At 70.3% G+C, this 55,889-nt stretch carries 52 protein-coding genes and 1 other RNA gene (2 of these 53 cut by a window edge); 33 read left to right on the forward strand and 20 right to left on the reverse strand.

The genetic code is table 11. The features are described 5' to 3' along the window. From GEMRO_RS0110610 to GEMRO_RS29000, 7 genes are all read right to left on the reverse strand, one after another. Nucleotides 1–563, reverse strand: the beginning of a protein-coding gene (locus GEMRO_RS0110610; protein ID WP_027133959.1) for a 5-guanidino-2-oxopentanoate decarboxylase. 1,045 nt of this gene lie to the left of the window's left edge; the window shows 563 of its 1,608 coding nt (coding positions 1–563); the start codon lies at nt 561–563; its stop codon lies beyond the left edge, outside the window. Nucleotides 564–568: 5 nt separating this feature from the next. Further along, nucleotides 569–1,363, reverse strand: coding sequence for an ABC transporter permease (locus GEMRO_RS0110615; protein ID WP_027133960.1), 795 nt, complete (start codon nt 1,361–1,363; stop codon nt 569–571). Further along, nucleotides 1,360–2,217 (reverse strand): ABC transporter permease, encoded by an 858-nt coding sequence (locus tag GEMRO_RS0110620; protein ID WP_027133961.1) that lies wholly within the window; start codon nt 2,215–2,217, stop codon nt 1,360–1,362. The genes GEMRO_RS0110615 and GEMRO_RS0110620 overlap by 4 nt, the downstream gene beginning before the upstream one ends. Beyond that, nucleotides 2,214–3,266, reverse strand: coding sequence for an ABC transporter ATP-binding protein (locus GEMRO_RS0110625; protein ID WP_027133962.1), 1,053 nt, complete (start codon nt 3,264–3,266; stop codon nt 2,214–2,216). The genes GEMRO_RS0110620 and GEMRO_RS0110625 overlap by 4 nt, the downstream gene beginning before the upstream one ends. A gap of 45 nt (nt 3,267–3,311) precedes the next feature. Next, complete coding sequence (locus tag GEMRO_RS0110630) at nt 3,312–4,424, reverse strand: ABC transporter substrate-binding protein (RefSeq protein ID WP_035485126.1); 1,113 nt, start codon at nt 4,422–4,424, stop codon at nt 3,312–3,314. Between the two features lie 201 nt (nt 4,425–4,625). Beyond that, nucleotides 4,626–5,429, reverse strand: a complete 804-nt coding sequence (locus tag GEMRO_RS0110635) for an SGNH/GDSL hydrolase family protein (protein ID WP_027133964.1) — start codon at nt 5,427–5,429, stop codon at nt 4,626–4,628. A gap of 151 nt (nt 5,430–5,580) precedes the next feature. Then, nucleotides 5,581–6,105 carry a TlpA family protein disulfide reductase gene (locus tag GEMRO_RS29000; RefSeq protein ID WP_169728361.1) on the reverse strand — a complete coding sequence of 175 codons (525 nt, stop codon included), beginning with the start codon at nt 6,103–6,105 and terminating at the stop codon, nt 5,581–5,583. Nucleotides 6,106–6,156: 51 nt separating this feature from the next. On the opposite strand from GEMRO_RS29000, the gene argH reads away from it, so the two are divergent. The 26 genes from argH (at nt 6,157) to GEMRO_RS0110765 (ending at nt 36,220) form a co-directional block, all read left to right on the forward strand. After that, a complete protein-coding gene (gene argH / locus GEMRO_RS0110645; RefSeq protein ID WP_051328934.1) occupies nt 6,157–7,524 on the forward strand; it encodes an argininosuccinate lyase in 1,368 nt (455 codons plus the stop codon). Between the two features lie 29 nt (nt 7,525–7,553). Continuing rightward, on the forward strand, nt 7,554–7,673 hold the full coding sequence (gene lptM, locus GEMRO_RS35235) for an LPS translocon maturation chaperone LptM (protein WP_240476657.1): 120 nt from the start codon (nt 7,554–7,556) through the stop codon (nt 7,671–7,673). Further along, complete coding sequence (gene lysA, locus GEMRO_RS0110655; RefSeq protein WP_027133966.1) at nt 7,670–8,929, forward strand: diaminopimelate decarboxylase; 1,260 nt, start codon at nt 7,670–7,672, stop codon at nt 8,927–8,929. Before lptM ends, lysA begins: the two co-directional genes overlap by 4 nt. 47 nt (nt 8,930–8,976) lie before the next feature. Continuing rightward, entirely contained in the window at nt 8,977–11,505 is a 2,529-nt protein-coding gene (locus tag GEMRO_RS0110660) for a TIGR02302 family protein (RefSeq protein WP_027133967.1), read from the forward strand. Nucleotides 11,506–11,515: 10 nt separating this feature from the next. Continuing rightward, nucleotides 11,516–12,193, forward strand: a complete 678-nt coding sequence (locus tag GEMRO_RS0110665; RefSeq protein ID WP_027133968.1) for an N-acetylmuramoyl-L-alanine amidase — start codon at nt 11,516–11,518, stop codon at nt 12,191–12,193. Between the two features lie 17 nt (nt 12,194–12,210). Continuing rightward, an RNA gene (rnpB, locus tag GEMRO_RS33135) (RNase P RNA component class A) lies at nt 12,211–12,609 on the forward strand. Between the two features lie 525 nt (nt 12,610–13,134). Beyond that, nucleotides 13,135–14,157, forward strand: a complete 1,023-nt coding sequence (rsmH, locus tag GEMRO_RS29005; RefSeq protein WP_240476660.1) for a 16S rRNA (cytosine(1402)-N(4))-methyltransferase RsmH — start codon at nt 13,135–13,137, stop codon at nt 14,155–14,157. Then, on the forward strand, nt 14,154–14,528 hold the full coding sequence (gene ftsL, locus GEMRO_RS0110675) for a cell division protein FtsL (RefSeq protein WP_027133969.1): 375 nt from the start codon (nt 14,154–14,156) through the stop codon (nt 14,526–14,528). Before rsmH ends, ftsL begins: the two co-directional genes overlap by 4 nt. Beyond that, nucleotides 14,525–16,240, forward strand: a complete 1,716-nt coding sequence (locus GEMRO_RS29010) for a peptidoglycan D,D-transpeptidase FtsI family protein (protein ID WP_051328935.1) — start codon at nt 14,525–14,527, stop codon at nt 16,238–16,240. Before ftsL ends, GEMRO_RS29010 begins: the two co-directional genes overlap by 4 nt. Continuing rightward, nucleotides 16,218–17,687: a UDP-N-acetylmuramoyl-L-alanyl-D-glutamate--2,6-diaminopimelate ligase gene (locus GEMRO_RS0110685; RefSeq protein WP_027133970.1), complete on the forward strand. Its 1,470-nt coding sequence runs from the start codon at nt 16,218–16,220 to the stop codon at nt 17,685–17,687. Before GEMRO_RS29010 ends, GEMRO_RS0110685 begins: the two co-directional genes overlap by 23 nt. Further along, nucleotides 17,684–19,078 (forward strand): UDP-N-acetylmuramoyl-tripeptide--D-alanyl-D-alanine ligase, encoded by a 1,395-nt coding sequence (locus GEMRO_RS0110690; RefSeq protein WP_027133971.1) that lies wholly within the window; start codon nt 17,684–17,686, stop codon nt 19,076–19,078. Before GEMRO_RS0110685 ends, GEMRO_RS0110690 begins: the two co-directional genes overlap by 4 nt. Beyond that, the gene (gene mraY / locus GEMRO_RS0110695; protein ID WP_027133972.1) at nt 19,078–20,166 is read left to right on the forward strand and encodes a phospho-N-acetylmuramoyl-pentapeptide-transferase; all 1,089 of its coding nucleotides are present in this window, start codon (nt 19,078–19,080) and stop codon (nt 20,164–20,166) included. Before GEMRO_RS0110690 ends, mraY begins: the two co-directional genes overlap by 1 nt. An 8-nt stretch (nt 20,167–20,174) precedes the next feature. Next, the gene (gene murD / locus GEMRO_RS0110700; protein ID WP_027133973.1) at nt 20,175–21,533 is read left to right on the forward strand and encodes a UDP-N-acetylmuramoyl-L-alanine--D-glutamate ligase; all 1,359 of its coding nucleotides are present in this window, start codon (nt 20,175–20,177) and stop codon (nt 21,531–21,533) included. Then, nucleotides 21,530–22,639, forward strand: a complete 1,110-nt coding sequence (locus tag GEMRO_RS0110705) for an FtsW/RodA/SpoVE family cell cycle protein (RefSeq protein WP_027133974.1) — start codon at nt 21,530–21,532, stop codon at nt 22,637–22,639. The genes murD and GEMRO_RS0110705 overlap by 4 nt, the downstream gene beginning before the upstream one ends. Continuing rightward, nucleotides 22,636–23,703, forward strand: coding sequence for an undecaprenyldiphospho-muramoylpentapeptide beta-N-acetylglucosaminyltransferase (gene murG / locus GEMRO_RS0110710; RefSeq protein ID WP_027133975.1), 1,068 nt, complete (start codon nt 22,636–22,638; stop codon nt 23,701–23,703). Before GEMRO_RS0110705 ends, murG begins: the two co-directional genes overlap by 4 nt. Next, entirely contained in the window at nt 23,700–25,115 is a 1,416-nt protein-coding gene (gene murC / locus GEMRO_RS0110715) for a UDP-N-acetylmuramate--L-alanine ligase (protein ID WP_027133976.1), read from the forward strand. The genes murG and murC overlap by 4 nt, the downstream gene beginning before the upstream one ends. Then, nucleotides 25,115–26,020, forward strand: a complete 906-nt coding sequence (gene murB, locus GEMRO_RS0110720; protein WP_027133977.1) for a UDP-N-acetylmuramate dehydrogenase — start codon at nt 25,115–25,117, stop codon at nt 26,018–26,020. Before murC ends, murB begins: the two co-directional genes overlap by 1 nt. After that, nucleotides 26,017–26,946 (forward strand): D-alanine--D-alanine ligase, encoded by a 930-nt coding sequence (locus tag GEMRO_RS0110725; RefSeq protein ID WP_027133978.1) that lies wholly within the window; start codon nt 26,017–26,019, stop codon nt 26,944–26,946. The genes murB and GEMRO_RS0110725 overlap by 4 nt, the downstream gene beginning before the upstream one ends. Further along, on the forward strand, nt 26,934–27,776 hold the full coding sequence (locus GEMRO_RS33430; protein WP_084506812.1) for a cell division protein FtsQ/DivIB: 843 nt from the start codon (nt 26,934–26,936) through the stop codon (nt 27,774–27,776). The genes GEMRO_RS0110725 and GEMRO_RS33430 overlap by 13 nt, the downstream gene beginning before the upstream one ends. Further along, nucleotides 27,773–29,071: a cell division protein FtsA gene (ftsA, locus tag GEMRO_RS29020; protein ID WP_051328937.1), complete on the forward strand. Its 1,299-nt coding sequence runs from the start codon at nt 27,773–27,775 to the stop codon at nt 29,069–29,071. The genes GEMRO_RS33430 and ftsA overlap by 4 nt, the downstream gene beginning before the upstream one ends. 94 nt (nt 29,072–29,165) lie before the next feature. Continuing rightward, nucleotides 29,166–30,695, forward strand: coding sequence for a cell division protein FtsZ (gene ftsZ / locus GEMRO_RS0110740; RefSeq protein WP_027133979.1), 1,530 nt, complete (start codon nt 29,166–29,168; stop codon nt 30,693–30,695). A 187-nt stretch (nt 30,696–30,882) separates the two neighbouring features. Beyond that, nucleotides 30,883–31,878 carry a UDP-3-O-acyl-N-acetylglucosamine deacetylase gene (gene lpxC, locus GEMRO_RS29025; RefSeq protein ID WP_240476662.1) on the forward strand — a complete coding sequence of 332 codons (996 nt, stop codon included), beginning with the start codon at nt 30,883–30,885 and terminating at the stop codon, nt 31,876–31,878. Nucleotides 31,879–32,020: 142 nt separating this feature from the next. Beyond that, nucleotides 32,021–32,875 (forward strand): hypothetical protein, encoded by an 855-nt coding sequence (locus GEMRO_RS0110750; RefSeq protein ID WP_027133980.1) that lies wholly within the window; start codon nt 32,021–32,023, stop codon nt 32,873–32,875. A 36-nt stretch (nt 32,876–32,911) separates the two neighbouring features. Beyond that, nucleotides 32,912–33,973 carry a D-TA family PLP-dependent enzyme gene (locus GEMRO_RS0110755; RefSeq protein WP_027133981.1) on the forward strand — a complete coding sequence of 354 codons (1,062 nt, stop codon included), beginning with the start codon at nt 32,912–32,914 and terminating at the stop codon, nt 33,971–33,973. Nucleotides 33,974–34,022: 49 nt separating this feature from the next. Beyond that, on the forward strand, nt 34,023–35,597 hold the full coding sequence (locus tag GEMRO_RS0110760; RefSeq protein ID WP_027133982.1) for a CYTH and CHAD domain-containing protein: 1,575 nt from the start codon (nt 34,023–34,025) through the stop codon (nt 35,595–35,597). Further along, nucleotides 35,594–36,220 carry a ParA family protein gene (locus tag GEMRO_RS0110765; RefSeq protein ID WP_035485136.1) on the forward strand — a complete coding sequence of 209 codons (627 nt, stop codon included), beginning with the start codon at nt 35,594–35,596 and terminating at the stop codon, nt 36,218–36,220. The genes GEMRO_RS0110760 and GEMRO_RS0110765 overlap by 4 nt, the downstream gene beginning before the upstream one ends. Here GEMRO_RS0110765 and GEMRO_RS0110770 read toward each other — a convergent pair. Next, nucleotides 36,217–36,597, reverse strand: coding sequence for a helix-turn-helix domain-containing protein (locus tag GEMRO_RS0110770; RefSeq protein ID WP_027133984.1), 381 nt, complete (start codon nt 36,595–36,597; stop codon nt 36,217–36,219). The two genes, GEMRO_RS0110765 and GEMRO_RS0110770, sit on opposite strands and share 4 nt — an antisense overlap. A 112-nt stretch (nt 36,598–36,709) precedes the next feature. On the opposite strand from GEMRO_RS0110770, the gene GEMRO_RS0110775 reads away from it, so the two are divergent. The 4 genes from GEMRO_RS0110775 to GEMRO_RS0110790 are packed head-to-tail and all read left to right on the forward strand — an operon-like array spanning nt 36,710 to nt 41,584. Continuing rightward, nucleotides 36,710–37,552, forward strand: a complete 843-nt coding sequence (locus tag GEMRO_RS0110775) for an outer membrane protein assembly factor BamD (protein WP_051328938.1) — start codon at nt 36,710–36,712, stop codon at nt 37,550–37,552. Between the two features lie 16 nt (nt 37,553–37,568). Then, complete coding sequence (gene recN / locus GEMRO_RS0110780) at nt 37,569–39,227, forward strand: DNA repair protein RecN (protein ID WP_027133986.1); 1,659 nt, start codon at nt 37,569–37,571, stop codon at nt 39,225–39,227. Beyond that, nucleotides 39,228–41,315 carry an NAD-dependent DNA ligase LigA gene (ligA, locus tag GEMRO_RS0110785; protein ID WP_027133987.1) on the forward strand — a complete coding sequence of 696 codons (2,088 nt, stop codon included), beginning with the start codon at nt 39,228–39,230 and terminating at the stop codon, nt 41,313–41,315. Continuing rightward, on the forward strand, nt 41,312–41,584 hold the full coding sequence (locus tag GEMRO_RS0110790) for a PGPGW domain-containing protein (protein ID WP_027133988.1): 273 nt from the start codon (nt 41,312–41,314) through the stop codon (nt 41,582–41,584). The genes ligA and GEMRO_RS0110790 overlap by 4 nt, the downstream gene beginning before the upstream one ends. On the opposite strand, the gene GEMRO_RS0110795 is transcribed toward GEMRO_RS0110790, so the two are convergent. Beyond that, a complete protein-coding gene (locus GEMRO_RS0110795; RefSeq protein ID WP_027133989.1) occupies nt 41,581–42,474 on the reverse strand; it encodes a LysR substrate-binding domain-containing protein in 894 nt (297 codons plus the stop codon). The genes GEMRO_RS0110790 and GEMRO_RS0110795 overlap by 4 nt on opposite strands. A gap of 122 nt (nt 42,475–42,596) precedes the next feature. Here GEMRO_RS0110795 and GEMRO_RS0110800 point away from each other — a divergent pair, with 122 nt between their 5' ends. Beyond that, nucleotides 42,597–43,292 carry a glutathione S-transferase family protein gene (locus GEMRO_RS0110800; protein WP_027133990.1) on the forward strand — a complete coding sequence of 232 codons (696 nt, stop codon included), beginning with the start codon at nt 42,597–42,599 and terminating at the stop codon, nt 43,290–43,292. Between the two features lie 7 nt (nt 43,293–43,299). Here the strand turns inward: GEMRO_RS0110800 and GEMRO_RS0110805 are convergent, their stop codons facing one another. Together GEMRO_RS0110805 and GEMRO_RS0110810 are read right to left on the reverse strand one after the other, a co-directional pair. Next, complete coding sequence (locus GEMRO_RS0110805; protein ID WP_027133991.1) at nt 43,300–45,075, reverse strand: aminopeptidase P family protein; 1,776 nt, start codon at nt 45,073–45,075, stop codon at nt 43,300–43,302. Nucleotides 45,076–45,151: 76 nt separating this feature from the next. Continuing rightward, nucleotides 45,152–45,466, reverse strand: a complete 315-nt coding sequence (locus GEMRO_RS0110810; protein WP_027133992.1) for a hypothetical protein — start codon at nt 45,464–45,466, stop codon at nt 45,152–45,154. Nucleotides 45,467–45,594: 128 nt separating this feature from the next. Between GEMRO_RS0110810 and GEMRO_RS29030 the strand changes: the two genes are divergently transcribed. Beyond that, nucleotides 45,595–46,134 carry an Lrp/AsnC family transcriptional regulator gene (locus GEMRO_RS29030; protein WP_051328939.1) on the forward strand — a complete coding sequence of 180 codons (540 nt, stop codon included), beginning with the start codon at nt 45,595–45,597 and terminating at the stop codon, nt 46,132–46,134. Nucleotides 46,135–46,144: 10 nt separating this feature from the next. Here the strand turns inward: GEMRO_RS29030 and infC are convergent, their stop codons facing one another. From infC to GEMRO_RS29040, 4 genes are all read right to left on the reverse strand, one after another. Further along, complete coding sequence (gene infC / locus GEMRO_RS0110820; RefSeq protein WP_027133993.1) at nt 46,145–46,663, reverse strand: translation initiation factor IF-3; 519 nt, start codon at nt 46,661–46,663, stop codon at nt 46,145–46,147. Between the two features lie 41 nt (nt 46,664–46,704). After that, on the reverse strand, nt 46,705–48,669 hold the full coding sequence (thrS, locus tag GEMRO_RS0110825; RefSeq protein WP_051329590.1) for a threonine--tRNA ligase: 1,965 nt from the start codon (nt 48,667–48,669) through the stop codon (nt 46,705–46,707). A 108-nt stretch (nt 48,670–48,777) separates the two neighbouring features. Continuing rightward, nucleotides 48,778–49,704, reverse strand: coding sequence for a glycosyltransferase family 9 protein (locus GEMRO_RS29035; protein ID WP_035485139.1), 927 nt, complete (start codon nt 49,702–49,704; stop codon nt 48,778–48,780). Further along, nucleotides 49,704–50,840, reverse strand: a complete 1,137-nt coding sequence (locus GEMRO_RS29040; RefSeq protein WP_035485144.1) for a glycosyltransferase family 4 protein — start codon at nt 50,838–50,840, stop codon at nt 49,704–49,706. Before GEMRO_RS29040 ends, GEMRO_RS29035 begins: the two co-directional genes overlap by 1 nt. A 103-nt stretch (nt 50,841–50,943) precedes the next feature. Between GEMRO_RS29040 and GEMRO_RS0110840 the strand changes: the two genes are divergently transcribed. Beyond that, nucleotides 50,944–51,711: an alpha/beta fold hydrolase gene (locus GEMRO_RS0110840; RefSeq protein ID WP_027133995.1), complete on the forward strand. Its 768-nt coding sequence runs from the start codon at nt 50,944–50,946 to the stop codon at nt 51,709–51,711. Here the strand turns inward: GEMRO_RS0110840 and GEMRO_RS0110845 are convergent. The 5 genes from GEMRO_RS0110845 to GEMRO_RS0110865 all read right to left on the reverse strand — a co-directional run. Continuing rightward, nucleotides 51,684–52,589: an SDR family oxidoreductase gene (locus GEMRO_RS0110845; RefSeq protein WP_051328940.1), complete on the reverse strand. Its 906-nt coding sequence runs from the start codon at nt 52,587–52,589 to the stop codon at nt 51,684–51,686. The genes GEMRO_RS0110840 and GEMRO_RS0110845 overlap by 28 nt on opposite strands. Next, nucleotides 52,568–53,791 (reverse strand): tRNA epoxyqueuosine(34) reductase QueG, encoded by a 1,224-nt coding sequence (queG, locus tag GEMRO_RS0110850; protein ID WP_276202823.1) that lies wholly within the window; start codon nt 53,789–53,791, stop codon nt 52,568–52,570. Before queG ends, GEMRO_RS0110845 begins: the two co-directional genes overlap by 22 nt. Then, entirely contained in the window at nt 53,689–54,354 is a 666-nt protein-coding gene (locus tag GEMRO_RS0110855; protein WP_027133998.1) for a glutathione S-transferase family protein, read from the reverse strand. Before GEMRO_RS0110855 ends, queG begins: the two co-directional genes overlap by 103 nt. 81 nt (nt 54,355–54,435) lie before the next feature. Continuing rightward, a complete protein-coding gene (gene glcF, locus GEMRO_RS0110860) occupies nt 54,436–55,746 on the reverse strand; it encodes a glycolate oxidase subunit GlcF (protein ID WP_027133999.1) in 1,311 nt (436 codons plus the stop codon). 13 nt (nt 55,747–55,759) lie between these two features. Continuing rightward, nucleotides 55,760–55,889: the end of an FAD-binding protein gene (locus GEMRO_RS0110865; RefSeq protein WP_027134000.1), read on the reverse strand. 1,070 nt of this gene lie beyond the right edge of the window; 130 of the gene's 1,200 nt are visible here — the last part of the coding sequence; its start codon lies off the right edge, out of view; its stop codon occupies nt 55,760–55,762.

The raw sequence follows: 55,889 nt of genomic DNA on the forward strand, positions 1-55,889 counted from the left end.
GGCCCCGGGCCGGGCGGCTCCGGCGCCGGGCGCACCGTCAGGTCGAGATGGCCGGCCTCGGCACGGATCACATCGGTGGGGATCTCGATCAGGACCGGGCGCGGCCGGCTGCTGCGGAACAGGGCGAAGGCGCGGGCCAGCACCTCGGGCAGCTGGTCGGGCGAGAGGATCGTGTGGCTGAACGCGCTGACCTGGGCGGCGAGGTCGCGCTGCGCGGCCAGTTCGTGCAGGGCGCCGCGCCCCATGCCCAGCTGGTCGGTGCGGTTGACGCTGGAGACCACCAGCATCGGCACGCTGTCGCCATACGCCTGGCCCATGGCGGTCAGGATGTTGGTGACGCCCGGGCCGGTCACGGTGAAGCAGGCGGCCGGACGGCCGGTGGCGCGGGCATAGCCGTCGGCCATGAACCCGGCGCCCTGCTCGTGGCGCGGGGTGACGTGGCGAAGCCCGGTCGCGGGCAGACCGCGATAAAGCTCGACCGTGTGCACGCCAGGGATGCCGAACACGATTTCGATGCCGTGGGCCTCCAGCAGGCGGACCAGGACTTCGCCGGTGGTGGTCATGATGGTCAGTCCCTGGACCAGGCGCCGAGCAGCTTGGGCAGGTCGCCAAAGCGCGCGATCAGCCCGAAGATCACGGTCGCCAGCAGCACGAACACCACGGCCACCACCGCCATGACGGGAGTGTAGCCGTAGCGCAGGCTGTTGAAGATCTTGATCGGCAGCGTCTCCACGGTGAAGCCCGCCACCATGTAGGCCACGATGTACTCGTTCAGGCTGAGCACGAAGGCGAAGGCGTAGCCGGAGATCAGGTAGGGCCGCACCAGGGGCAGGGTGACGGTCCGGAACACGGTCGCCTCGTCGGCGCCCATGGTGGTGGCCGCCTCCAGGAGCTGCCGGTCGATGGCGTTCAGGCCCAGGCTGATCATCACCAGCGGCAGGGTGACGAAAAAGATCGCGTGGCTGACGATGGTGGCGACGATCGAGCCGTACAGGCCGACGCTCACCCAGAACACCAGGAAGCCCAGGGCAGTGATCACCGGCGGCAGGGTGAACGGCGCCACCCCGAGCCCATAGAGCAGCTTGCCGTAGCCGACCCGCCACCGCCAGATGAACCAGGCCAGCGGGAACGCGATCAGGACCGCCAGGGCAGCGGAACTGAACGCAATGATCAGGCTGTTGCTCATGGCGTTCAGCCAGGCCGGCTCGTTGAACAGCTCAGCGTACCAGCCAAGCGACGGGTCGCGCGGCGGGAAGCGCAGCTGCTGGCCGCCGTTGAGGGACACGCCGGCCACCACCAGCAGCGGCAGCGCCATGAACAGCACGACCAGGCCCATGAACAGGTCGCGGCCGAACCGGCTCATCGGGGCGCCTCCCGGTTGGTCCCCAGCACCATGGTGAGCCCGATGAAGGCCAGGCTCACCAGCATCAGGAAGATCGCCATGGCCGCGGCGAACGGGATGTTCGACTGGAACACCGCCTGGTCGGTGATGTGCACCGACAGGGTCCAGTGCTGCGGCCGGCCCAGCACCTGGGGCAGCAGGAAGGCGCCCAGGTTGAACACGAACACCATGATCAGCGCCCCGATCAGGGAGTTCTTCAGGACCGGCACCACCACCAGGAAGAAGGTGCGCAACGGCGAGGCGCCCAGCATCCGCGACGCTTCCGGCAGCTCCGGGTCCAGGCGCGACAAAGCCGGGTAGAGGATCAGCACGGTGTAAGGGAAGCCCAGGTAGCAGAGCCCCATCAGGAGCGCGCCGAAGCTGGGCGTCCAGGCCTCCGCCCGGGCCAGCGCCCCCAGCCAGACCAGCACGTTGGACAGGCCGGCGGTGCGCGAGAGCAGGGTCGACCAGGTGAAGCCGATGATCACCTCGGAAAGGGAGAGCACCGCCAGGATGAACACCAGGAACGGCACCTGCGAGCGGCGGCGCAGCCGGGTCAGGAAATAGGTGAACGGGAAGCCGACCGCGACCACGAGGGCCGCAGCCAGGATCGAGATCCATACCGAGAACAGCAGGGTCCTGCCGAAGAACGCGCTCAGGAACCGGGCATAGTTGTCCAGCTCGAAGCCCGGCTCGTAGAACGCGCCCTCGACCTGGTGAAAGAAGCTGACCGCCAGCATGATGGCGAACGGGACCACGAAGAACAGGACCAGCATGCCCGCCGGCCACAGCATCGGCAGGTGGCCGGCCAGGCCCTGCGGGCGCTTCCCGGTCATGACGGCAGCATCACGCAGGCCGCCTCAGGCATTTCCACCGTCACCGCGTCCCCGGTCCGCACGTCCGGCCGGGCGCGCGGGCTCGTCACCGCCAGCACCTCCGTGCCGGCGCAGTCCAGCATGATCTCGACGCTGGCGCCGAGGTCGCGGACGAAGGTCACTTTTGCCGGCAGCCGGTTCGGACCTGGATGGCTGCCCGGGTGGACCAGCACCTCCTCCGGCCGGATCGAGACCGTGGCTTTCGTGCCCTTCGCCAGCTTGCGCTGGCCGTCCCCGGCGATGCTCGCCTCGCCAACCGCGAGCGCCCCGCCCGCGTCGACCACGCCCTGGAGCAGGTTGCTGGAGCCGATGAAGTCGGCGACGAAGGCGTTGACCGGGCTGCGGTAGATCTCGACCGGCGGGCCCACCTGCTGGACCTGGGCATGGTCCATGACCACCACGATGTCGGCCATGGTCATGGCTTCCCGCTGGTCATGGGTCACCACGATGGTCGAGATGCCCAGCCGCTGCTGCAGGAGCTTCAGCTCGACCTGCATGGTCTCCCGGAGCTTGGCGTCCAAGGCCGAGAGCGGCTCGTCGAGCAGGAACAGCTTGGGGTCCAGGGCCAGGGCGCGGGCGATGGCGACGCGCTGGCGCTGCCCGCCGGAGAGCTGCGACACCTGCCGGTCGGCCACGCCCGGCAGGCGCACCAGCTCCAGCAGTTCCTCCGCCTTGCGGCGCCGGGCCGCCGGGTCGACCCCGCGGATCCGCAACCCGTAGGCAATGTTCTCGCCCACCGTCAGGTGCGGGAACAGGGCCAGGGACTGGAACACCATGCCCAGGCCGCGCTGGTGGGCGGGCACGGCCGTGATGTCCTGGTTGTCCAGCAGGATCCGGCCGGAGGTGGGCGCCTCCAGGCCGGCGATCACCCGCAAGAGGGTGGTCTTCCCGCAGCCCGACGGGCCCAGCAGGCAGATGAACCTGCCGTCGGGGAAGTCCAGGTCGATGTCCTTCAACGCCTCGAACATGCCGAAGGACTTGCCGACATGGTCGACGCGCAGTCCGGACATCTCAACCTCATCCTTGCAGTCGAACGGTCGAAACAGACGGGATGGTCAGCCTGCGATCAGCTCGTTCCATTTCTGGCTGATCCACTCGTCCCTTTCGACATAGAGGTCGTAGCGGGGAATGATCGGCGGGATGTCGCTGCCGACCGCGGCGAATTCCTCGGCGGTGAGGTCGGTGGTGTCGCGCCGGACCGTGGGCGCGGTCCCGACCTTGCGGGCCAGCTTCGCCTGGATGTCCGGGCGGCACATGTAGTCGATGAAGACATGCGCCTCGTCGAGCGCGGTGGAAGTCTTCACCACGCACCAGGAGCCGGAATCCAGCACGCCGCCTTCCTCGGGGAAGGTCGAGCGGACCGGCTTGCTCTGGCTGGCGGCCAGCCCGGTGACGTCGTGGTAGTACTCGCCCATCGGGATCTCGCCCGATTCCAGCGCCTGCTGGAACTGGCCCTCGTCGCGCCACCAGAGTTGTACGTTCGGCACCAGCTCCTTCAGCTTGTCGAGCGCCTTCTGCACGCCGGCCTCGTCGGCCAGCATGTCGGTGCCGCCGAACCAGGTCTTGGCGGTGATCTCCAGCAGGAAGGAGTTCTGGGCCAGCGCCATCAGGCCGAGCAGGCCGGCATTGTCCTCGTCCCACAACGCCTTCCAGGAGGTCGGCGCCTCGGGGAACTCCTCGGTGTTGGTGGCGAGCGTCACGTACCAGGATACCGCGCCGATTCCGCTGATCGAGCCGTCGGGATAGCGGTGGATGAAATGCTCGTGCAGGTTCTGGGCGTTGGGCAGCTTCGATTCGTCGAGCTTCGCCCACAGCTCCGAGTTCTCGCCCTTGAGCCTGGCGACCTGGGCCATCATCGAGACATCAGCGGGCGCGGCGCCGGCGCGGGCCGCGGTCTGCAACTGCACCAGCCAGGCCTCGCCGGTCGGTTCGGCCACCGATTCCACCTCGATCCCGGTCTCCGCGGTGAAGTCCGGGTAGATGTGCTCGTCGAAGCTTTCCTTGAAGTAGCCGCCATAGGTGCCGACCTTGAGCGTGCCGGCGGCCCGCGCAGGGCTGGGGCGCAGGCCGGTTCCGGCGAGCGCGCCGAGCGCCGCGGCGCCCAGCATCAGCTGCCGGCGCCCGCTGGTCAGGAGCCCATGTCCTGACGATCCCATCAACTTTGCCATTGGTGACGTTCCCCGCTGCCGACGGGTGATCGCCACGCCGTCAGCCTCTCGCTTTCCATCATGCTTGCGAGCTTTTTCGGCATTCGTCAAAGGCTCGGGCTCTCTCCGGAACGCGACCCTCATGCTAGAAAAGCGAACGGGCGGGGCAGCTTGGCTGCCCCGCCCGTGTCACCTGACCAGAACCGCGCCCGAAGAGGAGCTTCAGCGGGTCCGGCAGACCAGGTCCAGCGTCCGGCTGAACTCGTCGGCCAGGAGCTGCTGGCCTTTGGCGCCAAAATGGTTGTCGTTGTAGAACAGCGCGGTGGTGCCGGCGTTGTTCGGATCGGCGGTGGTGACGTTCTGCAGGCCGTACACCAACGGGCGGGCAAAGATGTCGGTGAACCGCCGGTAGACGTTGGCGCAGAGCATGCCCCGGTGCGTGGCGCGGCGCTGGGCGATGAAGTCGTAGGTGAAGGTCAGCCAGTGGCGGGTTCGCGGCAGGAACTCGGTGCGCTTCTTCGGGTTCCGGCTCCAGTCGTGCACCGCGGTGATCAGCAGCCGGCGGTTGCCGGTGGCGGCGCCGGCGGTAAGCAGCCGGTCGACCCCGACCCGGAAGTCGGCCTTCGCCTGGTTCAGGTTCGCCCAGCGCGCGTCCGCGTAGCGGGCGATGTCGTTGTAGCCGAAATAGACGACCGTGATGTCGTCCGGCCCATAGTTGGGCGCCGCCAGGAAGGTATCGAGCTGCTTCTTGAACGTCCCGTTCAACGGCGAGCTATAGTCCATGGCGGTGGCGCCGGACACGGCAAGGTTGCGCATGCTGACGGCGCGGCCGCGGTTGACCAGCAGCTCCGGCCAGCTCGGGAACACCTTGGAGGTCTGGGCGGTGTCGTAGAGGGGGTCGGAATAGCTGTCGCCCAGGACAACCAGACGCTGCGTGACCCGGTTGGTGATCGGGGCAGCGCGGACAATGGAAGGCGCGGCTACAGCAGCCAGGCCGCCCGCGATGATGTGGCGACGGCTCAACATGGGTGGACCCGACCTCGTGCGGAAGAAGAACAGATGGTCGAGCCTACTAGTGGCACCCGCGCTGGTTGCATAGCCCCTGACCCTGGGCCAGGCATCCCATGGTGCTGACTTTCCATCAAACCTGCGTCAGCTCGGCGAATCTGTCACAGGTTCACCCGGCCAGGAGCTCATCGATCAGCGCGGTGGCCTGCGGCCCGTCCCACTCGGCGATCCCGAGCAGCCGCCCGACTTCCAGGCCCTCCTGGTCGATCACGATCGTCGCCGGCAGGCCGGGAGCGCCCAGCAGCCGCGCGGCTTTCACGGTCGGGTCGCGACCGATGGTCAGGTGCTCGGCGCCGACCTCGTCCATGAAGGCCTGCACCTTCTCGGCCGGCGCCCGGTCGACGCTCAGCGCCAGGACCAGGACCTCCTCCTTGGGGTATTTCGCCTGCAGCCGGTCCAGCGAGGGCATTTCGGTGCGGCACGGCGCGCACCAGGTGGCCCAGAGATTGAGGACGACCACCCGGCCCTGCAGCGCCGACAGGTCGGTCTCGTTGCCGCTCTCGTCCAGGTACTTTATCTCGGGCAGCGCCGTGCGCTCGTCCGGCTTGCGGAAGTCGAACTTTTCCGCGGCGTTCGCCGTCCAGCCGGCCAGGCTGGCGAGGGCGGTGGTCAGGAGCAGGCGGCGGCGGTCCACGATCTTTACCTCTGGGTGCGAAATAGCGTGAGCAGCGGAAGCGGACGTAGCATGTGGGGCGGTCATTTCCAGGAGGGGCCGGCCCCTCTCATGGAAGCGATCAACGCCTCGATCCCCTTCGACCGCAGGCTGTGGCAGGAGGATCTGGAAGGCTCGGCGGCCCATGCGCGCATGTTGGCGGCAAAGGGCGTCATCGCCAAGGCCGACCGCGACGAGATCCTGGCCGGGCTGGAGCGGATCGCCCAGAAGATCCAGGCGGGCGAGTTCGACTTCACCGCGGCCCTGGAGGACATCCACCTCAACGTCGAGGCGCGCCTGACCGAGGATGTCGGCGAGCCGGGCCGGCGGCTGCACACGGCGCGCTCGCGCAACGACCAGGTGGCCACCGACTTCAAGCTGTGGACCCGCCGGGCGATGCTGCGCGCGGATGCGCTCCTGCGCGACCTGCAGCGCGTCCTGCTGGACCTGGCTGAGCGCAACGCCGCGACGGTGATGCCGGGCTTCACCCACCTGCAGGCCGCCCAGCCGGTCACCTTCGGCCACCACATGATGGCCTATGTGGAGATGCTCGGCCGCGACCGCGCCCGGTTCAGGGATGCCTTCGGCCGGGCCGCCGACTGCCCGCTGGGGGCAGGGGCGCTGGCCGGCACCTCCTATCCGATCGACCGGCAGGTGACCGCCCGCGAGCTGGGCTTCACCCGGCCGATGGCCAACTCGATCGACGCGGTGTCCGACCGCGACTTCGCATTGGACTACCTGGCCAGCGCCTCGATCGGGGCGGTCCATCTGTCCCGCATGGCCGAGGAACTGGTGCTGTGGAGCACGCCGCAGTTCGGCTTCGTGCGGATGCCGGAAGCGTTCACCTCCGGCAGCTCGATCATGCCGCAGAAGCGCAACCCGGACGCGGCCGAGCTGGTGCGCGGCAAGTCCGGCCGGATCCTGGGCCACCTCCAGGCTTTGCTCGTGGTCCTCAAGGGCCTGCCGCTCGCCTATTCCAAGGACATGCAGGAGGACAAGGAGGGGGTGTTCGACGCTGTGGACAGCTACGAGCTGGTCCTGCGCGCCACCACCGCCATGCTGGAAGGCATCACCCTGTTCCCGGACAGGATGCGCGCCGCCGCCGGCGTCGGCTACACCAACGCCACCGACCTCGCCGACTGGCTGGTCCGCGAGGGCGACGTGCCGTTCCGCGACGCCCACGGCATCGCCGCGCGCTGCGTGAAGGTGGCGGAGGAGCGCGGCTGCGCCCTGGAGGAACTGCCACTCGACGCGATGCAGGCGGTGGACGCGCGGATCGACCAGCGGATCTTCGCCGTCCTGGGCGTCGAGAACTCGGTCGCCAGCCGCACCAGCGAGGGTGGCACCGCCCCGGTCCGGGTGCTGGAGGCGATCGCCGCCGCCAAGGTACGTTTCCTGTGATGCCCCTCCCTTCCCACCGGATGGTTGCCATGCGCCCGCTCGCCCTCGCCGCCCTGCTCGCCCTGGCCCTGGCCACCGCCGCCTGCGGCAAGAAGGGTGACCCGGAGGTTCCGCCGCCCGAGCCGGCGGCTGCCGAGAACGACGGATGACCGGCATGTTCCAGCGCCGGGACGGCCGGCTGTTCGCCGAGGAGGTGGCGCTGACCGACATTGCGGAGGCGGTCGGCACGCCCGTCTACGTCAATTCGGCCAACGGGATGCGCCAGCAGGCGCGGATCCTCCAGGAGGCCTTCGCCGGCCAGGACGTCCGGATCTGCTATGCGGTGAAGGCCAACCACCACCTGGCGGTGCTCCGGCTGTTCGCCGGGATGGGCCTGGGCATGGACACCGTTTCCGGCGGCGAGATCGCCCGGTCGATCCGGGCGGGCTGCCCCCCGGACCGGATCGTGTTCGCCGGGATCGCCAAGGACGACGACGAGATGCGGCTGGGGCTCCAGCACGGCATCTACCAGTTCAACGTCGAATCGGTGGAGGAACTGCACCGGCTGGACCAGGTGGCGCGCGCGGTCGGCCGGCGGGCGCCGGTGGCGCTGCGGGTCAACCCCAACGTCGCGGCCGGCGGGCACGACAAGATCTCCACCGGCCGCAAGGGCGACAAGTTCGGCGTGCCGCTGGAGGATGCGCTGGAGATCCTGACCGCGGCGGACGGCATGGAGGGGGTCGAGCCGGTCGGCCTGCACTGCCATATCGGCTCGCAGATCGTCGAGCTGGCTCCCTTCGAGACCGCCTACCAGCGGGTGATCGAGGCATGGCGGGCGATCCGTGCCGGCGGCGTGGCGCTGTCCCGGATCGATTTCGGCGGCGGCTTCGGCGTGCGCTACCAGGAGCCGCCGCGCTTCCGGATCCCCGACTACGCCGCCATGGTGAAGCGGCTCACCGCCGGCCTCGGCGCCACGGTCGTGCTGGAGCCGGGCCGGTTCCTGGTCGCGGAGCAGGCGGTGCTGCTGACCCGGGCGATCTATCTCAAGCAGACCGCCGACCACCGTTTCCTGGTCCTGGACGCCGGCATGAACACGCTGATCCGGCCGGCCATGTACGGCGCCTGGCACGACATCGAGCCGGTCGAGGGCGGGCGGGGCGACGAGGCGCCGACCGAGGTGGTGGGGCCGATCTGCGAGAGCAGCGACTTCTTTGCCCGCGGCCGGATGCTGCCGCGCCTGGAGGGAGGCGATTTGGTCGCGATCCTGCAGGCCGGCGCCTATGGAAGCGTGATGGCGTCGGACTACAATTCTAGGCCAGGCCCGGCCGAGGTCATGGTAGATGGAAGCCAGTTCGACGTGATCACCCGGCGCCGGCCGGTCGAGCTACAGTTCGAGGACGAGGTGATACCCCGCTGGCTCGGATAAGCCGGGATGGCAGGCGGAGCTGCACCAGCCGAAGAAGGAAGCAGCCGATGGACGGGGCGAAGCATGCGGCGAGGCTGCCGCGCCGACTGAACCGGGCCATCCGGGCGGCGCGCCTGTTCGTCGATGTCGAGCAGCTCTGGGCGGCCGCGCGCTGGCCGCTTCTGGTGCTCTGCCTGTTCCTGATCCTGGCCCTGGCTGGGATCCTGCCAAGGCTCCCGGCGGCACTGCATGCGCTGGTGCTGGCCGGCTTCGCCGGCAGCTTCCTTTATGCCGGTTATCGCGCCTTCCGCGGCTTCCGACCAGCAGGGCGCAGCCAGGCGCTGCAGCGGCTGGAGGCGGACAGCGGCTTTTCCCACGCGCCCTTGCAGGGCCTGGACGACCGGCTGGCCGGCGGCGGGGATGATCCTTTCACCCGCGCCTTGTGGAAGCGGCACCAGGCCCGGCTGGCAGTCCTGGCCGAGCAGACCAGGCTCACCCCGCCGCGCTCGCAGCTGCCACGGCTGGACCCCTGGGCGATCCGGGCGGCGGTCGTCCTGTTGCTGGCGGTGGCGCTGGTCGACGCGGAGGGCCGGATCGGCCAGCGCCTGACCGAGGCGCTGGTCCCGGGCGTGGCCGCCCGGGAAGGTGCCGAGGCGATCACCGCCACCCTGTGGATCGAGCCGCCCGCCTATACCCGCCTGCCGCCGCGGATGATCGAGGCGGGCGGCGAGCGCACCATCGTGCCGATCGGCTCCCAGGCCCTGCTGCAGGTCCACCACCTGCCGCCAGGCGAGGCAGCTCCGGCGGTCGTGTTCGAGGGCACCAGCCTGGCGGCGACCCGGCTGGGCGAAGCCAGCGCCGAGGCGCGCCTGGACGTGCTGCACGACGGCGACCTGATCGTGCAGGGCGAGGAGGGTGCCGAGATCGCGCGCTTCCTGCTGGCGGCCCAGCCGGACCGCCGTCCCGGCATCCGGAGCGAGGGCGAGCCCGCCATCACCCTGCGCAACGCCCTGGAGATCGGCTGGAGCGGCGACGACGATTACGGGCTGGTCTCGGTCGCCCTGGAGATCGAGCCGGTCGAAGGCGGCCGGGCGCCCGAGCGGATCGCCCTGAAGTCGCTGCCTGAACAGCCGCGCGAGGCGAAGGGCCGCTCCTACCTGGACACCACCCCGCATCCGCTCGCCGGCGCCCAGGTCCGCCTGGTGCTGGTCGCGGTGGATGCGGCGGGGCAGGAAGGCCGCTCCGAGCCGATCGTCCTGACCCTGCCCGAGCGCAGCTTCGAGCATCCGGTCGCCCGGGCGATCATCGAGCAGCGCAAGGATCTGGCTGCCGACCCGCAGGAGCGGGAGGCGGTGGCCGACGTGCTGGACCAGCTGGCCGGCACGCAGATGATGGAGGACCTGCCGGCCTCGGTGCCCCTGTCGCTGAACAGTGCCGCGGAACGGCTGCGCCGGGGCGAGATCTCCGAGGCCGAGCTGGAATCGGTGCTGGAACAGCTCTGGGAGACGGCGCTGTTCGTCGAGGAAGGCCAGATGGCCACCGCCGAGCGCGACATGCGCCGCCTGCAGGAGGAGCTGGAGCGGGCGCTGGCCGAGGGGCGGGACGATACCGAGATCGAGCGGCTGATGGACGAGCTGCAGGAGGCGATGAACCGCTACCTGGACGAGCTGACCCGTCAGGCGCTGGCCGAGGCGATGCGCGATCCCGAGGCGCTGGAGCGGGCGCTGCGCCAGCAGCTCGAGCAGCCGCCGGGCGCGCCGGATCCCAACATGGTCGACCGGCAGGACCTCCAGGACATGCTCGACCGGGCCCGCGAGATGCTCAAGAGCGGCTCGCGCGAGGCGGCCGAGCAGATGCTCTCGCAGCTGCGCGAGATGATGGAGAACCTGCAGGCGCAGCTGCCGATGCCGCAGGGCGCCCCCACCCCGGGCGAGCAGGCCCTATCGGACCTGCAGGAGGCGATCCGCCGCCAGCAGATGCTGCAGGACGAGGCGTTCCGGATGGACCGGCAGATGAACGGGGCGCAGCAGCCGGGCCAGGAGGGCCAGGAGGGGCAGCAAGGCCAGGAGGGGCAGCCGCAGATGACCCCGCAGCAGCTCGCCCAGCTCCAGGAGATGCTGCGCCGCGAGCTCGGGCGGATCATGGAAGGGCTGGCCGAGCAGGGCATGGAGCTTCCGGACCAGCTGGGCCAGGCGGAACTGCAGATGCGTGGCGCCGAGGGCCAGCTCCAGCAGGGCAGTCCCGGCGCCGCCACCGATCCGCAGGGGCAGGCGATGGCGCTGATGCAGGAGGCCGGCCGCGGGATCATGGACCAGATGCGCGAGCAGATGGGACAGGGTCAGGGGCAGGGTCCTGGCCGTGCCAGCGGCAGCCAGCCGGGCATGCCCGGCCGCGACCGGGCCGGCTGGCAGCGCGACCCGCTCGGCCGCTCGCAGGAAGGCATGGGCGGCGCCGACACCGACAGCACGGCGGTGCCGGACGAGGCGGCGCTGGGCCGGGCCCGGGCGGTGCTGGAGGAACTCTACCGGCGCTCGGGCGATCCGCGCCGGCCACGCATGGAGCTGGACTATTACGACCGGCTCCTCGAGCGGTTCTGAGCCGCGGGTCCTGCCCTCGCCGAACCAGGACGACCGGCCGCAGGGCACGGCCGTTGATACGCTGATCCTGCATTATACCGGGATGCGGTCGGCGGCCGATGCCCTGGCGCGGCTGCGCGACCCGACAGCTGCGGTGAGCGCGCACTGGCTGGTCAACGAGGACGGGTCGGTGGTGGCGCTGGTTCCGGAGGCCAGGCGCGCCTGGCATGCCGGCGTCAGCGGCTGGGGCGCGCGCGTCGGCCTGAACGGCAGCTCGATCGGGGTGGAGATCGTCAATCCCGGCCACGAATGGGGCTATCGCCCGTTTCCCGATCGGCAGGTCCAGGCGGTGATCCGGCTTTGCCGCGGCATCCTCGCCCGCTGGCCGGTGCCGGGCGGCCGGGTGCTGGGCCATGCCGAGATCGCCCCGCACCGCAAGGAGGACCCGGGGGAGCTGTTTCCCTGGCGGCGGCTGGCCCTGGCCGGGATCGGCCGCTGGCCGGTGCCGGAGGGCGAGGCTGCGGCCGATCCGGAGCGGGGGCTGCGGGCGATCGGCTATCCGCTGGACCTGCCGGGCGTCACCCTGGCGCTGGCGCTGCGGGCGTTCCAGCGGCGCTACCGGCCGTCCCGCATCGACGGGCACGCCGATCCGGAAACGTGCCGGCTGATTTCGGCCGTGGAAAAGCTTCAAGTCACCGAGTGGTCATGATAGAGGCCCTGCCTGCATCAGGCGGCCGGGCGGCCGCGCTCCCGCCAGCGATGGAGGGGCGAGGAAAGTCCGGGCTCCACGGAAGCACGGTGCCGGGTAACGCCCGGCGGAGGCGACTCCAGGGAAAGTGCCACAGAGATCGGTCAGCCCGCCTGGGCCCTTTCGGGGGCCTGCGGGTCATGGTGAAAAGGTGCGGTAAGAGCGCACCGCGCGGCCGGCAACGGCCGTGGCACGGTAAACCCCACCGGGAGCAAGACCAAATAGGGACGACAGCGGGCTTCGCGCCCGCAGGCCTGCTTCCGGGCTGGTCGTCCGGGTCGGTCGCGCGAGGCGGCGCGTGAGCGCCGTCCCAGAGGAATGGTCGCCGCCCGCCTTCGTGGCGGGCACAGAACCCGGCTTACAGGCCGCCTGATGCCTTCTCGCCAAGTGGTAGAATTCCGGAGGCTCCGCGAGGTCCAGACGCGGCTGAGTTTTCCAAGTTACAACTGGATATTTCCTCAGACTTGTCCACAAGGGGCAGGGGGGCTGAGGCCTAGCTTTTCCACAGGTTGTGGCCCGATATCCACAACCAGGTCGGTGTTTGCCGCTTGACCGTCCCCAGCGGGGCGGCCATAAACTTAAGCAGCGCTGCGCGCATAGGTTGATTCGCTTGCTCGCCTTCAGGGCGCGGACACCGTGGGACCATGTCGGTCATTGAAATTGATTCCGACATGCCGATAAGATAAGTAATAATGTCTTGGTCGTTCTTCGGAATGATTAGCCAAGCTTTGTCTTGTAGTGTTCATGATAATTTTATTGTATTCGAGCTGTTGTCCCGCGTGAAAATTGTGACAATCCGAGATCTTCCCGAAAAATCCTCAGAAAATCATTGGTCAGCTGTTCGGCACGTGCTAACCCGCGTTCGATAGCCGTATTGCCTTCGCTCGAGGACATTGTCTCCCGTGGTCCCGATCGACGCCCCTTCCCCGTTGCCCGACGACAGCGCCCGCCAGGGCCATGCCCCGGTGATGCTCGCCGAGGTGCTGCATGCGCTGGCGCCGATTGCCGGGCAGACCGTGCTCGACGCGACCTTCGGCGGCGGCGGCTACACTCGTGCCATCCTGGCGGCGGGGGCGGCCCAGGTGATCGCCCTGGACCGCGATCCCGACGCGATCGCGCGCGGCCGCCCGCTCGCCGACGCGGAGCCCCGGCTGACCCTGGTCCAGGCGCGTTTCGGGGAACTCGACCAGGTCGTCCGTGACCAGGGGTTGGGTCAGGTCGACGCCATCGTGTTCGACCTGGGCGTGTCCTCCTTCCAGATCGACCAGCCGGAGCGCGGCTTCTCGTTCCGCTTCGACGCGCCGTTGGACATGCGGATGTCCAAGGAGGGCCAGACTGCGGCCGAGGTGGTCGCCGAGGCCAGCGAGGTCGAGCTGGCGCGGCTCCTTTGGAACTATGGCGACGAGCGCGACGCCCGCCGGATCGCGCGGGCCGTGGTGGCCGAGCGGGACAAGGCGCCCATCGACACCACGCGGCGGCTGGCCGAGATCGTCGCGCGCGCCAAGGGGCCGTCGCGCGACCAGATCGACCCGGCGACCCGTACCTTCCAGGCGCTGCGGATCGTGGTGAACGACGAGCTGGGCGAGCTCCGCCAGGCGCTGGAGGCGGCCGAGCGCGCGCTGCGGCCGGGCGGCCGGTTCGTGACGGTCGCGTTCCATTCCGGCGAGGATTCAATCGTCAAGGATTTCGTCAACGACCGGGGCGGCCGGATCCGCCGCTCCTATCGGCATATGCCGCCGGTGCCCGAGGAGAACCCTCGCTGGGGCTGGCTGATCGACCGCCCGCTCCGGCCGACGGCCGAGGAGAGCGGCGACAACCCGCGGGCCCGTTCGGCCAAGCTGCGCTCGGCGATGCGGCTGGGCGCCGGGGTGAAGTTTCCAGGACCGGCACGCGGCGATGCCGGCATGAACGAGGACGAGCGATGACCGGGCGCAACGTGGTGTTTCTCGTGCTTCTCCTGCTGGGCACGGCCTGGGCGACCTTCCACCTGAAATATGCGATGGTGCGGCTGGAGAGCCGCAGCGCCGTGCTGGAGCGCAAGATCGCGCTGGCGGTCGACGAGATCCGCACCCTGGAGGCCGATCTCGCCCTGCGCACCCATCCCGACCGGATCGTCGCGGTGGCGCCCGAACTGGGCATGGTGCCGGTCAACGTCACCCTGCTCGCCAGCGCCGACACGATGCCCGACCATGCCAGGGTCGAGTATGCCGACCGCGTCCTGGCGGTGCTGCTGCCGTCGGGCGCGGAGGTGCCGGCCCGCCTGAAGCCGCTCGTGATCAACGGCATCGCGCGATGACGCCCAGGCGCACCGAGATCGAGGCGGTCCTGCTCGGCCGGCGCCGGATCGGCGTGCTGCTCGCCACCTTCGGCCTGTTGTTCTCGACCCTGGCCTTCCGTCTGGTCGACATCACCCAGTTCGCCGCCGCCGAGAAGGCGCGGCCCGGCTATGTGCGCCCCCAGGATGGGATCAGCCGGCGCGACGTGGTCGACCGCAACGGCGTGCCGGTCGCCACCGACGTGCTGGTGTCCGGCGTCGGCGCCGACCCGCGCGAGGTGCCCAAGGATGGGGAGACCATCCGCAGCCTCGCTGCCGTGCTCAACCGCGATCCCCAGGCGATCGCGCGCCTGCTGGACAGCGACCGGCATTTCGTCTGGCTGGACCGCCGCATCTCCCCCAGCCAGCAGGCCAGCCTCCTGCGCCTGGGCGTGCCGGGCATCGAGTTCCGCGACCAGCCGCGCCGCGTGTATCCCCAGGCCAACCTGGTGGCCCATCTGATCGGCCAGACCGGGATCGACAATAACGGGCTGAGCGGCCTGGAACTGACCTTCGACAAGGAGATCCGGGCCGAGCCTGCCGGGCGTGACCGCCAGCCCTTCCCGCTCTCGATCGACCTGCGCGTCCAGCAGGCGCTGCGCGAGGAGCTGGCGGAGGCCATCCGCACCTACGAGGCCGAGGCCGGCAACGCCATCATCATGGACGTGCACAGCGGCGAGCTGGTGGGGATGGTCAGCCTGCCGGACTTCGACGCCAACCACCCGGTCAGCCCGAAGGACCCGCGGCGCTTCAACCGCAACACCGAGGGCGTCTACGAGGTCGGCTCGATGTTCAAGGCGCTCACCCTGGCGACCTTGCTGGATGCCGGCACCATCCGCATGGACGACATGTGGGACATCCGCGAGCGCCTGCGGATCGGCCGCCGCACCATCGGCGATTCGCACATGCTGAAGCGCTGGGCCAACACCACCGACGTCTTCATCAACAGCTCCAACATCGGCACCGCCCGCATGGCGCTGAAGGGCGGCAAGGAACTGCAGCGCTATTACCTGGAGCGGCTGGGCCTGCTGGACCGTGCCCAGCTGGAAGTGCCGGGCGTCAGCCCGCCGCTGGTGCCGCGCCGCTGGCCGGACATCACCGTGGCGGTGGTGTCCTACGGCCATACGCTGGCGGTCACCCCGATCTCCTTCCTGAACGCGTTCGCCGCCGTGGTGAACGGCGGGATCCTGCGCCCGGCGACCCTGCTGCGCCGCGACCCGTCCCAGCCCGTTGCCGGGGAGCGGGTGATCTCCCAGGCCGCCTCCGACCAGATGCGCGAGCTGCTCTGGCTGAACGTCGTGGACGGCACCGGCACCAAGGCGCGGGTGCCCGGCATGATGGTCGGCGGCAAGACCGGCACGGCCGACAAGCCCGTCAACGGACGCTACGTGAAGGGGGTGGTGATCTCGAGCTTCGTCGCGGCCTTCCCGATGAACGACCCGAAATACGCGGTCATGGTGATGCTGGACAACCCGACCGCCAACAAGGCGTCGTTCGGCTTCCGCTATGGCAGCTGGAACGCCGCGCCGGCCACCGGACGGGTCATCAGCCGGGTGGCGCCGCTCCTGGGCGTGCCGCTGGTGCCCGAGGCGGTCGAGGACCGCTTCCTGATGAGGGCGCCGCCGGAGATCCAGGAAAAGGAACTGAAGCGTCGGGGCAAGGAGGCGCGCATTGCGGCTCTCGAGCCTGCTTGAGCAGGAAGACCTGCTCTCCCCCCTGTCCGCCGAGGCCCTGGATCTGGACATCCGGGGCCTTGCCCTCGACTCGCGCGCGGTCAGGCCGGGCAGCCTGTTCGCGGCGCTGCCCGGCACCAGGCTGGACGGCGCCACCTTCGTGCCGGACGCGCTGGCGGCCGGGGCCATCGCCGTGCTCGGCGGCCCGGCCCTGGCCGAGCGGGCGCTGCCGGTTCCGGTGCTGGCCGCAAGGGACCCGGCGGCCTTGCTGGCAAGGCTCGCCGCCCGCTTCTTCGGCCAGCAGCCCTCAACCGTCGCGGCGGTGACCGGCACCAACGGCAAGACCTCGGTCGCGAGCTTCACGCGCCAGCTCTGGGCGCTGGCGGGCCACGAGGCGGCCTCGATCGGCACGCTCGGCGTGCAGTCGACCACCGGCGACCTGGACGGCAACCTGACCACGCCCGACGTGATCACCCTGCAGCGCCTGGCGGCGGACCTTGCCGGCAAGGGGGTCGACCATCTGGTGATCGAGGCGTCCAGCCACGGCCTGGAGCAGAAGCGGGTCGACGGGCTGCATGTCCGCGCCGCCGCCTTCACCAACCTGACCCGGGACCATCTGGACCATCACGGCAATATGGCGGCCTATCTCGCCGCCAAGTGCCGCCTGTTCGACGAGGTGCTGGCGGCGGACGGCACGGCCGTGCTGAACGCGGACATTTCCGAGTTCGCGCTGCTGCGCGATGCCTGCATCCGTCGCGGCATCCGGGTGATCGATTATGGCTGGGCCGCCGAGACCCTGCGCCTGGAGGACTGGCACCCCGAGCCGGCCGGGCAGGTCCTGGCGGTGCGGCTGGATGGCCGCACCCACCGGCTCCGCACCAGCCTGGTCGGCGCATTCCAGGCCGAGAACCTGCTGGCGGCGATCGGGCTCTTCCATGCCACCGGCGGCGATCTGGACCAGGCTGCCGCGCTTCTGGGCGAGATCCGCGGCGCTCCCGGGCGGATGCAGCTGGCCGGCACCACCGCGCAGGGGGCGGCGGTCTATGTCGACTATGCGCACACGCCCGACGCCCTGGAAAAGGCGCTGCTCGCCGCCCGTCCCCATACCGAGGGCCGCCTCGTGGTCGTGTTCGGCTGCGGCGGCGACCGCGATCCCGGCAAGCGGCCGCTGATGGGGCGGGCCGCCTCCCAACTGGCCGATCTTGCCATCGTGACCGACGACAATCCCCGCAACGAGGATCCAGCCGCCATCCGGGCGGCCGCCCTGGGCGCCATGGCGCCGGGCGCACGGGAGATCGGCGACCGGGGCCAGGCGATCCGCACCGCGATCGACGGGCTCGATGCGGGCGACGTCCTCCTGATCGCCGGCAAGGGCCACGAGCGCGGCCAGACCGTCCGGGGGGTGGTGCATCCGTTCGACGACCTCGAGGTGGCCCGGGCGGCGCTGCGCGGGATAGCAACGTCATGAGCCCGCTCTGGACGTCGGAGCAGGCGGCCGAGGCCACCGGCGGGGCCGTCGGGGGCGGCCCGTGGCAGGTCGGCGGGGTCGCCATCGACACTCGCGAGCTGGCAGCGGGCGACCTGTTCGTCGCGCTGGCCGGAGAGAACCGCGACGGCCACGCCTTCGTCCCGCAGGCGCTGGCCGCCGGGGCCGGGGCGGTGCTGGTCGCCGAGGCCGATGCCGTCCCGCCAGGCCGGCCCTGCCTGGTGGTGGCCGACACGCTGCGCGGCCTGGAAGGGCTGGCGTTCCACCGCCGCGCCGAGAGTGCCGGCCGGATCGTCGGCATCACCGGCAGTGCGGGCAAGACCACCGCCAAGGCGGCCCTGGCCACCCTCCTGGCCGGGTTTGGCCAAACCCATGCCAGCGCCAAGAGCCACAACAACCACTGGGGGGTGCCGCTGAGCCTCGCCCGGATGCCGCGCGACGCGAGCTTCGGGGTGTTCGAGCTCGGCATGAACCATGCGGGGGAAATCCGCGCCCTGGTCGCCCAGGTCCGCCCGCACGTCGCCCTGGTCACCACGATCGCCCCGGCCCATCTGGGGCATTTCTCCGGCGAGGAGGCGATTGCGCGCGCCAAGGCCGAGATCTTCGAGCGGGTCGAGCCGGGCGGCACCGTGGTGCTGCCCGCCGACAACCGGTGGTCGGGCCTGCTGCGCACCCTGGCGGAGCGCTCGCCGGCCGGCCGGATCCTGACTTTCGGCCGCGACGCCGGTGCCGATGTCCGGCTGCTGGCCGAGCAGGGAGGGGCGGAGGGCAGCGACGTGACGGCTTGGGCCGATGGCCGGCAGCTGTCCTGGCGCCTCGATCTTCCAGGCGGCCATCAGGTCGACAACAGCCTGGGCTGGCTGGCGGTGGCCCTGGCCCTGGACCTCGACCTGGATGCGGTCGCGGCACGGATGCCGCTGGTCCGGCCGGTGGACGGGCGCGGCGTGCGCCGCCCGGTCGAGCTCCCGTCCGGCGTCAGGATCCTCCTGCTCGACGAGAGCTACAACGCCAATCCGGCCTCGATGCGGGCGGCGCTGGACGTGCTGGCCCGCCAGCCCGGCCGCAAGGTGGCGGTGCTGGGCGACATGCTGGAGCTGGGCCCGCAGTCGGACAGCCTGCATGCCGGGCTGGCGCCGGCGCTGGAGGCCGCCGGGGTCCAGGCGGCCTATCTGTGCGGATCGGCGATGGCGGAGCTGGCCGGCCGGCTGCCCTGCCCGATGGAGGTCCACCATGCCCCCTCCAGCGCCGAGATCCTGCCGCTCCTGGCCACCGGTCTGCGCGATGGCGATGCGGTGCTCGTCAAAGGTTCATTGGGAAGTCGCATGCGCGTGATCGTCGACGGACTTCAGCCCCCGGGCTCGGACCGCGCCTGATGCTCTATCATCTGCTCGTGCCGCTCTCGGACACGCTGACCGTCCTGAACGTGTTCCGCTACATCACCTTCCGCGCCGGTGGCGCGGTGATGACCGCCCTGTTCCTGAGCTTCTGGCTGGGCCCAAAGGTGATCCGCTGGCTGAAGAGCAAGCAGCCGGGCGGCCAGCCGATCCGCCTGGACGGGCCGGAGAGCCACCTGCTCACCAAGAAGGGCACCCCCACCATGGGCGGCGTCCTGATCCTGCTGGCGCTGACCCTGTCGACCCTGCTCTGGGCGGACCTCGGCAACGGCTACACCTGGCTCGTCCTGTTCGTCACCCTGGGCTATGGCCTGATCGGCTTTGGCGACGACTATCTCAAGCTTACCAAGCGCAACAGCAAGGGTCTGTCCGGGCGCATGAAGCTCCTGGCCCAGGCGGCGATCGCCCTGGCAGCGGCCCTCTACTTGGTGGTCGTGGTCGACGGCCCGACGGCGACAGCACTGGCGCTGCCCTTCTTCAAGGACGCATTCCTGCCCCTGGGATTCATGTTCCCGATCTTCGCGATGCTGGTCATGATGGGCAGTTCCAACGCGGTGAACCTCACCGACGGGTTGGACGGGCTGGCGATCGTCCCGGTGATGATCGCCGCGGGCTGTTTCGGCATGATCGCCTATCTGGGCGGCAACGCGATCTTCGCCAACTATCTGGGCATCCCGCATGTCCCCGGTGCCGGCGAGATCACCGTGTTCCTGGCGGCGCTGGTCGGCGCGTCGATGGGCTTTCTCTGGTTCAACGCGCCGCCCGCCATGGTGTTCATGGGCGACACCGGCTCGCTCTCGGCCGGCGGCGCGCTGGGCGCCACCGCGGTGATCGTCAAGCACGAGCTCGTGCTGGTGGTGATCGGCGGCCTGTTCGTCCTGGAAGCGGTGTCGGTGATCGTGCAGGTCGCCAGCTTCAAGATGACCGGCCGGCGGGTCTTCCGGATGGCGCCGCTGCACCATCATTTCGAAAAGCTCGGCTGGCAGGAATCGACCATCGTGATCCGGTTTTGGATCATCGCGTCGATCCTGGCTTTGATCGGCCTTTCCACCCTCAAGCTGCGGTGAGCGAAAAAATGAGCTGGATGGAGCGGATCGCCGGTCGTGACGTGGGTGTCCTGGGGCTCGGGCGCAGCGGCATGGCGACGGTGCGGGCCCTGCTCGGCAAGGCCGGGCGGGTCATGGCGTTCGATGACGATGCGCGGGCGATCGCCCGGGCGGTCGAGCTGGGCGCGGTGCGTCCCGATCCGGCGGCGATCGGGGGCCTGGCCGCCATGGTGGTCAGCCCCGGCATCCCCCTGACCCATCCCGCCCCGCACCCGGTGGTGCAGGCCGCCTCCCAGGCAAACATCCCGCTGATCGCCGACCTGGACCTCCTGGCCGCGCGCCTGGGCGACCGCCTGGTGGTGGGGATCACCGGCACCAACGGAAAGTCGACCACCGCCGCCCTGATCCACCATCTCCTGACCCGCGCCGGCCGGCCGGCGGTGCTCGGCGGCAATATCGGCGTGCCGGTCCTCGACCTGGACCTGGGGCCGCCCGATGCCGTGGTCGTGCTGGAGCTGTCCTCCTACCAGCTCGACCTGATCCACGACCTGCCGATCGACGTCTCGGTCTGGACCAATCTCACCCCGGACCATCTGGACCGCCACGGCTCGATGGACGGCTACATCCAGGCCAAGGAGAAGCTGTTCCGGCACGGCCGCGGCCATGCCACCGCGGTGATCGGCGCCGATGACCGCCCCAGCCGCCTGGCCGCGATCCGGCTGGCGGCGCTCGGCACCCACCGGATCGTGCCGGTCTCCGGCGACCACATGCCCGGTCCGGGCGTGGGCGTGGTCGAGGGGCGGCTGATCGACGCCAGCGACAAGACCTCCCGCTTCGTCACCGACCTTGGCCAGGCCCGCACCCTGCGCGGGCACCACAACCAGCAGAACGCCGCCGCCGCCTATGCCGCGGTGCGGGCGCTGGGGATGGCCCCCAAGGTCGCGGCGGAAGGGATGTTCGACTTCCCTGGCCTGCCGCACCGAATGGAGCAGGTCCTGGAGAAGGACGGGGTCGCCTGGGTCAACGACAGCAAGGCCACCAACCCGGATGCGGCGGGCAAGAGCCTGGCGGCCTATGAGCGGATCGTCTGGATCGCCGGCGGCCGGCCCAAGCCCGGCGGGTTCCGGGAGCTGGCGCCCGCCATGGCCAACGTCACCACCGCCCTGCTGATCGGCGAGGCCGCCGATGCCATCGCCGCCGATCTGGGCTCCGTGGTCGAGTGCCGCAAGGTCGGCACGCTCGAGGCGGCGGTGGCGGCCGCGCGCGAGATCGCCGGCCCGGGCGCCACCGTGCTGCTGGCGCCGGCCTGCGCCAGTTTCGACCAGTTCCAGGACTACGAGGCGCGCGGCCAGGCGTTCCGCGCCCTGGCAGCGGGTAGGGCGGCATGATCGTCGTCGCGCGCAGCGATCGCAGCGTCTTCGGCTCCTGGTGGTGGACGGTCGACCGCGTCCTGATGCTGGGCTTCGCGATCCTAGCCCTGATCGGCCTGATCCTGGTGTTCGCCGCCAGCGGCCCGATCGCAATCCGCAACAACAACCCCGCGACCTATTTCGTCGAGCGGCAGGCCCTGTTCCTGGCGATGTCGATCGCGCTGATGATGGCAGCCTCGATGCTGTCGCCCAGGGGCGTGCTGCGCCTGTCGATGGCGCTGCTTGTCCTGTTCCTGGTGTTCACGGCGCTCACCCCCTACGGTCCTGAAGTCAAGGGCGCCCATCGCTGGCTGGATTTCGGCAGCTTCCGCCTGCAGCCTTCCGAGTTCGTCAAGCCGACCCTGGCGATCGTGGTCGCCTGGCTGCTGGCGCGCACCCAGGGGCTGCAGGGCCTTCTTCCGGCGCTCCTGCCGGTGGGCGTGGCGCTGGCCATGCTGGCCGGCCAGCCCGACATCGGCATGGCGTTCGTGGTGGCCGCGGTGTTCGGGATCCAGCTCTTCCTGGCCGGGCTCGGCTGGATCTGGATCATGGCCGCGGCCGGAGCCGGCATTGCCGGGCTTTGGGGCGCCTACCTGTTCTACCCGCACTTCACCCAGCGGGTGGACGGGTTCATGGATCCCTCCAAGGAGGTCTATCAGGTCGACAAGGCGATGAACGCGGTGGCCTCCGGCGGCTTCCTCGGGCGGGGGCCGGGCGAGGGCGTGGTCAAGTTCCAGCTCCCCGACGCCCATTCCGACTTCATCTTCGCCGCCACCGCCGAGGAGTTCGGGGTCATCACCTGCCTGATCCTGGTGGGCCTGTTCTTCTTCCTGCTGTTCCGGGCGCTGCGCCGGGTCGCCAGCCTGCACGACCGGTTCTGCCTGCTGGCCGCCGGCGGCCTTGCCGCCCAGTTCGGCCTGCAGTCCTTCATCAACATGGCGGTCAACCTGAACCTGATGCCGACCAAGGGCATGACCCTGCCGTTCATCTCCTATGGCGGCAGCTCGCTGCTGGCGTTCGGCCTCAGCATCGGCCTGCTCCTGGCGCTGACCCGGCGCGGCGCGCATCTGGAAACCCAGCGATGACCGCCCGGGTGGTCATCGCCTCGGGCGGCACCGGCGGCCACATGTTCCCGGCCCTGGCGCTGGCCGACGAGATCGTCCGGCGCGGGCATCGGGTGGCGCTGGTGGTGGACGAGCGGGGGCGGCGCTGGGTGACCGGCGACCACGAGGTCCATGTGGTGGCCGCGGCAAGGCCGGGACTGGGCGTGCTCGGCCGGGGCCTGGGCGTGGCGCAGGGCCTGGTGCAGTGCCTCGGGCTGCTGCGCCGGATGCGGCCCTCGGTCGCCGCGTGCTTTGGCGGCTACGCCTCCTTCCCGCCGGCCATGGCCGCCCGTCTCCTCGGTCGTCCGGTGGTGGTCCACGAGCAGAACGCGGTGCTCGGCAAGGCCAACCGCGCCCTGGCGGGCTTCTCCAGAAGGCTGGCCCTGAGCTTTGCCCGGACCGACCACGCCCCGGCTTTGTCCGAGCGCACCGTGGTGACCGGCAACCCGCTGCGCGCGGGCTTCCGGGCCCCGGTCGCGGACGCCCCGCAGGATGGCCGCCTGCGCATCTTCGTGATGGGCGGCTCGCAGGGCGCGCGGGTGTTCTCGACCGTGCTGCCCGAGGCCCTGGCCCGGCTGCCGGCGGAACTGCGTTCCCGGCTGCGTCTGGTCCAGCAGGCCCGCGCCGAGGATCTGGACCATGTCCGCCAGCGCTATGCGGAACTCGGCATCGAGGCGGAGATCGCCAGCTTCTTCGACGACGTGCCCAGGCGCCTGTCCGGCTGCGACCTGGTGATCGTCCGCAGCGGGGCCTCCACGGTCGCGGAAGTCACCGCCTGCGGCCGTCCCGCGCTTTATGTTCCCTATGCCCATGCCGCGGACGACCACCAATACGTCAATGCCCTGAGGGTCGCCGAGGCCGGGGGCGGGCTGGTCCTGCGTGAACTGGACGCGTCGCCGGAAAAACTTGCAGACGCCATCAACGAATTGGCGAACAACCCGGAGCGCCTTTCGGTCATGGCGGCAGCGGCCCTGTCGTTCTCCCGGCCGGACGCCACCGTGGCCCTGGCCGACCTGGTTCTTTCCGTTGTGGAGCCTGATCCGTGAAGTTCCTGCCGCTGGATGTCGGCATCATCCATTTCATCGGGATCGGCGGGATCGGCATGTCCGGGATCGCCGAGGTGCTGCACCATCTGGGCTACCGCGTGCAGGGCTCCGACCAGGCGGCCAGCGCCAATGTCCTGCGCCTGCGCGACAAGGGGATCGAGGTCGCGATCGGCCACCGCGCCGCCAATCTGGGCGATGCCCGGGTCGTGGTGTTCAGCTCGGCGGTGCGGGCCGACAACCCGGAGATGGTGGAAGCCCGCGCCCGCCGCCTGCCGGTGGTGCGCCGCGCCGACATGCTGGGCGAGCTGATGCGGCTGCGCTCGGCGATCGCGATTGCCGGGACCCATGGCAAGACCACCACCACCTCGCTGGTGGCGGCCCTCCTGGATGCGGCCGGCTATGACCCCACCGTGGTCAACGGCGGCATCATCAACGCATACGGCACCAACGCCCGGCTGGGCTCCGGCAGCTGGATGGTGGTGGAGAGCGACGAGAGCGACGGCAGCTTCCTGCGCCTGCCGGCCACCATCGGGGTGGTGACCAACATCGATCCCGAGCACATGGAGCATTACGGCACCTTCGACGCGGTGCGCGACGCCTATTACAGCTTCGTCGAGCGGCTGCCCTTCTACGGGTTCGCCGTGCTGTGCGTGGACCATCCCGAGGTGCAGGCTCTGATCGCCCGGGTGACCGACCGCCAGGTGGTCACCTACGGGTTCAGCCCGCAGGCCGAGGTGCGTGCCACCAGCCTTGCGATCGAGGCGGCCGGCTCCACCTTCGACGTCACCGTGACCAGGCGCGGCGGCGGCACGCCGCTGGTCCTCGAGCGCATGTTCCTGGCGATGCCCGGCCGGCACAACGTCCAGAACGCCCTGGCGGTGATCGCCATCGCCGAGCAGTTGGGCATCGACCATGCAGCGACCCGCACCGCGCTCGGCTCGTTCGGCGGGGTCAAGCGTCGCTTCACCATCACCGGCACGGTCGGCGGCGTGACGGTGGTCGACGATTATGGCCACCATCCGGTGGAGATCCGCGCGGTGCTGTCGACCGCCCGCCAGGCCACCAAGGGCCGGGTGGTGGCGGTGGTCCAGCCGCACCGCTACTCCCGGCTGGCCAGCCTGTTCGACGAGTTCTGCGGCTGCTTCCACGACGCCGACAGCGTGCTGATCGCGCCGGTCTATGCCGCGGGCGAAGCGCCTTTGGAAGGGATGGACCGCGACCGGCTGGTCGAGGGCGTGCGCGCCCGCGGCCATCGGGACTGCCGCGCGATCGACGGGCAGGAGGGGCTGGCCGACCTGGTCCGGGAGGTCACCCGCCCGGGCGACCTGGTGGTCTGCCTGGGTGCGGGCACGGTGAGCGCCTGGGCCAATGCCCTGCCGGGCGAACTCGCTGCCCTGGCCGAGGCCGCCTGATGGCCGACTGGCGCGACCAACTGCCGGCGGTGCGCGGTGACCTGCGGCGGGACCTGCCGCTGAGCGGGCTGACCTGGCTGAAGGTCGGCGGGCCGGCCGACCTCCTGTTCAACCCGGCCGATGCCGAGGACCTGGCCGCCTTCCTGGCGGCGCTGCCTGCCGATGTCCCGGTGCTGCCGGTGGGCGTCGGCTCCAACCTGCTGGTGCGCGACGGCGGGGTCCGCGGGGTGGTGGTGCGCCTGGCCGGCCCGCTCGCCAAGGTCGTCGCCGACGGCAACCTCCTGGTCGCCGGGGCCGGGGCGCTCGACCAGAACGCCGCCCGCACCGCCCAGCGCGCCGGCCTTGCCGGCATCGAGTTCATGATCGGCATCCCGGGCACGATCGGCGGCGCGGTCCGGATGAACGCCGGCGCCTTTGGCGGCGAAACCCGCGAACGCCTGCTCTGGGCGGAGATCGTCGGCCGGGACGGGGTGATCCGCCGCCTGGACAATGCCGAGCTGGGCTTCTCCTACCGGCGCTCCACCCTGCCGGCGGGTTCGATCGTGCTGCGCGCGGCCTTCGCCCTGGAGCCGGGCGACCCGGCCGCCATCCTGGCCCGGATGGACGCGATCCGGGCCGAGCGGGAGGCCGCCCAGCCGATCCGCGTCGCCACCGGCGGGAGCACCTTCAAGAACCCCGAGGGTGGCCGCGCCTGGCAGCTGGTCGACCAGGCCGGCTGCCGCGGCCTGGAGCACGGGCGGGCGATGGTGTCCGACAAGCACTGCAATTTTCTGATCAACCGTGGTGGCGCCTCGGCCCGGGAAATCGAGGAGCTGGGCGAGGTGGTCCGCCAGCGGGTCCGCGACCGGACCGGTGTGGCGCTGTCCTGGGAAATCGTCCGGGTAGGCGACGAGGTGCCGTCATGAGCCGCTGGAAGAACGCCCGGGTGGCGGTGCTGATGGGCGGCAGGTCGGCCGAGCGCGAGGTCAGCCTCGTTTCCGGAAGTGCTTGCGCCAGCGCCCTGGAGGAAGCAGGATTTTCCCCTATCCGCCTCGATGCGGCGGATCGGCTGGTGGAGCAGCTCATCGAGCTGCGCCCCGATGTCTGCTTCAACGCGCTGCATGGCAGGCTCGGCGAGGATGGACGGGTGCAGGGTGCTCTCGATCTGCTCGGCATACCCTACACGCATTCCGGCGTGCTGGCCTCGGCGCTGGCCATGGACAAGCCGCAGGCCAAGCGGGTGTTCCAGGCGGTCGGGCTGCGCTGCCCGCAGGGTGTCGAAACCAGCTATCGCGAGCTGACCGAGCGAGGCGCGCCGCTCGACGGCCCGATCGTGGTCAAGCCGTCCTGCGAGGGCAGCTCGGTGGGCGTGCTGATCGCCCCGGACGGCAATCTGGCCCCGCTTGCCCGCCGCAACGACGTCGACCCGGACCAGCGCCTGCTGGTGGAGACCTATGTCGAGGGCCGTGAGCTGACCTGCGCGGTGCTGGACGACGAGGCCCTGGCGGTGACCGAGATCGTGCCGCGCGAAGGCTTCTACGACTATCGCGCGAAATACACTGCCGGATATGCAGACCATGTGGTGCCGGCCGACATCCCTCCGGAGACCGCCAGGACGGTGATGGAGTGGACCCTGCGCGCCCACCGGGCTCTCGGCTGCCGGGGCACCAGCCGCTGCGACTTCCGCTGGGACAGCCGCCTGCCTGGCGCGGAGGGGCTCTACCTGCTGGAGATCAACACCCAGCCCGGCATGACCCCGATGTCGCTGGTCCCGGAACAGGCGGCCCAGCGCGGCATCTCGTTCGTCGACCTGGTCCAACGCCTGCTGGAGACCGCGCAATGCGACGGTTGAGCCGCACCGCGACCCGGATTCACGCCCTGCGCCGCAGTCGGCGCCGCCCCCGCTGGGTGCGGCAGCTGACCAATTCGGCGCTGGTGGTCCTGCTGCTGGCGGGAGCCGTCTCAACCCTGTGGATAAGTGTGGGACGAACCCACATCCAGCCGCTGCTGGCCTCGGTTGGCGACGTCTGGCACGGGACGACAGCCCGTTCCGGGCTGGTTGTGCAGAAACTCTCCAGTGACGGGAGAGTGCGGACTTCTGTGGATGAATTGAGGACGGTCCTTGATGGGCTGCGGGGGTCCAATATACTTTTGGTTGATATAGATCAGGCGCGACGCCGTATTGAGGAGCTTCCCTGGGTGAAGTCAGCGTCCGTGCATCGCCGGCTTCCCGACACCCTCCATGTCAGCCTGGAGGAGCGCAAGCCCATGGCGCTGGCCGAGGCCGATGGCGGCCGGCTGGTCCTGATCGACGAGGACGGCGAAACGGTCCGCATCTCGGATCTGCGGCCGTTCGCCCGGCTGCCCACGGTGGCGGGCGAGGGGGCGCAGCGCCATGCCGGCGAGCTCCTGGCCCTGATCCGCTCGGAGCCGGCGCTCTCCCGCCGGGTGACCGGCGCGCGCCGGATCGGCAGCCGGCGCTGGAACGTTTGGATCGACAGGAGGATCGAGGTGCGGCTGCCCGAGAACGACGCCGCTGCCGCCTGGCACAAGCTTGCCCGGGTCCAGGCGGATGCCGCCCTGCTCGACAAGGCCGTGGTGGCGCTGGATCTGCGCGCCGTTGGGGGGATCGTGGTGCAGGCCGACCCCAGGGTCGGCAGCGATGGCCGGGAGGGCGCATGAGCTCGGCAGCTCTCGACCGGCGCCCGGCCGCCATCGGCGGCTTTGACCCGGCTGCCGCCAGCCGGGTCCGCGCCGTGGTCGACGTGGGCACCAGCAAGTTCGGCTGCTGGATCGTCCGGCCCAAGCGCTCGGGCGGCTTCGAGCTGCGCGGCAAGGGTTATCAGGCAGCCGACGGCGTGCGCAGCGGCGAGATCGTCGACGGCGACAATGCCGAGCTGGGCATCGCCGCGGTCGTTCATGAGGCCGAGCAGGCTGCCGGCGAGGAACTGCGCGCGGTGGCGGTGGTGACCAGCGGCGGGCAGCCGCGCTCCGCCCATGTCCGGGTCGAGGTGCCGCTGTTCGGCCGGGCAGCCGACGGGGCGGACATCGCGCGGGCGCTGGACGCGGCCCGCAAGCAGCTGGACGATCCCGCCCGCTCGATCATCCACCTCGTGCCGCTGGAACTGTCGATCGACGGCGGCCGGCCGCTGCGCGACCCGAACGGGATGCGCGGCGAGAGCCTGCAGGTCCTGGCCCACGCCGTCAGCATCGACAGCCGCCATGTCGCCCAGCTGCGCGCCTGCCTGGACGGGTGCCATCTGGACGTGGTCGGCATGGTCTCGTCCGGCTATGCGTCGGGCTGGTCCGTCACCACCGAGGAGGAGCGCGAGCGCGGCGTGCTGGTGCTGGACCTGGGTGCTGGCGTCTCCAACGTCGCGCACTTCTTCGGCGGCCGCCTGGCCCTCCTGGCCGCGGTGCCCTATGGCGGCGACCACATCACCGCCGACCTGGCCCATGGCCTGTCCACCCAGCGCGCCCATGCCGAGCGGATCAAGTCGCTCTACACCAGCGTGCAGGCGCGCCATGGCGACGCAGACCAGCGGATCGCGGTGCCGCACGTGGGCGACCCGGAAAGCTGGCCATCCGGCGAGGTGGCCCGCTCGCGGCTGACCGAGATCGCCAGGCCCAGGGTCGAGGAGATCCTGGAGCTGATCCGCAACCAGTTGAAGGACCACGCCGATCTGTTCCGCGCCATGCCGCCTGCCGGGCTGGTGCTGACCGGCGGGGCGTCGCGGATCGAAGGGCTGGTGGAACTGGTCGACGAGATGTTCGGCTTGCCGGTCCGGTTCGGCCGGCCCGACCGCATCCAGGCGGGCGAGGTGTTCGAATGCGAGCCTTGCGCGAGTGCCGCGAACGGTGCACTCGCCTTGTGCCGGGGCGAGGACGGCGGACAGGGCTGGCGCGGAGAGAGCGCCGGCACGTCTTTGGGCCGAGGCTGGTCCAGGTTCCGCAAATGGCTTCGTGAGAATTTCTGAAGGATCGGCGCCGCCTGAAAGGGGGGTGGCGTCATCTGCTTGGCGGTTCGGTGACCCGGTCCTGCGCGAGAGGACGGGAGGGGTGGAGGACGAGATGACGATCAACTTGACCATGCCAGTGGCCCACGACCTGAAGCCCAGGATCAGCGTGGTAGGTGTCGGCGGTGCGGGCGGCAACGCCGTCAACAACATGATCACCGCGCACCTGGAGGGCGTGGAGTTCGTCGCCTGCAACACCGACGCCCAGGCGCTCGACCGTTGCCTCACCGACCGCAAGATCCAGCTCGGCAACACCGTCACCCACGGCCTGGGCGCCGGTGCCAGGCCCGAGATCGGCCGCGCCGCCGCCGAGGAGGCGCGCAACGAGATCATCGACGCCCTGTCCGGCAGCCACATGGTGTTCATCACCGCCGGCATGGGCGGCGGCACCGGCACCGGTGCTGCCCCGGTGATCGCCAAGGCGGTCAAGGAGCAGGGCATCCTGACGGTCGGCGTGGTCACCAAGCCCTTCCAGTTCGAGGGCGGCTACCGCTCGCGGCTCGCCGAGAGCGGCATCGAAGAGCTGGAGCAGTGGGTCGACACGCTGATCGTGATCCCGAACCAGAACCTGTTCCGGATCGCCAACGAGCGCACCACCTTCACCGAAGCCTTCCAGATGGCCGACCAGGTCCTGCACATGGGCGTGCGGGGCGTGACCGACCTGATCGTCATGCCCGGCCTGGTGAACCTGGACTTCGCCGACATCCGCACCGTCATGTCCGAGATGGGCAAGGCGATGATGGGCACCGGCGAGAGCGAGGGCGAGCGCCGCGCCATCGATGCCGCCGAGAGCGCCATCTCCAACCCGCTGCTCGACGAGGTGTCGATGAAGGGCGCCCGCGGCGTCCTCATCAACATCACCGGCGGCCCGGACATGACCCTGTTCGAGGTCGACGCCGCCGCCAACCGGATCCGCGAGGAAGTCGACCAGGACGCCAACATCATCTTCGGCTCGACCTTCGACGAATCGATGCACGGCAAGATCCGGGTCTCGGTGGTCGCCACCGGCATCGCCATGCAGGAGCGCAAGCGCCGTCCGCAGCATTCGGCTGTGGAGGCGGCCCCCGCCGGCAACCCGGTGCCGCAGTCGCCGCTGCGCTTCCAGCCCCAGGTCTCCCGCCCGATCACCCAGGCCTATCCGACCCTGCGCGCGGCCACCCCGCCGGCGCCGACCACCGCCCAGACCGTGGACGCCCATATCCGCGCCGTGGCCGAGCGCAGCGACCACCGCACCGACGGGGCTGCCGCGGACCGCAGCGAGGTCTATGCCCAGAGCGCGCCCGAGCCAGCAGCCGTCTACGAGCAGCAGCAGCCCGAGCGCGAGTACGAGCCGGCCGAGGCCGAGCACCTCGCCGACCGCCGGACGCGCCAGCTCTCGGGCCTGGGGCGGGCCGAGGATCGCCTGAGCAACCTGTTCAGCAAGATGAGCAAGGGGCTGGGCTTCGGCGGCGACGCTCCCCAGGCCGAACCGCGCAACGAATCGACCCACCTGCGCTGGGAGCAGGCCAGCTCCGGCAATACTGCAGGGAGCGATCCGGTCGCGGAAATTCCCGCTTTCCTGCGCCGTGACCGTTCAAGGACTTGAGCGGCGTTGCTCATGCATCGCAGTAAGGTGCGGCTGTAACAATCCGTAACCAACTGTGAGTGGCGGGTCCCCTCCTTCGTCCCTATCTCGAACCTGCCGGGTGATGGCCCGTCCCGACCCCTCCGCATCTGCGGCCATGGTTGGAACGGGCCATTTCATTGGTCCCGGGGACAACGGAGCGAAGGACGTGAACATCGTGGGTAGTCAGCGCAACGAGATCGGTACGCAGGACCTGGGCGTCCGCGAGAGCCGGTCGGCGCGGGCGCAGCGCACGATCGCGCACCGCATCGGCTGCGTCGGCATCGGCCTCCATGGCGGCCGCAAGGTTTCCCTGACCCTTCTGCCGGCTGCGGCCGACACGGGCGTGATGTTCGTGCGCACCGATCTTCCCGGCCGGCCGGTGATCCCGGCAGTCGCGGACCGGGTCGCGGACACCACCATGTGCACCGCGCTGGTCGGCGCCGACGATGCCAAGGTCGCGACCGTCGAGCATCTGATGGCCGCCTTCGCGTTGGCCGAGATCGACAACGTGACCGTCGAGCTGGACGGTCCGGAAGTCCCGATCATGGACGGCAGCGCCGCGCCGTTCCTGTTCCTCCTGGAATGCGCCGGCGTGCGCGAGCAGGACCGCCCGCTGCGCCGGATCGAGGTGATCAAGCCGGTGGTGGTGGAAGCCGCCGGCAAGATGGCCAGGCTGGATCCCGCCCCTTTCACCAGCTTCGCCGCCTCGATCGAGTTCGACCATCCGGCCGTGGGCGCCCAGTCCCTGGCGGTTCCGTTCGAGCCGGCACGCCTCGCGCGCGTGCTCGGCCCGGCACGGACCTTTGGCTTCGCCGCCGACATCGAGCAGCTCCGCGCCATGGGCCTTGCCCGTGGCGGCTCGCTCGACAACGCGGTCGTGGTCGGGCCCGAGGGCGTCCTCAATCCCGGCGGGCTGCGCTTCCCCGACGAGTTCGTCCGCCACAAGATGCTGGACGCGATCGGCGACACCTTCCTGGCGGGCGCGCCGATCATCGGCCGCTGGACCGGGCACCGGGCCGGCCATGCCCTCCACGTCAAGCTGGTGCGGGCCCTGCTCGCCGACCGCAGTGCTTGGCGCTATGTCGACGACGCCGACGAGGCGGTGGATCTCCGCTCCGGCCGCTCGTCCCGCGTGGCCGAGCCGGTCGCCGCCAGCGCCTGAGGGCCTTGCGCCCCTGGCGGCCTGCGACGTAGCGGCGCCCGCCGGCCACGATGCAGGCCTCGTGACGACGTGATAGACCGGATCCGGAAAGGCCGCCCGGCCAGGGCGGCCTCCGGATCAGGGAGCCAGTGTCCTGCGGCCATTGTTCGTCGACCGGCACTTCTATGAGCGCGACGCCGAGGGGCGGGGCCGCTACGTGACCCTCACGCGGGGGGCGCAGATCCGCCTGGCCCTGGTCGCCCTGCTGCTGGTCGTCGTCCCGCTGGGCCTGGCCGCCGGCCTGGTCTGGACCTCCTTCCGCCTTCCCGGCCTGCCCGGCACGCAGGCGGCCGCGATCGTTCGTCCCCAGGCGCCGCCGGTCGCCGAGCCGGCGAGGACGCCCCCCACCGACGAGACGGCCGCCCTGCGCGCGGCCCTCGACGAGAGCCGGCAGAAGCGCGCCGAGCTGGTCGCGGAACTGGAAAACCTGAAGCGGCAGCAGCAGGAGGCGCCGAGCGGCCCGACCCAGGCCGATCTCGACCGGCTCCAGGCGCTCCTGGACGAAGCGGTGAACCGTGCCGGGACCGCGGAGGCCCGCGCCGATGCCGCCGACGAGTTCGCCGCCGCCGCGGTGGAGGAGGCCGAGGCCGCGCGCCGCGAGGCTCTGTCCCGCGCGCCAATCGACGAGGCTTCCGTTCCCGACCGCATCCGGGCCCTGGAGCTGGAACTGGAGGCGGCGCGGGCCGAGAATCCTCCGCCGCCCGTCCTTGACATGGAGATGGCGCTCACGCCCGAGGAACAGATGAGCGCGGAGCGCTTCCGGGAGCTGGACGCCACCATCGCCGAGCTGGAGGCCGAGCGCGACATGCTGGAGCAGCGGATCGCCGAGCTCACCGACGAGAGCGACCAGGAGGATCCCCCGTCGCCCTCCGGATCCGACCCGGTTCCCGGCCCCGCCGCCAGCCTGGCGGACCGCGAGGGGTCTGACCCGGACGACGCGCATCCGGCCGTGCCTTGAGCGCCGATAATCCCGTTGATCATTCAGGAAGCCGCCATGCAGATCGCTGATCTGGACACGCCCATCGCCGTCATCGACTTGGACCGGGTCGAGGCCAATCTGAAGCGCTGGCAGGATTTCTGCGACGAGCATGGCTTTGCCAACCGCCCGCACATCAAGACCCACAAGCTCGCCGAGTTCGCCCGGCTGCAGGTGCAGCTTGGGGCCAAGGGCATCTCCTGCCAGAAGCTGGGCGAGGCCGAGGTCATGGCCGATGCCGGGATCGATGACATCCTGATCCCGTTCAACCTGGTGGGCGCGCCCAAGCTTGCCCGGGCGGTGGCGCTGGCCCGGCGGATCCGCTTGATCCTGGTGGCCGACCACGAGGAGGTGTCGGACCCGATCGGCCGCGCCTTCGCGGAAGCCGGCCTGGAGGTCGAGATGCTGGTGGAATGCGACACCGGGGCGAAGCGCAACGGCACCCAGTCGGTCGAGGACACCGTCCGCCTCGCCCGGCATATCGCCGCCACGCCCGGGCTGCGCTTTGCCGGCCTGCTGACCTATCCGCCGCCGGGCGGGCAGCCGAACGTGGTGGCTTTCTTCGGGGAAACGGTCGCCCGGCTGAAGGAGCACGGGATCGAGGCGCCGATCCTCTCCTCCGGGGGCAGCCCCGACATGTGGACCGCCAACGAGCAGGGGCCGGTGACCGAGCACCGGCCGGGCACCTACATCTATGGCGACCGGATGCAGATGCGGGCCGGCTGCATCGGCCTGGACGACTGCGCCCTGACCGTGCTGGCCACCGTGGTGTCCCGTCCCACCGCCGACCGCGCCATCCTGGATACCGGCTCCAAAGCCCTGACCGCCGACCTGCACGGGCTGAACGGCTATGGCCGCATCATGGAATATCCCGATGCGGTGATCGCCAACCTGTCCGAGGAACATGGCCATGTCGATCTGAGCGGCGTGGCCGGGCCGCGCCCGCGCATCGGTGACAAGGTCCGGATCCTGCCCAACCATGCCTGTCCGGTGAGCAATCTCTACGATCAGGTCGCCTTGTGCCGGAACGGTCAGGTCGAGCGGATCGTGGATGTGGACGCCCGCGGTAGATTGGCCTGAAATTTTCTGCGAATAGTGCGTGCCTCCGTAGGCGGGACCAGAGGAACGCATGGGTGTCGAGCGCGAGCTGAAGCTCGAGGGCAAGCCAGACGATCTGCGCAAGCTGCTCCGGGAGCCGGTGATTGCCACCGGCCTCAGGAGCCGTCCCAAGCGCAAGCGGCTCGTCACCACCTATTTCGACACGCCCGACGGCACCCTGCGCGACGAGTTCGGCATGAGCCTGCGGGTGCGCCGGGACGGCCGGCGCTGGCTCCAGACCGTGAAGCGCGAGCGCCGTGCCGACGGGGTCCTGTTCTCCCGCGACGAGTGGGAGATGCCCATCGCGGGCGAGACCCCCGATCCCACCCGGCTGACCGACCCGGCCCTGGCTGAGGTCGTGGCGATCCTGACCAGCCGGGAGGTGGTGCCGATCGTCCGCACCGAGATCCGGCGCGACCAGGTCGATCTCGACTGGGCGGACGAGCATGGCCGGGTCGCCGTGGTCAATCTCTCCCTGGACGACGGAAGGATCGAGGCCGGGGGCAACGGCATCGAGGTCGGCGAGCTGGAACTGGAACTGGTCGAGGGCGATCCGTCCTGCCTGTTCTCCTTGGCGCTGCGCTGCGCCGACATCGTCCCGATCCGGTTCGGCACGCTCGGCAAGTGGGAGCGCGGCTGCCGGCTGCTGGCCGGGGACTCGCCACAGCCGGAGAAGGCGGAGCGGCCCACCATATCGCCCGCCTGCAACATCGAGGAGGTGATGATCGCTTCGTTCGGCGCGGCGCTGCGCCAGTGGCTCGGCAACGAGGCCGCTGTCCAGGACGGCAGCGATCCCGAGGGCATCCACCAGATGCGGGTGGCCCTGCGGCGGCTGCGCTCCCTGCTGACCCTGTTCAAGGGCCTGATCCCGGACGCCCAGCGTTCCTCGCTCTCGGCCGAGCTGCGGATCGTCGTGCAGGGACTGGGGCCGGCGCGCGACCTGGACGTGTTCCAGAGCGAGCTGCTGCCGCCGGTGATCGAGGCCCGCCCGGGCGATCCCTCCTCGCTGGCGCTGCAGGCCGTGGCGGAAGCCGCCCGGAAGGCCGCCTACCAGGATGCCCAGGCGATGATCGCCGACCGCGCCTATGGCCGCACCCTCCTGCGCTTCTCCGCCTGGCTGGACATGCGGGCCTGGCGGATGGGCTCAGATGCGGTCGGTGTCGACCAGCTGGCCATGCCCTCGGTGGAGGCGGCCAGCGCCCTGCTGGACAAGGCCCTGCGCAAGGTGCTGCGGCGCGGCCGGGGCTTTGCCGACCTGTCGCCGCCGGAGCGCCACGAGGTCCGCATCGCCCTGAAGAAGCTGCGCTACGGCGCCGACGCGTTCTCCGGCCTGTTCGACCCCGAGGAAGTGAAGCCCTATGCCCGCCGGCTGTCGCGCCTGCAGGATCACATGGGTCGCTTCAACGACGCCGCCGTCACCGGCACCATCGTCGACCGGCTGATGGACGATGCCTCCCTTCCGTTGGCCAAGCGGCACGAGGCGGCGCGTGGCGGCGGGCTGGTGATCGGCTGGCATGCCCATGCCGCGGTGGCCGACGAGCCCGAACTCCTGGCTGCGTGGCGCGCCTTCAAGCACGCGAAGCCATTCTGGAGGAGCGAGGCGTGATCCGCATCCTGGTCGGCAACGGCAAGGGCGGGGTCGGCAAGTCGACCATCGCCACCAGCCTGGCCGCGGCCCTGGCGAACAGGGGGCGGCGCACCGTCCTGGCCGACGCGGACCGGCAGCGTTCCAGCCTGCGCTGGCTGGCCGCGCGCCCGGAGGGGCAGGCCGCCATCCAGGGGCTGGACTGGTCCAAGAAGCCGGGGCCGCTGCCGGACGGGATCGAGCGCCTGGTGGTGGACGCGCCCGCCAACATGGACGGCAGCGAGATCGAGGATCTCCTGGACGAATCCGACCGGGTCGTGGTGCCGGTCCAGCCCTCCTTGTTCGACCAGGCTGGCACTGAGCGGTTCCTGGCCAAGCTCGGCAAGCAGAAATCGGTGCGCAAGGGCAAGAAGGAGGTCGTGCTGGTTCTCAACCGGCTGCGCAGCCGTGCCCGCGCCACCGGACGGCTGGAAGCCTATGCCGCCGGCCTGCAGCTGCCTGTGGCGGCGCGGATCGTGGACCGCAGCATCTACGAGGAACTGGCCACCACCGGTTTGTCGGTGTTCGACCTTGCAGGCGCTCGGACCGCGGCGGCGCGGGCGGAATGGGCGGAACTCGTCGAACTCCTGGACCAGGACGCCTAGCCCGGCTGGCTGGCGGAATGGCGCTCCACCACCGCCCGCACCAGTCCGCCCAGGGCGACCCGCACCGCCGGGTCGCCGATCTGGGCGAAGGCCTGGTGGGGGTCGGGCGTCTCCGCTCCGCTCGAATGCGGCGGCCCGGCGGTGACCGGGTGGAAGTCGGTGATGCCGCACAGCCAGTGGATGTCGGTGCGCAGCCGCTCGGCCATCAGGACCAGGCGTGCGGCGCTGACCCGGTTGGCGCCACGCTCGAATTTCTGGATCTGCTGGTAGGACACGCCCACGATCCGGCCGACCTGCTCCTGGGTCAGGCCGAGCTCGATCCGCCGTCGCCGCAGCCGCTCCCCGATCTTGCGCTCGATCAGCCTCTCGCGATCCACCTCAGTCCTTCCCGCGGCGCCGGATCGCCGCGTCTGGCTAGGACTGCCGGGCTCGGCTAAGGTCCTGGCGCCACGGCTTGATCATAACCCTAGGTGGAACGGGCTACAAGGAATGCCGCTGATCGATCCCTGCGACCGCGCCCGCGGCACCTCGATTCGGCGCGCTTTGCGTGTCGGTGCGGTTGTGCTGCTTTTTTCGCTTTCCGCGTGTGGCGGTGGTGCTGACGAGGTCGTCCTGGAGCCGGAGAAGCCGGCCGAGCAGCTGTACAGCGAGGCACAGGAACTGCTGCAGAATGGCAGCTGGCAGCAGGCGGCGAACGCGTTCGAGGAGGTCGAGCGGCAGCACCCCTATTCCGAGCTTGCCAAGCGCGCCCAGGTCGAGGCCGCCTATGCCTTCTACGAGGGCGACTTTTACGACGAGTCGATTTCGGCCGCCGAGCGCTTCATTGACCTGCATCCGGGCGACGAGGCGACCCCATACGCCTATTATCTGATCGGGCTGTGCTATTACGAGCAGATCAGCGATGTCGGTCGCGACCAGGCGTCCACCGAGCAGGCGATGCAGGCCTTCGAGGAAATGGTCCGCCGCTACCCGCAGAGCGACTATGCCCGCGACGCCAACCTGAAGCTCGACCTGATCCGCGATCATCTGGCCGGCAAGGAAATGGAGATCGGCCGCTATTACGAGAACAAGCAGCAATATGTCGGCGCCATCAACCGCTTCCGCAGCGTGGTCGAGAACTACCAGACCACCTCGCACGTTCCCGAAGCGCTGTTCCGCCTGACCGAGAGCTATCTGGCGCTGGGCGTGCGCAGGGAAGCGCAGGCGGCCGCCGCGGTGCTTGGCTACAACTACCCGGGCTCTATCTGGTACGAGCGGTCCTACGCTCTGCTGGAGGGCCAGAACCTGCAGCCTGCGGAGGACAGCGGGTCATGGTTGTCGAACCTGTTCTGAACGCCCGGGACCGTTCATGCTGCACAGCCTGAACGTCCGTGACCTTCTGCTCCTGGACCGGCTCGACCTGGAGTTCGGCGAGGGGCTGAGCACGCTCACCGGCGAGACCGGGGCGGGCAAGTCGATCCTGCTGGGCTGCCTGGGCCTGGCCAGCGGGGCGCGCGCCGAGCGCGGCCAGGTGCGCATCGGCAGCAGCCAGGGCTCGGTCACCGCCATCTTCACCCTGCCGCCGGACCATCCGGCCCGGGCGATCCTGGCGGAGCAGGGCATCGCCTGCGCCGAGGAGATCAGCCTGCGCCGGGTCGTGTTCGCGGACGGCCGCTCGCGCGCCTTCATCGAGGACGAGCCGGTCGCGATCGGCACCCTGGAACGGGTCGGCCGCGACCTGGTCGAGGTGCACGGCCAGTTCGAGCAGCGCGGCCTGGCCGACCCCGCCCGCCACCGGGCGCTGCTCGACGCGTTCGGCGGCCACGAGGCCGAGGCCGAGGCGGTCCGCCGCACCTGGCAGGCCTGGCGCGACGTGAAGACCCGCCTGGACGAGCGCCGCCGCGCGCTGGAGCAGGCCGCGGCCGAGGAGGAGCGCCTGCGCGCCCATCTGGCCGAGCTGGAGAAGTTCGGGCCGGTGCCGAGGGAGGAGGAGGAACTGGCGGCCGAGCGCCAGCGCCTGCAGACCCGCGACCGGCAGATCGCCCTGTTCGACGAGGCCGCCAAGGGCCTGGCGGACGCCGCCGAGCGGCTGGCCGGGACCCAGCGCAAGCTGGACCGCTCTGGCATCGACGATCCGAGCCTTGAGCAGATCGTGGAAGGGCTGGAGCGCGCGTCGTCCGAGCTGGCCGATGTGGAGCGCGCCACCGCCGAGCGGCTGCGCGAGCTGGTGCATGCCGAGGGCCGGCTGGACGAGGTCGAGGAACGCCTGTTCGCGCTGCGGGCGCTGGCCCGCAAGCACCGGGTATCCGCCGACGAGCTGGAGGGCCTGCGCGAGGAGTTCATCGCGGAACTGGGCCGGATCGAGACCGGCGCTGCCGACGTCGTGCGGCTGGAAGCCGAGGCGACAATCCTGCACGAGCGGTTCCTGGCCGCGGTCCAGGCTTTGTCCGCCGCCCGCGCCCGCACCGCCGGGGCGATGAGCGAGGCCGTCGCGGCCGAGCTGGCGCCGCTCAAGCTGGAGCGCGCCACCCTGCGCGTCACCCTGACCCCGCTGGAGCCGGAGGCCTATGGGCCGGACGGCGCGGAGCGGGTCGCCTTCGAGGTCCGCACCAATCCCGGCCAGCCGTTCGGGCCGATCGGCAAGATCGCCTCGGGCGGTGAGCTTGCCCGCTTCATGCTGGCGCTGAAGGTGGTGCTGGCGCGTTTGCAGCCGGCCGGCACCCTGGTGTTCGACGAGATCGACGCCGGGACCGGGGGTGCCACCGCGGACGCGATCGGCGAACGCCTGGCGCGCCTGGCCCGCGAGCGCCAGGTCCTGGTGGTGACCCACGCGCCCCAGGTCGCGGCGCGCGCCCAGAGCCATCTCCGGGTGGTCAAGATCCAGGAGGACGACCGGACCCGGGTGGTGGTGGAGCCCCTGGAGGGCGAGGAACGCCGCGACGAGATCGCCCGGATGCTGGCCGGCGCCCAGGTGACCAGCGCCGCGCGGGCCGCGGCCGACAGTCTTATTCAGGATGCGGTATCGTAGATGACGGAACTCGCGGTCGATGCGCTGGACGAGGCCGCCGCGCGCGCGGAGCTGGAACGGCTGGCCCGGGCCATCGCCGAGGCCGACCGGCGCTATTACCAGGACGCGAGGCCCGACCTGACGGATGCGCAGTACGACGAGCTGCGCCGCCGCAACCAGGCGATCGAGCAGCGCTTCCCGGCGCTGGTACGGGCCGACAGCCCGAGCCACCGGGTCGGCGCGCCGCCGGTCACGGCGTTCGGCAAGGTGGTGCACACCGTGCCGATGCTCTCCCTGGACAACGCGATGACGCCCGAGGAGATCGACGAGTTCGTCGCCCGGGTCCGCCGCTTCCTCAAGCGTCCGGAAGGCGCGCTGGACGACTTTGTCTGCGAGCCGAAGATCGACGGCCTGTCCTGCTCGCTGCGCTACGAGGATGGCGTGCTGGTCCGCGCCGCCACCAGGGGCGACGGCACCACCGGCGAGGACGTGACCCGCAACGTGCGCACCATCGACGACGTGCCGGTCCGCCTGCATGGGCAGGCGCCCAAGGTGATCGAGGTGCGCGGCGAGGTCTACATGGAGCGCGCCGCCTTCGCCCGGCTCAACGAGGAGCAGGAGGAAGCCGGCGAATTGCCGTTCGCCAATCCGCGCAACGCCTCGGCTGGCTCGTTGCGCCAGCTGGACAGCCGGATCACGGCCAGGCGTCCCTTGCGCTTCTTCGCCTATGGCTGGGGCGAGGCCGATCCGCCGGTGGCGGGGCGCTACTCGGAGTTCCTGGAGCGGCTGCGCGGCTGGGGCCTGGTGGTCAACCCGCTGACCGCGATCTGCCGGACCGCCGAGGAGATGGTGGCGCACCAGGCGAAGATCGGCGCCGAGCGCCCAAACCTGCCCTACGAGATCGACGGCGTGGTCGACAAGATCGACGAGATCGCCCTGCAGGAGCGGCTGGGCTTCGTCGGCCGGGCGCCGCGCTGGGCGATCGCCCACAAGTTCCCGGCCGAGCAGGCCCGCACCAGGGTGCGCGACATCACCATCCAGGTCGGCCGCACCGGCGCGCTCACTCCGGTGGCCGAGCTGGAGCCGGTGAATGTCGGGGGCGTGACGGTGTCCCGGGCCACCCTGCACAACGAGGACTTCATCAAGGCCAAGGACATCCGGGCCGGCGACCAGGTCCTGATCCAGCGCGCCGGCGACGTGATCCCCCAGGTGGTGGAGGTGACCGATGCCGAACGCACCGGCCGCTCCGACCCCTATGTGTTTCCGCGCCTCTGCCCGATCTGCCAGAGCCATGTCGACCGGCTGGAGGGCGAGGTGGTCTGGCGCTGCACCGGGGGGCTGGTCTGTCCGGCCCAGGTCGCCGGCCGCCTGCAGCTGCTGGTCGGCCGCGACGCCTTCGACATCGAGGGGCTGGGCAAGAAGCAGGTCCCGCAGCTGATCGAGGCCGGCCTGCTCCACCAGCCGGCCGACCTGTTCGTGCTGCCGCGGAACCAGGAAAGCCTGGAGAAGCTCGGCCAGCTGGAAGGCTGGGGCAAGCGCAAGATCGACAATCTGGTGAAGTCGATCGAGGCGCGCCGCACCATCCCCTTGCACCGCTTCATCCTGGGCCTGGGCATCCGCTTCACCGGCGAGGTCAACGCCAAGCTGCTGGCCCGCGCCTATGGCAGCTTCTCCGCCTGGCGGGACGGGATGCTGAAGCTGGCGGCCGGCGATGCGGAGGAACTGGCCCGGCTGGACGATGTCGACCGGGTCGGCAATGCCCTGATCGGGGCGCTCGCCGCCTTCTTCGCCGAGCCGCACAACGTCAAGGCGGTCGACGACCTGGCAGCCCAGCTGACCATCGAGGATGCCGCAGCACCGGCCACCGCCACCACAAGCCCGCTCTCCGGCAAGGTGGTGATCTTCACCGGCACCCTGGAAACGCTCGGCCGGGCCGAGGCAAAGGCGCGCGCCGAGCGCTTCGGCGCCAAGGTGGGATCTTCCGTCTCGAAGAATACCGACTATCTGGTGGTAGGGGCCGATGCCGGCTCCAAGGCCGCCAAGGCGCAGGCCTTGGGCGTGCAGACGATCACCGAGCAGGAATTCCTGGAGCTGACCGACCGCCGATGACCCGTATCACCATGCTCGTCCTAGGCTACGGGTTCCTGTTCCTGGGCGTGCTCGGCCTGTTCCTGCCGATCCTGCAGGGCTTCCTGTTCATCTTCGTCGGCCTGATCGTGCTGTCCAAGCATGCCCCCTGGGCCAATCGCGCCCTGGAGCGCGTCCGGCAGAAATGGCCGACCATGGGCAACCTGATCGACAAGGCCGAATCCCTCGCCGAGGCCTGGATCGGCAAGGCTACCAACGGCGTCCGCCGCCTGCTCAACCGGGTTTCCTAGGCGTCGCCGCCGAGCCGCTCGACCAGGAAACCCATGACGGCCCGCACCGCCGGCAGCTGGCCGCGCCGGTGCGGCACCACGAGCGTGGTCGCAACTGCGCCGGCCGTCCATGCCGGCAGGAGCTGGACCAGCCCGCCACCGTCGAGACGCCGAAGGCAGATCGAGCGGGGCAGGCAGGCGATCCCCAGTCCGGCTGCGGCGGCCTCCAGCAGCAGGATGGATTCGTCCAGCACCAGGCGCGGCCGCGGCGCCACCTCCACCTCGGTCCCATCCGCACTGCGCAGCCGCCAGGCAGTCGCGGCCGGGCCGGTCAGCAGGCCGTCATGCGCCAGGAGATCCTGCGGTGAACCCGGCGCGCCCGCCCGCTCCAGATAGCTCCGTGCCGCCACCAGCAGCACCGGGTCGCTGCCGAGCCGGCGCTGCACCAGCGCCGAATCCGGCAGCGACGCGAAATGGTCGCGGATTGCCAAGTCGAAGCCTTCCTGGACCAGGTCGACGAACCGGTCGGTCGCGTGCACCTGCAGCAGCAGCCGGGGGTGGTTCTGCGCCAGTTCCGGCAGGAGAGCCGCCAGCCGGAACTGCGCGGTCGGCACCGAGGCGGTCAGCCGCACGGTGCCGCTCGGCTCGGCAAGGCGCCGGCGCACCACCGTCTCGGCGGCCTCGGCCTCTATCAGCGCGGCCCGGGCGTGCTCGTGGAATTCATGGCCGGCCTCGGTCAGCACGAAGCTGCGCGAGGTTCGCTGGATCAGCCGGGCGCCCAGCTCCTCCTCCAGTGCGGCGACCCGCTTGCTCAGGGTAGATTTTGGCACGTGCAGGCTGCGCGCCGCCGGTGCGAAGCCGCCATAGGCGACCACCTGGACGAAGCAGCGCAGATCGTTGAGGTTGCGCATCCGGCGTCCACGCCTGTGAACGATGTGTCTCCGCTACGCTGACTACCCGCCCAGCGTCCACGAAGCGAGACTGACGGAGCAGGGCAGCCGCGGGCTGCCCGTCAGCGCAGGCGAACCCGATCATGCAACCCATCCTCTTCTACGGCGTGCCGGAAGGCTGCTCGTTCGGCTCGATCGTGGCCCTGGAATGGCTGGGCATTCCCTACCGGCTGTGCCGCATCGCCATGCCCGAGGTCGTGCAGAGCGAGGCCTACCGGCGCATCAACCCGGTTGGAGAAACCCCGGCGCTGCTGACCGGAAGCGGTGCCGTCCTGACGGAGAGCATGGCGATCCTCAACCATCTGGGCAGCCAGGGCATCGCGCAGGGCTTGGCGTTCGCCCAGGGCAGCTCCGGCTTCGACCGGCTCAACGCCATGCTGGCCTTCCTGAACACCAGCTTCTTCAACGCCTTCAGCCCGCTCTGGCACACGCTGGAGCATCCTGGCGAGGGGAACGCGGCGCTGGTCGCCTATGGCCGCTCCCTGGTGGCGAAGGCCCATGCCGAGCTGGAGGCGATGCTGGACGGCAAGGACTGGCTGCTGGGCGACCGGCCCACGCTCGCGGACGCCTATTTCGCCGGCATCGCCCGCTGGACCGATGTGCACCCGGTGGTCGACCGGCGCACCTATCCCTGCCTCCAGCGCCTGTTCCAGCGGCTGCAGGACGACCCGGCCGTACGCTTTGCCTATGCCGTCGAGCACGAGCAGTCTGCCCGGTCGGCCGGTGGCTTCGTCGGCCATGTCGACCTGACGGACGTGCTGCGCCTGCCGCCGGCCTAAGGTTGCGTCAGAGCGGTGCGCAGGCCCGCTCCAGCCAGTTCTGCGTCGCTGGATCGACCAGCGGGCCGATCTCGGCCAGAACCCGGGTGTGGTAGCGGTCCAGCCACGCCCGCTCCGCTGCGGTGAGCAGGTCCGCCACGACCATGGCCCGGTCGATCGGGACCAGGGTCAGGGTCCCGAACCGCAGGAGCTTGCGCTCGCCGCCCGGGGGCGTCTCGGCCTGCTCCACCACCAGCAGGTTCTCGGTGCGGATCCCGTGGCTGCCGGCGACATACTGGCCGGGCTCGTTGGACAGGATCATGCCCGGCTGCAGCTTGACCAGGCTCTGGCCCTTGGCGATCCGGCAGGGGCCCTCGTGGACGCACAGGTAGCTGCCGACGCCGTGGCCGGTGCCATGGTCAAAGTCGAAGCCGTGCCGCCAGAGCGCCATCCGCGCCAGCGTGTCCAGCTGCGCGCCGCTGGTCCCTTCCGGGAAGACCGCTTCCGACAGCTCGATCATGCCCTTCAGCACCAGGGTAAACTGCACCCGGACGTGCTCTGGCACCTGGCCCAGGCCGATGGTCCGGGTCACGTCGGTGGTGCCGTCCAGGTACTGGCCGCCGCTGTCCACCAGGTAGACGCTGCCGGGATCCAGCTGGCGGTTGGTCTCGGGCGTGGTCCGGTAGTGCGGCTGCGCGGCGTTCGGCCCGTGCGCGCTGATCGTCTCGAAGCTCAGGCCCCGGAACAGTTCGTCCTCGGCCCGGATCGCGCGCAGCCTTGCCGCGGCCGCGACCTCGTCGACGCCGGCCGGCACCGCCTCTTCGGTCAGCCAGCACAGGAAGCGCGCCATCGCCGCGCCGTCGCGACGCTGGGCTGCGAAGGCGCCGGCGACCTCGGTGGCGTTCTTGGTCGCCCGCGCGAGCGGGATCGGGTCCTCGCCCTCGATCACCGTGCCGCCGGCCTGCTCGAACCGGTCGGCGAAGCCCACGGCCGAATAGGCCGGGTCGGCCAGGAGGCGCAAGCCGCGGGCACCCAGCTCGTCCAGCGCCGGCTCGAACGCCTCATAGGCCTCGAGCGCCACCCGGTTGCCGAACGCCACCCCGGCGAACTTGGCCTGGTCGGTGAACAGCCGGACATGGCCATCGCTGCCGAGCAGGGCGAAGCCCAGCGGCAGCGGATTGAACGGCACGTCGGCGCCGCGGACATTGAGGAGCCAGGCGATCGATTCGGGCGCGGTGATCAGGAGCTGGTCGGCGCCAGCCTTGGCCACCGCCGCCCCCATCCGCTCGCTCTTGGCGATGGCATCCTCGCCGGCATGAGCCAGCGGGTGCTCATGGGCAGGCTCCGCCGGGCGTGTCGGCCGGTCGGTCCAGATCGCGTCGATCGGGTTGACCTCCAGCGCCACCAGCGACGCCCCGGCGCCTGCCAGCTTCTTCTCCATGGCGGCCCGCTCGGGCTTGCGCACCAGCCTCGGATCGTAGCCGATCTTCATGCCGCTCCCGACATGCTCCGCCAGCCAGGTGGAGGGGGGCGTGACCGTGCTGTTGGCACGCTCGAACAGGGCGGGGTCCAGTTCGCGCTCGAGCTGCACGGTGTAGCGCCCGTCGCTCAGCACCGCCGCCTTGTCCGGCAGCACCAGCAGCACGCCGGCCGAGCCGGTGAACCCGGTTGCCCATGCCACCCGCTCGGCGTTGGGCGGCAGGTATTCCGAGCCATGCTCGTCGGTGCGCGGCATCCAGAACCCGTCGACGCCGACGCTTGCGAGTTGGGCGCGCAGGGCTGCCAGCCGTTCGGCGATGCTCATCGACATTTCCTGTCCGGGGATCGTAGTGCTGCCAGGATAGCGGCAGGAAGCGCGGCAGGGCCAGCCGGCAGCACGCTCACGAGAAGCGATGGCGCAGCTCGTAATGCGCCGAGCGCGCCTCGAACCGGGCCAGGATCGCCCTGGCCGCGGCCGGGACATAGGCGGCCTCGCCGCCCACGCCGGCGAAACGTTCCAACGCCGCCCGGTCGGCAAACCACATGATCGTCACGAACCCGGTCTCGCCGCCTTCCTCCCGGCGCAACAGGTCGATGTGTTCCAGCCCCTCCGGGCTGCGGCGGCGGATGCCCGGGAAGATCTCGTCTCGCAGCAATTCCTCGTAGCGCTCGGCCTGCTCCGGGCAGGTCCACCCATACCAGATGCGGGCGAACATGATCGTTCCTCCAGTGGCCTGGACCGCTTCATGCCACTGCCGGGCGGGGCATGTCCTTGCGAAGTCGGTCGCCGGCTGCGAGGCCTTTGGCAGATTCCTGCGTCCCCCCCCGTTCCTGGACAACGAACATGCCCAGACTGGACGAGATCGACCGCCGCATCCTTGCGGCCCTGCAGGCCGATGGCCGGATCAGCAACGCGGAACTGGCCGACAAGGTGGGCCTGTCGGCCTCACCCTGCCTGCGCCGGGTGCGCGCCCTGGAGCAGGCGGGGGTGATCGCCGGCTATCGCGCGATCCTGGACCGGGAGGCGGTCGGGCTCGGCCTCACCGTGTTCGTGGCGATCAAGGTGGCGCGCCATTCCAAGGACGCCGCGGCGGCGCTGCAGGAAGCGCTGGGCGGGATCGACGAGGTGGTGGCCTGCCACATGGTGTCGGGCGAGGCCGATTTCCTGGCGGAGATGGTGGTGGCCGACCTCCGGCAGTACGAGCGGATCCTGACCGAGCGCCTGCTGACCCTGCCGATGGTCGGCGACATCCGGTCCAACGTGGTGCTGCGCCGGATCCGCTCGGACGGCCCGCTGCCCCTTGCCGCCAGCCTGGACCCAAGCACGAAAAAGGCCGGCCAGGTCGCCCCGGCCGGCCTCTCGATCTCGCGGACCGATCCCTAGCGGGAACCGGTCACTTCAGCGGCGCCATCACCATGACCATCTGGCGGCCTTCCAGGCGGGGCATCTGCTCCACCTTGCCCAGATCGACCACCTCGTCGCGCACCTTGGTGAGGACATTCATGCCCAGATGCTGGTGCGCCATCTCGCGGCCGCGGAATCGCATGGTCACCTTGACCTTGTCGCCCTCGGTCAGGAACTCGCGCACCTTGCGCATCTTGATGCCGTAGTCGTTGTCATCGATGCCGGGCCGGAGCTTGATCTCCTTGACCTCGATGACCTTCTGCTTCTTGCGGGCCTCGGCTGCCTTCTTCTGCGCCTCGTACTTGAACTTGCCGTAGTCGAGGATCTTGCAGACCGGAGGCCGCGCGGTCGGCGATACTTCCACCAAGTCGAGGCCGGCTTCCTCAGCCCGCGCGAGTGCCTCGCGCAGCGACACGACGCCGATCATCTCCCCGTCCTCGCCCACCAGGCGAACCTCACGGGCTTCGATGTGGTAGTTGATCGCGTACTCTTCCCGAGCGTTGCTCATCCGGTTCTTGCTGCTCCGTAGTTCATGATCATGTCCGCTGCTTACACGCTACCCAATGTATGCGCGATGTCAGGCGGCATCGACTCTCGCTGGCACAACGCCACGGCTTCGTCAAGCTTTAGGCTCTCCTGACCCTGCGATCCCAGCCGCCGCAGGCTCACCGTGCCGCCTTCCGATTCCTTTGCACCGACCGCGACGATCCACGGCACCTTGCGCAGGGAATGCTGGCGGATCTTGTAGCCGATCTTGTCCGCGCCCTTGTCGACCTCGACCTGGATTCCCGCCCGGCGGAAAGCCTGGCCCACCTGGTCGGCATAGGCGTCGGCGTCGTTGGTGATGGTCGCCACCACCACCTGCAAGGGCGCCAGCCACATCGGCAGCTTGCCGGCATGCTCCTCGATCAGGATGCCGAGGAACCGCTCCATCGAGCCCAGGATGGCCCGATGCAGCATGACCGGCCGGTGCTTTTGGCCATCACTGCCAATATAGGAAGCGTCCAGCCGTTCCGGAAGGACGAAGTCCACCTGCAGCGTGCCGCACTGCCAGTCGCGGCCGATCGCGTCGCGCAGAACGAACTCGAGCTTGGGCCCGTAGAAGGCGCCTTCGCCCGGGTTCAGCGTGCATTCCAGCCCGGCGGCGTTGACCGCGTCCCACAAGGCCTTCTCCGCCTGGTCCCAGACCTCGTCCGAGCCTGCGCGCACCGGCGGCCGGTCGCTGAACTTCACCTTGACGTCGGTAAAGCCGAAATCGGCATAGACCGAGCGCAGCAGTTCCAGGAAGGTCTGCGTCTCCGCGTTGATCTGGGTCGGCTCGCAGAAGATGTGCGCGTCGTCCTGGGTGAAGGCGCGCACCCGCATGATGCCGTGCAAGGCGCCCGAAGGCTCGTTGCGGTGGCAGGCGCCGAACTCGGCCATGCGCAGCGGCAGGTCGCGGTAGCTGTGCTGCTGCTGGCGGAAGATCTGCACGTGGCCCGGGCAGTTCATCGGCTTGAGCGCCAGGATCCGGTCCTCGTTCTCGATCGTGAACATGTTCTGGCCGAACTTGTCCCAGTGCCCGGACGCCTCCCACAGCACCCGGTCGATCAGCTGCGGCGTGCGCACCTCGCGATAATCGGCCGCTTCCAGCCGGCGGCGCATGTAGTTCTCCACCGTCCGCCAGAGCTGCCAGCCGAGCGGGTGCCAGAACACCGAGCCGACTGCCTCCTCCTGGACGTGGAACAGGTCCATTTCCCGGCCGAGCCGGCGATGGTCGCGCTTCTCCGCTTCCTCCAGCTGGTGGAGATGGGCGGCCAGCTCTTCCTTGGTCGGGAACGCGACGCCGTAGATCCGCTGCAGCTGCGGGTTGCGCGCGTCGCCCCGCCAGTAGGCGCCGGCGACCTTGGTGAGCTTGAACGCGCCGATCCGGCCGGTGGATGGCCCATGCGGGCCGCGGCACAGGTCGAACCAGTCGCCCTGGTGGTAGAGGGTGACCGGCTGGTCCTCGGGGATGGCGTCCAGCAGCTCCAGCTTGAACTTCTCGCCCAGCTTCGCGAACCGCTCGTGCGCCTGCTGGCGGGTGACCTCGCCCCGCGAGAAGGGGTGGTCCTTCTTCACGATCTCGGCCATCCGCTTCTCGATCGCGGCCAGGTCGTCCGTGGTGAACGGCTGCTCGCGGTAGAAGTCGTAGTAGAAGCCGTTCTCGATCGACGGGCCGATCGTCACCTGGGTGCCCGGGAACAGGTCCTGGACCGCCTCGGCCATGACATGCGCGGTGTCGTGGCGCAGGAGCGGCCCGGCCTCCGGGTCGGCGGCCGTGATGATCCGGATCCGCGCGTCCTGCTCGATCGGCCGCGACAGGTCGCGCAGCTCGCCGTCCACCTCGATCGCCAGCGCCTTCTTGGCTAGGCTCTTCGCGATCGATCCGGCGACCTCGAAGCCGGTCGGCGGAGTCTCGAAGCTGCGCGTGGCTCCGTCCGGCAGGGTGATCGCCACCCCGCGGTGTTCCGCGTGCCTGTTCGATTCCGCCATCATGCTCATCGTCAAACCTTGTCGTCCGCTCCGGCAACGCATCGCTACCACATCCGGTAGATAGGCGCTGTACCGGGCGAACGGGATGGGTACATGCCCGGTCCGCTGTCAACCCATCCTGGCGCGCGGCAGGGCCGCCGCGACCTCGTCGACGCCAAGGGCGCTGAGCGGCTCGCGCTGCAGCCAGGGCTCGTCCGGCCAGCCGGGTGCGCTGCGCTCAGGCGTCGAGGCGCCGGAGAACAGGGTGAGGACCGGGCAGGGAGCGGCAGCGATCAGGTGCATCGGGCCGGTGTCGTTGCCGACCGCAAAGCAGGCCCGCCGCGCCAGTTCGGCGATCTGCCCGAAGCTGGTGCGCCCGCCCAGGTCCAGCGCTTCCGGGCAGGCGGCCCGGATCTCCTTGAGCGCATCGGCCTCGGCCGCGGTGCCGATCAGCACCGGCCGGATCCCGAGCGCTGTCAGGTAGACCGCCAGCTCGCCGTAGTGGCTGGCGGGCCAGCGCTTGTCCGGCCGGTGCGGGGCGCAGCCCGGCACCAGCAGGGCGAACGGCCCGTCGGGGACCAGGGTGGAGACATCGCCTCGCAGGAAGTCGACCCGGGGCGGGGGCACCTCGGTGATGCCGACCTGGGCCAGCTGGCCCGCCAGCCGCGCCACGGTATGGATCCGCTCGCGGTCCGGCTGCCGGTCGGGATGCGAGCAGCCCTTGGCGATGCCGGACCAGCGCGGCCGGGGGCGCGGCCACAAGGAGAAGTAGAGTTCGGTGCGGCGGGAGGTCTGCAGGTCGTAGACCATGGCGAACCGGCCGGCCGCCAGCCGCCGGACCATCCGGAACAGGCGGATCGGGGTCCAGACCGTCGGCCGGTCGTCGATCACCATCTCGGCGAACCAGCCGGCCGGCTCCAGGAACTTGGCATAGGGCGCGGTGGTGAGCAGGGTGAACCGGTGGCCGGGATGGGCGGCCACGATCGCCTGCATGGCGCCGGTGGCCAGCACCACGTCACCCAGCGCCCCGTGCTTGATGACCAGCACCTCGGCCATCAGGGCCGCCCCTTCAGCAGTTCCTCGTACACGGCCAGGGTCTGCCGGCACATCCGGTCGGCGGTGAAGTTGTCCATCACCCAGTGGCGCGCCCGCTCCTTCAGCCGCTGGCCGGCCTCCGCCGGCATGGACAGGGCGAGGTCCAGCGCCCAGGCCAGTTCCTTGGGGTCCTCGGCCGGCACCAGCCAGCCGGTCGAGGCCGGCAGCAGCGTCTCGCCGAGCCCGCCCATGTCGGTGACGATCACCGGCTTGCCCATCGCCTGCGCCTCCACCGAGACCCGGCCGAACGCCTCCGGGCCGACCGAGGGGGCCAGCACCACGTCGGAGAGCGCGATGGCCGCCGCCATGTCGTCGCATGCGCCGACGAAGCGGATCTTCTCGCCCAGGCCCTTGGCCTTGATCCGCTCGCGCAGCTCGACGGTGTAGCCGCCGCCCGCGGTGTCGGGGCCCACGAACAGGACCACGAAGTCGTCGCGCTCCATCAGGGCGACCGCCTCGGTCACCAGCATGTGCCCCTTGATCCGGGTGACCCGCCCGGGAAGGATCGCGACCTTCTTGCCGGCAGGCACGCCGAACCGCTCGGACAGGGTGCGGACCCGCCGCGCATCCACCCGGGCCGGGTCGAATTCCTCGACGTCGACGCCGCGGTAGATGGTCCGCAGCACCTGCGGCCCGACCCGGTAGACCTCCCGGACATGCTGGGCGACATAGTCGGAGATCGCGATCACCCGGTCGCCCTCGGCCATCACCGCGTTGTAGCGCCGCTTCAGCCGGTGCTGGTGGCCGCCATAGACGGCGTGGAAGGTGGTGACGAACGGGCGGCCGGTCCGCCTGGCGGCAAGCTTGGCGCTCCAGGCGGGTGCCCGCGAGCGGGCGTGCACCAGCTCGATCCCGTGGGCCTGGATCGCGTCGGCCAGCCGCGCGGCGTTCTTCCAGATGGTGAGCGGGTTCTTGCTGGCCAGCGGGAAGGTGAGATGGGTGGCGCCGGCTGCCTCCAGCTCATGGACCAGTCCGCCGCCGGCGCTGGCCACGATGGCGCGATGGCCCTCGCGCACCAGGAAGCGGGCGAGATCCACGGTGCCGCGTTCCACACCGCCCTTGTCCAGCGCAGGCAGCACCTGCAGCAACGTCGCCATCTCGATCCGCGTGCTGTGGGAAGGTCCAGGCGACGCTTCGACCGCCCGCCCGCCTGCTGCTAACCTGCCAAGCGGCGACGACGAAGCAGGGTATCTCCGGCCGATGATGATTTCCGACCGACTGACGCGCGACGATGACACTGGGCTGGCCTACCGCCGCACCGAGGGGGAGGGGACCGAGGTCGTGTTCCTGTCCGGCTTCCGCTCCGACATGGAAGGTAGCAAGGCGGTCGCCATGGAGGCGCATGTCGCCGGGCAGGGCCGCCCCTACACCCGGTTCGACTATCGCGGCCACGGCATCTCCGACGGGCGGTTCGAGGATCTGTGCCTGTCCGACTGGCTGGACGACACCCTGCTGGTGCTGGACCGGCTGGTGAAGGGGCGCGCGGTCCTGATCGGCTCCAGCATGGGCGGCTGGCTGATGCTGCTGGCGGCCCGGGCCCGGCCGGACAAGGTCGCGGGCCTGGTCGGCATCGCCGCCGCCCCGGACTTCACCGAGGACCTGATGCGCCCGTCCTTGACCCCGGCGCAGAAGGAGGCGCTGGAGCGGGACGGGGTGTTCCATGAGCCCTCCCCCTATGGCGAGCCGCTGCCGATCACCCGGCGCCTGCTGGAGGACGGCGAGCGCCATCTGGTGATGCGCCAGCCGATCGACTTTGCCGGCCCGGTCCACCTGCTCCAGGGCCAGGAGGACCCGGACGTGCCCTGGATGACCGCGGTCAATCTCGCCGCCAACCTCGCCAGCCCGGCGGTCACCGTGGAACTGGTCAAGGACGGCGACCACCGCCTGTCGCGCCCGGAGGACCTGCGCCGGATCGCGGCCGCCTGCGAGCGGGTGCTGGCTCAGGTGGAGGGGCGGCCGTTCAGCTGAGCCGTCTCCACCGGCAGGAGCGCGCGCAGCCCCTCGCGGTAGCTCGGGAACGCCAGCCTGACACCGAGTTCCGCCTTGATCCGGTCGTTCCGCACCCGCCGGTTGTCGGCATAGAAGCTGCGCGCCATCGGCGAGAGGGTCGCGGTCGCGTAGTCGAGCGCCGGCGGCGGCTCGACCCCCAGCAGTTCGGCGGCGAAGGCGACCACGTCCTGGGGAGGGGCCGGCTCGTCGTCGCAGACATTGTAGACGGCGCCCGGCCTAGGCCTTGCGATCGAAGCTTCCAGCACGGTCGCGATGTCCTCGACATGGATGCGCGAGAACACCTGGCCCGGCTTCACGATCCGCCGTGCATGGCCGTCCAGCACGTCGCGGACCTGGTTGCGCCCGGGGCCGTAGATCCCGGCCAGGCGGAACAGGTGCGCCGGCAGGCCGCTCGCCAGCCAGGTCCGCTCCGCCGCCAGCCGCCGCTGCGCCCGGTCGGCGCCGGGCGTGAGCACGGCATCCTCGTCGACCCACTCACCTTGCCGGTCGCCATAGACCGCGGTGGTGCCGAGCCAGCCCAGCCATTCCAGCCCGCCCAGCGCCCGCAGGTCCTCCAGGTGCCGGTCCGCCACCGGGTCGCCCTCCAGGTCGGGGATGATCGAATGGAGGACATGAGTGGTGCCCGCCAGCGCCCGCTGCGGGTCGTCCAGGGGATGGTCGCGCCCGAACAGATGCATGTCGAAGCCATGCCGGCGGAGTGATTCAGCCTTGGCCGGGTCGCGGGTGGTGCCGGCGATCTGCCAGCCCTGGCCAGCTAAGCGGTCGGCCAGCACCCGCGCGGTGAAGCCCAGCCCGAAGCAGAACAGCCGCTTGCTCAATCCATCGCCTCCATCCATTCGGCCCGCACCTCCGGGTCGGCCTCGGCCTCCAGCCGCCGCACGCACTCCACCCGGATCGCGTCCTCGCCCGCCAGCCGCCTCAGCGCCCAGACCGCGGCACCCCGCACCACCGGCGCCGGATCGTCCAGCCGCTCCGCCACCACGTCCAGGAGCGCCGGGACGCCGCTGTTGCCAAGGGCGATCAAGACGTTGCGCACGAACCGGTCGCGGCCGATCCGCTTGATCGGCGAGCCCGAGAACATCGCCCGGAACGCGGCATCGTCCAGCCGGGCAAGCTCGGCCAGCCGGGGCGCCCGCAGGTCGTCGCGCGCCCGCAGCTTCATCTCCGCCCCCGCCTTGGCGAACCGGTTCCAGGGACAGGCGGCCAGGCAGTCGTCGCAGCCATAGATCCGGTTGCCCATGGCCGCGCGCAGGTCGCGCCGGATCGGCCCGGCATGCTCAATGGTCAGGTAGCTGATGCAGCGCCTGGCATCGAGCCGGTAGGGCGCGTCGAACGCCCGGGTCGGGCAGGCGTCCAGGCAGCGGTGGCAGCTGCCGCAATGGTCCCGCTCCGGCGCATCGACCGGCAGGTCCAGCGTGGTGAAGATCTCGCCCAGGAACAGCCAGGAGCCGAACTCCCGGCTGACCAGGTTGGTGTGCTTGCCCTGCCAGCCCAGGCCGGCCTGCTGGGCCAGGGGCTTCTCCAGCACGGGCGCCGTGTCGACGAACACCTTCACCTCGACACCGAAACGGTGCGCCAGCCACTGGCCGGTCCGCTTCAGCGCGCCCTTGAACACGTCATGGTAGTCGCGATGGCGGGCATAGACCGAAATCGTGCCGACCTCGCCCTGGCCGAGCGTCGCCCGCGGGTCGCTGTCCGGCCCGTAGTTCAGCCCGCACACCAGCACGCTGCGCGCCTCAGGCCAGATCGCCTTCGGGCTGCGCCGCCGGTCCGCCTTCTCGGCAAGCCAGGCCATGCTGCCGTGGCGGCCTTGCGCGATGGCGGCGTCGAAGCGCTCGGCATGCAGCTCCGGCAGCTCGGCGGCGGTCACCCGCAGCACCGAGATCCCCTCCATTCTTGCCCGCGCCAGGATCTCGGCGCGGGCCCGCTCCGGGCTCAGAAGTCGAGATCGTCGTAGTGCAGCGGCGGCTTCATCGCCGGCAGCCGGTCGGCCAGGATCGGCCGGAAGCTCGGCCGCGACTTCATCTTGCCGTACCATTCCTTCGCCAGCGGGAAGTTCTGCCAGGGCACGTCGCCCAGATAGTCCAGGACCGACAGATGGGCGGCCGCCGCCATGTCCGCCAGGGTGAGGTCGTCGCCGGCCAGCCAGCGCCGCTCGGCGAACAGGCTGCTCAGGTAGGCCAGGTGCGCCTTCAGGTTGGCCGAGCCGGCCCGCATGTTGTCCGAGTTCGGCGTGCCGATCCGTTTCAGCCGCTTGATCAGCTTCTCCCGCCAGAGCAGGTCGGTGACCTCGCGGGCGAACTTGTCGTCGAACCAGGCGACCAGCCGACGGGTCTCGTTGCGCCGCTCCAGCGTGTTGCCCAGGAAGTTCTGCTCGGGCCGCGATTCGCCCAGGAAGTCGGCGATCGCCCCGCTGTCGCACACCGTCAGGTCGTCATCCTGCAAAACCGGCACTTCCAGGGCCGGGTTCAGCTCGAACAGGGCGTCGACCTGCTTCCACGGCTCGACCTCGACCTCCTCGAAGCGGAGATTCTTCTCGCGCAGGAGCACCCGGATCTTGCGGGAATAGGGGCAGAGCGGAAAGTGATGAAGTCGAAGCATTCGCCGGGCCGATGGATGCGAGGCGTCCGGGGGTCAAGGCCTCACCGACAGCTATGGACTAGCCTCTAGGGTCCTCCGCCATCAAGCCGCTTCGCGCCCGGCGTGCAGCTTGGAGGGCATCGGCCCGCCGCTTGCCCAGTCCAGCAGTTCCACCGTATGCACCACCGGAACTGCCGTGCCGCTGCCGATCTGGGTCATGCAGCCGATGTTGCCGGTGGCGATGATCTCCGGCGCCAGCTTCTCGATGTTGGCGACCTTGCGCTCCTTCAGCCGATCCGCGATCTCCGGCTGGAGGATGTTGTAGGTGCCGGCCGAGCCGCAGCACAGATGGCTCTCGCCCGGCTCCACCACCACGAAGCCGGCCCGGCGCAGGAGCTTTTGCGGCAGGGTCTTGATCTTCTGCCCGTGCTGCATCGAGCAGGCGGAATGGTAGGCGACGCGCTGACCGGTCGGGGCGGCGGGTTCGGGCAGGCCCAGCCGGTCGACCAGCTCGGTCACGTCCAGCGCCATCGCCGCGATCGCTTCAGCCCGCGCCGCGATGTCCGGGTCGTGGTCGTTCTGGAACAGATGGGCATAGTCCTTGACCGTGGTGCCGCAGCCCGAGGCGTTGATCACCACCGCGTCCAGCCCGTTCTTCTCCATCTCCCGGCTCCAGGCCATGATCGTCCGCCTGGCGGTCGCCTTGGCCTCGTCCTCCTTGCCCATGTGCAGGGTGAGCGCGCCGCAGCACACCGCATCCCTGACCAGCACGACCTCGCAGCCCAGCCGGGTCAGCAGGCGGATGGTCGCCTCGTTGATCGCCGGGTCCAGCACCCGCTGGGCGCAACCCTGCAGGAGCGCCACCCGCAGCCGCTTCTCGCCCTGCGCCTTGACCACGCCCGGGCGGTCCATGGCCGAGGGGCCGGGCAGGTCGGCCGGCGCCATCTTCAGCATGGTGCGCAGGCGCTTCGGCATCGCCTTCGCGAACGGCCGGCCCAGCGCCGCCCCCATCAGGGCCAGCCGGAACAGGCCTGGCCGCGGCAGCACCTTGGCCAGCATCCAGCGCTGCCAGCGGTCGCCGGCCGGCCGCTCGTAGGTCTTCTCGACCCGCACCCGGGCATGGTCGATCAGGTGCATGTAGTCGACGCCGGACGGGCAGGTCGTGGTGCAGGACAGGCAGGACAGGCAGCGGTCGACATGGCGGGCGACCCGCTCGTCGGCCGGGCGGTCGTTCTCCAGCATGTCCTTGATCAGGTAGATCCGGCCGCGCGGCGAATCGAGCTCGTCGCCAAGCAGCACGTAGGTCGGGCAGGTCGCCGTGCAGAACCCGCAATGCACGCAGGTGCGGAGGATCTTCTCCGCTTCCTTGGTCTTGGGATCGGCGAGCTGCGCCAGGGTGAAGCTGGTCTGCACGTTCAGGCTTCCTTCAGGCGGCGAGCGTCATGCGGCCAGGCTCCAGGATCCCTTCCGGGTCGAACGACTGCTTGACCCTCCGGGCAAGGGCGGCGAGCGGCGGCTGCTGCGGCTGGAACACCGCCACCTCGCGGCGGTCGGCA

Source organism: Geminicoccus roseus DSM 18922, from assembly GCF_000427665.1.
GTDB classification, from domain to species: Bacteria; Pseudomonadota; Alphaproteobacteria; order Geminicoccales; family Geminicoccaceae; genus Geminicoccus; species Geminicoccus roseus.

Bases quoted from the DNA above. Each gene is read 5' to 3' on its own strand.
- GEMRO_RS0110615 (WP_027133960.1), bottom strand. From the start codon at position 1,363: ATGAGCCGGTTCGGCCGCGACCTGTTCATGGGCCTGGTCGTGCTGTTC.
- GEMRO_RS0110620 (WP_027133961.1), bottom strand. From the start codon at position 2,217: ATGACCGGGAAGCGCCCGCAGGGCCTGGCCGGCCACCTGCCGATGCTG.
- GEMRO_RS0110625 (WP_027133962.1), bottom strand. From the start codon at position 3,266: ATGTCCGGACTGCGCGTCGACCATGTCGGCAAGTCCTTCGGCATGTTC.
- GEMRO_RS0110630 (WP_035485126.1), bottom strand. From the start codon at position 4,424: ATGGCAAAGTTGATGGGATCGTCAGGACATGGGCTCCTGACCAGCGGG.
- GEMRO_RS0110635 (WP_027133964.1), bottom strand. From the start codon at position 5,429: ATGTTGAGCCGTCGCCACATCATCGCGGGCGGCCTGGCTGCTGTAGCC.
- argH (WP_051328934.1), top strand. From the start codon at position 6,157: ATGTGGGGCGGTCATTTCCAGGAGGGGCCGGCCCCTCTCATGGAAGCG.
- lptM (WP_240476657.1), top strand. From the start codon at position 7,554: ATGCGCCCGCTCGCCCTCGCCGCCCTGCTCGCCCTGGCCCTGGCCACC.
- lysA (WP_027133966.1), top strand. From the start codon at position 7,670: ATGACCGGCATGTTCCAGCGCCGGGACGGCCGGCTGTTCGCCGAGGAG.
- GEMRO_RS0110660 (WP_027133967.1), top strand. From the start codon at position 8,977: ATGGACGGGGCGAAGCATGCGGCGAGGCTGCCGCGCCGACTGAACCGG.
- ftsL (WP_027133969.1), top strand. From the start codon at position 14,154: ATGACCGGGCGCAACGTGGTGTTTCTCGTGCTTCTCCTGCTGGGCACG.
- GEMRO_RS29010 (WP_051328935.1), top strand. From the start codon at position 14,525: ATGACGCCCAGGCGCACCGAGATCGAGGCGGTCCTGCTCGGCCGGCGC.
- GEMRO_RS0110690 (WP_027133971.1), top strand. From the start codon at position 17,684: ATGAGCCCGCTCTGGACGTCGGAGCAGGCGGCCGAGGCCACCGGCGGG.
- mraY (WP_027133972.1), top strand. From the start codon at position 19,078: ATGCTCTATCATCTGCTCGTGCCGCTCTCGGACACGCTGACCGTCCTG.
- murD (WP_027133973.1), top strand. From the start codon at position 20,175: ATGAGCTGGATGGAGCGGATCGCCGGTCGTGACGTGGGTGTCCTGGGG.
- GEMRO_RS0110705 (WP_027133974.1), top strand. From the start codon at position 21,530: ATGATCGTCGTCGCGCGCAGCGATCGCAGCGTCTTCGGCTCCTGGTGG.
- murG (WP_027133975.1), top strand. From the start codon at position 22,636: ATGACCGCCCGGGTGGTCATCGCCTCGGGCGGCACCGGCGGCCACATG.
- murB (WP_027133977.1), top strand. From the start codon at position 25,115: ATGGCCGACTGGCGCGACCAACTGCCGGCGGTGCGCGGTGACCTGCGG.
- GEMRO_RS0110725 (WP_027133978.1), top strand. From the start codon at position 26,017: ATGAGCCGCTGGAAGAACGCCCGGGTGGCGGTGCTGATGGGCGGCAGG.
- GEMRO_RS33430 (WP_084506812.1), top strand. From the start codon at position 26,934: ATGCGACGGTTGAGCCGCACCGCGACCCGGATTCACGCCCTGCGCCGC.
- ftsA (WP_051328937.1), top strand. From the start codon at position 27,773: ATGAGCTCGGCAGCTCTCGACCGGCGCCCGGCCGCCATCGGCGGCTTT.
- ftsZ (WP_027133979.1), top strand. From the start codon at position 29,166: ATGACGATCAACTTGACCATGCCAGTGGCCCACGACCTGAAGCCCAGG.
- GEMRO_RS0110755 (WP_027133981.1), top strand. From the start codon at position 32,912: ATGCAGATCGCTGATCTGGACACGCCCATCGCCGTCATCGACTTGGAC.
- GEMRO_RS0110760 (WP_027133982.1), top strand. From the start codon at position 34,023: ATGGGTGTCGAGCGCGAGCTGAAGCTCGAGGGCAAGCCAGACGATCTG.
- GEMRO_RS0110775 (WP_051328938.1), top strand. From the start codon at position 36,710: ATGCCGCTGATCGATCCCTGCGACCGCGCCCGCGGCACCTCGATTCGG.
- recN (WP_027133986.1), top strand. From the start codon at position 37,569: ATGCTGCACAGCCTGAACGTCCGTGACCTTCTGCTCCTGGACCGGCTC.
- ligA (WP_027133987.1), top strand. From the start codon at position 39,228: ATGACGGAACTCGCGGTCGATGCGCTGGACGAGGCCGCCGCGCGCGCG.
- GEMRO_RS0110790 (WP_027133988.1), top strand. From the start codon at position 41,312: ATGACCCGTATCACCATGCTCGTCCTAGGCTACGGGTTCCTGTTCCTG.
- GEMRO_RS0110795 (WP_027133989.1), bottom strand. From the start codon at position 42,474: ATGCGCAACCTCAACGATCTGCGCTGCTTCGTCCAGGTGGTCGCCTAT.
- GEMRO_RS0110800 (WP_027133990.1), top strand. From the start codon at position 42,597: ATGCAACCCATCCTCTTCTACGGCGTGCCGGAAGGCTGCTCGTTCGGC.
- GEMRO_RS0110805 (WP_027133991.1), bottom strand. From the start codon at position 45,075: ATGAGCATCGCCGAACGGCTGGCAGCCCTGCGCGCCCAACTCGCAAGC.
- GEMRO_RS0110810 (WP_027133992.1), bottom strand. From the start codon at position 45,466: ATGTTCGCCCGCATCTGGTATGGGTGGACCTGCCCGGAGCAGGCCGAG.
- GEMRO_RS29030 (WP_051328939.1), top strand. From the start codon at position 45,595: ATGCCCAGACTGGACGAGATCGACCGCCGCATCCTTGCGGCCCTGCAG.
- infC (WP_027133993.1), bottom strand. From the start codon at position 46,663: ATGAGCAACGCTCGGGAAGAGTACGCGATCAACTACCACATCGAAGCC.
- thrS (WP_051329590.1), bottom strand. From the start codon at position 48,669: ATGGCGGAATCGAACAGGCACGCGGAACACCGCGGGGTGGCGATCACC.
- GEMRO_RS29035 (WP_035485139.1), bottom strand. From the start codon at position 49,704: ATGGCCGAGGTGCTGGTCATCAAGCACGGGGCGCTGGGTGACGTGGTG.
- GEMRO_RS29040 (WP_035485144.1), bottom strand. From the start codon at position 50,840: ATGGCGACGTTGCTGCAGGTGCTGCCTGCGCTGGACAAGGGCGGTGTG.
- GEMRO_RS0110840 (WP_027133995.1), top strand. From the start codon at position 50,944: ATGATGATTTCCGACCGACTGACGCGCGACGATGACACTGGGCTGGCC.
- GEMRO_RS0110845 (WP_051328940.1), bottom strand. From the start codon at position 52,589: ATGGATGGAGGCGATGGATTGAGCAAGCGGCTGTTCTGCTTCGGGCTG.
- queG (WP_276202823.1), bottom strand. From the start codon at position 53,791: ATGGTACGGCAAGATGAAGTCGCGGCCGAGCTTCCGGCCGATCCTGGC.
- GEMRO_RS0110855 (WP_027133998.1), bottom strand. From the start codon at position 54,354: ATGCTTCGACTTCATCACTTTCCGCTCTGCCCCTATTCCCGCAAGATC.